Here is a 41,695-nt window from a genome sequence, read left to right on the forward strand (position 1 = left end):
GCGTCCGCGACGCCCCGGCCGCGGTGATCGCCGCCGGGTTCGACGAGGCCGCCCGCCGCGACCCCGAACACCGCCGCCCCTGGATCGTCCTGATCGACGGCCACTACCAGCAGTTGCGTCTGGTCCGTGCCGAGGCCGCCCGCCGCCAGGTGAAAGTCACCATCATCTGCGACTTCATCCATGTCCTGGAATACCTGTGGAGGGCCGGATGGTGCTTCTTCACCGAAGGCGACACGGCCATCGAAGACTGGATCGCCACCCAAGCCCGCCGGGTGCTGGAAGGCAAAGCCGGGATCGCCGCCGCCGCGATCCGCCGCAAAGCCACCGCACGCCACCTGGAGCCGGCACAACGCCGCGGCGCCGATATCACCGCCAACTACCTGCTGAAACTACGACCCCAGCTACGCTACGACACCGCGTTGGCCGCCGGCTGGCCGATCGCCACCGGCGTCATCGAAGGCGCAGTCCGCCACCTGGTCAAAGACCGCATGGACATCACCGGAGCCCGCTGGGGACTGACCGGAGCCGAAGCCATCCTCAAACTCCGCACCCTCACCACCAACGGCGACTTCGCAGACTACTGGCATTACCACCTACAGCAAGAACAACACCGCACCCACCACAACCGCTACCGCCTCGCCCTCGCCGCCTAAACATCACTCCACAAGAGCCGCACCCGAAGGCTTTACAAGGAGCATTCCGAGCGAACAGGAGTGCCCTGGACCCGTCGCGAGTACCAACCGGGAGACGCGTTCGCCAAAGGCGACGACGTCAATCGGGTCCTATCGGCAGCCAACGCCGCGCTCTATGGGATCTGTCACGCCGTGACCGCTGGGATTGGAGTAAGCCCGGCCCTGGGCTTCGTCCACACCGGATCGGCTGTCTCTTTCGTGCTCGACATTGCTGATCTCTACAAGGCCGAATACACAATCCCTCTAGCCTTCGACCTTGCTGCCGCCGGTCAAACTACAGAACGAGATGCGCGCCTCGGGTTCCGCCAGCGAGTCGCCGACGGAAAATTGCTCGGGCGGATTGTAAGGGACGTGAAGCTCTTGCTTACCCCAGCCGGGGAGAACATGATCGAAGTCGAAGAGAACACCCTGTGGGGCGATGCCGACAACACCGTGGCTGGTGGTACCAACTGGGCTGGGTGGGATGAATCCGTCCTCGATGAAGGACACTATCTTTCGGTGGTCGGGCCCCTCTTCGAGCCAGACAGTGGGGACGGTACTCGATCGTGACTGTCATCATCCTGGTCGGCGCACCTGAGGGCTTGCGAGGGCACCTGACCCGTTGGATGGTGGAAGCTTCGGCAGGTGTGTTTGTCGGGTCGCCAAACCGCCGGCTGCGTGACTTCCTGTGGGGAACCCTGGAAGATCGAATCGCGGACGGCCAAGCGCTGATGATCGAGCCAGCCAGAAATGAACAAGGCTGGGCAATGCGAAGCGCCGGCCGGGACCGGTGGTATCCGGTCGACTTCGACGGACTGATTCTTTCGGCCCGGGAGCGACGGAAGGGGCGCGAGTAGCGGCGGAAAGGCTAACCACACTGCGCTCGCTAGACCGCTACCAGTGGTTTTCCGAAGACCCGTAGATCCATTGACGCACAGGTGGCGGCGTCTCGACGTCGTATCCCGCGCACATCGGACCTACTGGCTTCGTACCGCATGTGTGACCGGACTACTCCTCTCATACCGGTTTGACTTGGACTGTCGGTATACCGTGATGGAGGCGGGGGAACTCCCGCTCATAAACGCGGTCGTCGCCGCGAACGGAACTCCGCTGTGGTCGACCCGGAGCTACCCCGCTCGCGAGGGCCGACCTGACGCCGAGCTACCGCTGCTCGTGCGAGGCCGACACTATATGACCCGCTCCAAAGTCGGGCGGGCTGGAGCTGACCCCGTTCGCACGGGTCCGACATACAGCGGAAGTGAGGGAGTCAGGGCGCTGAAGAGCTATCCTCGCCTGCGCGGGGCCGACCGCTTCAACTACGCCTTGGCCGACGTTCTAAGAGAACTACCCCGCTCGTGCGGGGCCGACAAGCACCTGGACTTCCGCCGCTTCTATGAACGAGAGCTACCCCCGCTCGCGCGAGGCCGACCCGTACCATGTTCGCGCTGAGAACCATAGGGAGGAGCTACCCCCGCTCGTGCGGGGCCGACGCCACTGGCGTCTCGCTGAACACCTCCTGGGGAGAGCTACCCCCGCTCGCGCGGGGCCGACGCCACCGAGGACCGCGACGGTGACCGCGTCGCGGAGCTACCCCGCTCGCGCGGGGCCGACACCGACCGACCACGACCCGCGCGCCCCACTGAAGAGCTACCCCCGCTCGCGCGGGGCCGACGACGCCCGCAACGCAGATCAGCGGATACGGGACGAGCTACCCCCGCTCGCGCGGGGCCGACCATCAGAGCGCCGCCTTGTTCACCAGCGGCGGGGAGCTACCCCCGCTCGCACGGGGCCGACGCGATCAGCAATGCCGCAGCGCCGATCACCAGAGAGCTACCCCCGCTCGCGCGGGGCCGACCGCGATCCCGACCGCCAGCGGCTCGGACAGATGGAGCTACCCCCGCTTGCGCCGGGCCGACTGCTTCTTCCACGGGTCCAGACCGCTTGTGTCGGAGCTACCCCCGCTCGCGCGGGGCCGACGACCGCCGGCCCGGACTCTGGGTCCTTGCCCGCGAGCTACCCCCGCTCGCGCCGGGCCGACTCGGCCTCGGACACCATGATCACGAAAGCGTGGGAGCTACCCCCGCTCGCGCGGGGCCGACAAGCGGCAGCGCGCGCTGGGAAACCTGATCGAGGAGCTACCCCCGCTCGCGCGGGGCCGACCTCTTTGCCACGCTCGCTATGCCGCTGTACAGCGAGCTACCCCCGCTCGCGCGGGGCCGACCGGCCGGGTGGGATGAGTACACCGGCGGGCGGGGAGCTACCCCCGCTCGCGCGGGGCCGACGGCATGATGATCGAGACCCTGAAGTCTCGGAAGGAGCTACCCCCGCTCGCGCGGGGCCGACCCGTCCCTGCGACTAGCGTCCGGCCGAAAGAGTGAGCTACCCCCGCTCGCGCGGGGCCGACCCGCGAATCGCCTCGGCCAGCTTGTTCGCCCGGGAGCGACCCCCCGCTCGCGCGGGGCCGACTGACTGTGTTCCGGCCACACCGTATAAACCGCCGGTGGAGCTACCCCCGCTCGCGCGGGGCCGACCGCTTCCAAGCGCTTAGACCACCGGCTCATGGTGAGCTACCCCCGCTCGCGCGGGGCCGACCGCCAAGAGCCCAGACGGATCAACCCTCATGAGGAGCTACCCCCGCTCGCGCGGGGCCGACAGTCCAGCTGCTCGCGGTCGGCTCGAACTGCCGGAGCTACCCCCGCTCGCGCGGGGCCGACTTCTCCAGGCAGGCGGCGGCGAGACCGTGGAAGGAGCTACCCCCGCTCGCGCGGGGCCGACCGGTTCCGGATCCTCGACGCCCGCGGCGCCTCCGAGCTACCCCCGCTCGCGCGGGGCCGACCGCCTCGTTCCAGGCGTCCAGGCCTTGGTCAAGGAGCTACCCCCGCTCGCGCGGGGCCGACAACTCGACTGCGTCGGTCCACTCCTCGGGATGGGAGCTACCCCCGCTCGCGCGGGGCCGACATGACGAAGGCTGCCTCGGACAAGGCGGCCAGGGAGCTACCCCCGCTCGCGCGGGGCCGACCGGTGGCGCGGATCGGCCGGGACCGGCGGGAGGGAGCTACCCCTGCTCGCGCGGGGCCGACCGAGCGTGACGACGCCGAAATCGGGCGCCCGAAGAGCTACCCCCGCTCGCGCGGGGCCGACTTCCACTTAAACCCGATCTCGGTGAACACGACGGAGCTACCCCCGCTCGCGCGGGGCCGACTCCTCGTCCGACGCCGGGGAGGCGACGGTTGAAGAGCTACCCCCGCTCGCGCGGGGCCGACGTCGACGGTATCCCCATAGCGCGGCTGTACTCGGAGCTACCCCCGCTCGCGCGGGGCCGACTTGAACTCGGTCTGCGATGAGTACGTGTGCGCGGAGCTACCCCCGCTCGCGCGGGGCCGACAGCACTCCGGCGGCGTTGACGAAGCTCTCGCCGGAGCTACCCCCGCTCGCGCGGGGCCGACGGAGCCAAGGGGAACGCCATGAGCACCGACATCGAGCTACCCCCGCTCGCGCGGGGCCGACCGCAGGGCGTCCTTGGCGAGGAGGATCTGCGCGGAGCTACCCCCGCTCGCGCGGGGCCGACCAGCCGTAGAACTGCATACAAACTGTGTGATAGGAGCTACCCCCGCTCGCGCGGGGCCGACACCACGGCAAAGCGGTCGAACATCAGCAGGGTAGAGCTACCCCCGCTCGCGCGGGGCCGACGAGCTCTGATTCACACCCCGCGTTCGGGCTCCGGAGCTACCCCCGCTCGCGCGGGGCCGACCCCGGCGACGACAGCAGCTACGGCTGCTTCCAGGAGCTACCCCCGCTCGCGCGGGGCCGACTCGGGGGAGGCAGTCATGGACGAACCGACCTGGGAGCTACCCCCGCTCGCGCGGGGCCGACGGCACCAGCACCTCGGACAGCATCCTGCGGCGGGAGCTACCCCCGCTCGCGCGGGGCCGACGCTTGGTCGCGGCGACGTCGAGCGCGCAGAACAGAGCTACCCCCGCTCGCGCGGGCCTGGGGCGGCTACGGCCGGAACGCGAGCTACCCCCGCTCGCGCGGGGCCGACTACGTCTCTGACTACACCGAGGCAGACCCGGCGGAGCTACCCCCGCTCGCGCGGGGCCGACGGCTGGATCCTCGGCGACCTTTTACAAGCACTGGAGCTACCCCCGCTCGCGCGGGGCCGACAACGGCGGCCACCTGCTCGAAGCGCAGACCAAGGAGCTACCCCCGCTCGCGCGGGGCCGACCGGCGGCCAGCGCCGCGGTGTCGACGTGCGCGGGAGCTACCCCCGCTCGCGCGGGGCCGACCATGTAGTCCTCACGAATACCCCGCGACGGAGAGAGCTACCCCCGCTCGCGCGGGGCCGACGCGTACGTGATCGGGCTCGTGACCTGGCTGGTGGAGCTACCCCCGCTCGCGCGGGGCCGACCCTTCCTGAGCAGCGACTCTACTGTGAGAAGAGTCGTTTTGGAGTCGGTCTCTCCTCAGCCACAGGTCGCCTTGCTCGTACCATTCCGGTCCTGCGGCTTGGGCCATGGTAGTGATCAGTAGGATGCTGAGTTCGCGCGGCTCGAAGTGTTTGAAGTTGGGCTTGATTGTCAGCGTTGCGATGCTGTCGGCGGCGAACAACTCGTGGACGGTGTTCATGGTGTCTGGGCCGCCGAAGGCAGCGGTCTCGGGTTCGTAGATTCCGGTTCGCCAGTTGGTCAGGTGGTGGTGCTGGGTTGCTTCATTCAGCACGCCGACCAGTTCTTGGGGCAGGCTGGTGCCAGGTGGAGTGAGAAGTCGAAGTCGCCAGCAGGGGTGATTGCGCAAGAACCACCAGGACCGGATTCGCTCCATGGCCTGAAGCCGCAGCAGCGTGGGCAGGACGTGTTCGATGAACACCTCCTCGGCCCGGGTCCAATCGGTGAACTGGATATAGAGGTGTTGCCAGGCGTCGTTGGCGGCCTGTTCCAGCGCAGCGCGCCCGGCTCGACGGTATATCGTGACGGCCTCGGTTAGTTTGATCGCGTCGAACTCAGCAGCTCGCCCGACCTTGGTCGTGGGTTCGTTGCCCAGGACAGTCCAAACGGCGGCTTCCACGCGAGCTATGTCGGCGCTTAGCTGATCAGCAGACACTTGTCCCACCCGCCTTTCGGGGCTTGGTTTGTTGCGGCGGTCTGTAGTGCCAGGGCGGTCCCGGCTCGTCCTTCCAGCAGTCCTTGCGTTCGGCCCCGGGGTGCGTGGATGTGCTGGTGCATCAGGGTTTTGAACAGCAGGTCTGGACCGTTGGGTGTGGGCAGGTTTCGGATATGGCCGGTCCTGGCCGCCCAGGACTCGGTGACTTCAGCTGGAGGCTGGTCGGTCAGATTGAACGCCTGGTCACGCAGTAGACGCGGCACTGGGCCGGGGCTGTGGGGAACGCTGGACACGATCAGGGCGTCTCCGGCAGTTCCGGTGCCAGCGATCGCAGTGGCGATGTGCAGTACGGACACTGCTGCCAGCGCCTCGGCGGTGGCCTGGCCGTCGGTATGCGCGGGGCTCTGAGCGGTAAAGGCCGGGCGGCCAGGATGATCATGCGGGCGGTGGATCTTGGATTGGGTGCGACCTCGCAGACTGATGTAGAGCTCAGCGCCGCCGAAGTCCTGGTGTGAGCCTCATTACACACTTCATAAGGGTACTGATTTAATCCGGCCCCTGAGCGGTACTGATCGCCGATGGATACTCACGGTTACGAGTTGACTGCGGAGGTGATCTCGAACAGGCTGGCGAGGTCTCCGCGGCCCAGGCGGAGCCGCTACGAAACAAGGGGGATGTTCCACCATGCGAAAATTCCTGGTCGCACTCATGCTGACCTTTGGGGTCACGTTTGGCCTGGGGATCGGCACGGCCAACGCGGCATCGGTCTCCAGCCATCAGACGCCCCATGCCATCGTTGCGACCGCTAATGCGGTCACGCCGTACAACTCGTCGGAGCCGCCGCCGTGCGGGCCGGGCAATGACGGGGCAATCTGGTATGACCCTTATACCGACTCTGAGTACCAGTGTGCGAACCTGAACGGCTCCTGGGGCTGGTACATCGTGGGCCGCACAAGCAACGGCGTGACTGACAACTCGGCGCCCGTCCGCGAGGCGGAGCTGCACACCCTGGCCTGAAGGAAGCGGCTGTGAACCCCGACGACGTACACCCGAACCGGGTCTACATCGACAAGCAACAGTTCACCGGACCGCTACGAGCAGCGATCATCAAGCGGCTCGGAGCCGGCGACAAGTTCGGATTCAACTACACCGAGGACATGACTCGGGTGTGGATCGAACTCGATGAGCGCCACGATGCGGGTGTGGTCGTTGCGGCCGCGCTAGCCGAAGTATTCGAACAGTAGGTATCTGGGCCAAGGAGTTGGTGATCCAGGGAGGACAACTCCTTGGCCTATGCCGTCGCTGGCGGCAGCTGCTGCTCTACCCCACCAGTTTGCACCACAATCCCGCGCACATCGCGGACCGCCAAGTGCTCGAAGGAGCTGGCCAGGAACCAGGTCTCGGCGTTGGCCGGGGCCAGGCCGCCGCTCCCGTCGGGGTTGCTGCCGCTCGCCGAGGATCACGAACCGGGACAGCTCTAGCGTCTGGACGTAGGGTTCTCAATCCGGCAGCGGGTTGGCCAGGACCTTCTTGTTCATTGGGATGCCGAACAGCGCCACACCGATCAGCGTCGAGGCGCTGCCTGCGGTGTGGAACAGGCCCAGTCGGAAGCGGTCAACGGCCCAGGACGTGGCGTAGTGGTGGGTCATGGCGAAGCTGCGGGCGGCAGCCACGTCGATCGGCTTCACCACGTAGTGCTGGTCAGGCCGCATATCCAGATCATTCTGACGGCAATTGACTGCCGGTGGGATCGTGAGTTCTCGTGTGGCTGCGCTTCGCCTACGTCCTGGCCGTCCGCATCGTAGCCGCGCTGGAGTTCGTCTGTTCGTTGCCCCGGATATGTCCTGCGCTGGTACCGCGGACCTGCTGCGGTGCCGCTGGGCGAAGAAGTCTCGCCCGAAGAACGAGCTCCCTACACGCCTCGGATGCGACACAAGGTGAGCAGCGCTGCAACGGTGTTCGCCAGTGTGATATCGCCGGCAGCGATGAGGTCTGGGATTTTCGCGAGCGACACCCACTCGATCGCATCGCTCTCGAAAGCATCGACCGGATCGCCGATGTGTTCTGCGCTGTCCGCCGAAAAGACGACATGGAGGTTGTCGGACAGCCCCGGGTTCGGCACCAAGCTGAGCAGAGGAGTGAGCGGTCCGGGTCTCCAGCCTGTCTCTTCCTCAGCCTCTCGTGCTGCGGCCTCGGCCAGCGACTCGCCTTCTTCCACGCCCCCGGAGGGCAGCTCCCAGCCGTACTGGTCGGTGATGAAGCGGTGCCGCCATAGCATCAGGACTCGGTCCTGGTCGTCGATCATGGCGCACAAAGCGACGGGAGGCTGCCGCAGTACGTAGTGGTCGAGGTGTGTGCCGTCGGGAAGCTCGACGTCGGCGAGGTTGAGCTTGAACCACTTGCAGTGGTGGACAGGCTTCTCGCCGAGGTTCTTCCAGCGCATGGACCAGGCTCTCGTGTTCGAAGGCGACGGGATCCCAGTATGGCAGTGCTCACTCCAGGGGGATGGCGAGTACGTCGTCGATCCTGGCCACGATATCGCCGAGGCCCGCGGCATTCCCGTAGGCCGACATGTTCTTGCGGAGCTGCCGGAAGCGTTCGAAAAGCCGACGTGATTCCATGCCGTTGGCCTGGTCCAGCATCGCGGAGGCGGAGTCGACTGCCTGATCGATCCGACCCGACTGAATGGCGATCTTCGTAACGGTCGCGAGGCGGTTCACCCGGCCACGGGGGTGGGTGCTGGCGGCCACCGCCTCATCGGCGAAGCGGCGTGCCGCCGTGAGATCGCCGAGGCTGGACAGCGCCTCGGCGAACTGAGTTTCCACCAGGCCCGGCTGGACGTAGCTGGTTTCGGGCGGTTCGTCTACGCGCCGAATTCGTTCGGCCGCGGCCTCGGTCTGGCGCATCGAGGCGTGGGCCTGGCGCAGGTCGTTTACGCGCGCGAAGGCTTTGGCCTGCATGGCGTAGATGTCGGTGGATAGAGCAGGACTCATGTGTGACCCCGCGGTGCGCAGGCCGGCCTCGGCGAAGCTGATCGCCTGCCGGTAGTCCCGGCGATGAAGTGCCTGGTTGACCAGAAGGGCGACAACGTACCCGCCGAATCCCCGGTCGCCGGACGCCTTTGCCAGACGCAGTGCCTGGTGGAAGTAGCGTTGGGCCAGGCCCTGATAGTCGCTGTCGTAGGTGCAGATCCCGGCGACGGCGACCAGCCCACCGACCGCGCGGTGGAGGTGCTGGCCGGTGGTGTGGTTGTACGAGCCTCGCAGGAGTGGCGTGACCTCCATCGTCAGGTAGCTGACGATACGTGGACGCACCGTGAGCCCGCCAACCCTGCGGTACATCTCCTCATAGTGACCGCGGGCAGTCCGCAGTTGAGTCACGTGGTCGAGGCCGACAACAGCTTGGCCATCGCGGGAGACGTCGATGTCGTCGAGAGGGCTTTCCCACTCCCAGACCGGTGCGATGGCATCCAGGCCCGTCGCGGGTGCGACCTCGCGGACGTCGTCGCGTTCGTTGTGGTCGGAACGCCACAGCGACGGAGCGCGTTCGACGAACACGGCCAAGGGGACGGTGGTTCCGCTGCCGCTGTGGGCAGGCGCCATGCCAATGTCGCCGAGGCCGATGGATCGGCCGAGCGCGGCCGAAAGCGTTTCACAGATCAGCTGCGGGGCCCGGCCACGAGGGCGTTCGCCGCGGGCCACCCACCGACCGACCGAACGGTGGTCATAGCTGGTGCTCCCGCCAGACAGGGCGTTCACGCGGGCGGCCAGGCTGGCGCGCTTGATCCCCGCCTCCTCGATCAAGGCGTCCAGCAGCGAGTTCGGGCCGTTCACCGCTACTCCCGTCTCGTCTGCCAACGCTGTGTATCCCCATCCTCAGCACAAGGTAACGGCACTCGTCTCACACCGGGTGTGAATCGACTCACCACCTCAGAGTTCGATCACACGCTGTCGGTCTAGGTCCGCATCGCTGAAGGTGGACCCGAAGACGAGAGCAGGTCATTCCACGGTCTGGCCTCGGTCTTCTCGGCTTATCCGATGCCATCCGTTTTCTGAGGGCAGGTGCGCTCGATGGAGCTTTCTGAGATGTGCCAGCGGTGTCCCGGCACCGATCTGCCTACTGGATCTGCCACCTTCCGGGGGCGGCCTATGTACACCGTGCCGGTTGGTCTTTCCGATGCCGGCACCCGTTCAAGAGGGAAGCACAGGTTGCCCGTGATCTGCTGTCCAAGGATTCGTAGTGGAGGAACCACGCGATGAGCGGATCAACTCTCGCCGCTGCGTTCACCCTCGACGTACGAGCCGGTCGCTGCGGCATAACAGTCATCGAGGCATCCGGCGAGCTTGACTTCTACACCGGGCCGATGCTGCGGAGATCTGTCGCAGAGTCCGTAGCAGCGGGCAATGCTTTGGTGGTGCTCGATCTTGACGGCTTGGATTTTCTCGACTCGACGGGACTGAGCGTGCTCGTCAAAGGGCTCAAGGTATGCCGGGCAGCCGGCGGCGCCATCGCCATCGCGCGTCTGCCCCGAAGGCCCGAGCACACGTTGCAAGCGGCGGGCGTATTGAAGCTCTTCGACCTCTACGACACGGTCGACGCTGCTGAAAACGCCATGGCGTCGCCAAGCGGAGCTGGGCCGTCGAGATGAAGACCGCCGTCGGGCCGGCCTGGGGCGCCCGGCCCGATGGTGCAACAACTCCTTCCGGGTTTGAGCGCCGGGAGGGGACGGCCTGCCGCGCGGGGTCGCACCAACCCCCAGGTATTCCCCCAGCGGTGTCCCGCGCGGCAGGTAATCAAGAGTGGAGGAAACGAGTGAAGATCTACGTTTGTGCTGTCGCCCCAGCTGAGCGGTGGACCGCGCGGTCTCGGCGTGTCCGACTGCTTGGATGCGAAGTCCCGGCGGGGTCGTGATGGACCACAACGAGTACGAACGCCCCGACTCCCGTCGACGCGCCGAGGACTGGATCGTCGTTGACGTGTACGGCTGTGAAGCCGGCCGGCACTGTGTCCAGGCCACGCCTGAACAGCGCATCGCGTTCGAGAAGATGATCGCCTACCGCGCCGCCATGCTGCCGGTGACCGCTGCGGAGCGGGAAGGACTGCCGCTTCATCGCTGAGGGTCGCTGGCTATGACGCTGCACGTCGACCACGCGGCTGCCGAGACCCTCGCTGGCTTCCCCATCAAGCTGCGGGTCGCACGCGAGGAAGCCGGGCTTTCCCAAGCTGAGATCGGACCTCTATCTCTCGTGCGGCGATTCCCGCAGCACGGGCGCACCACCGACAACCAGAAAAGGAGCACACCGCAATGACTGCATCTACCGAAACCATCGAGCGGCCCGCTGTCGCCGCCTCCGCCGCCGACTCGGAGAGCCCGTTCGCCAGCCTGGACATCACGTTCCTGGAGAACGGACCGTCGGCGGCCCTGCTGGTCGCCTCGACCGACGACAACTGCGGCAGCTCGTGCCCCAACGCCTGCACGACCTCGTCCAGCTGACAACCCTCTGCGGGCCGTACCAGCACGGTGCGGCCCGCGCCGCCGCCGCTATGGAAGGAGACACCGATGCCCTCACCGCGCCTGTACCGCAGCGCCAACCCTGTGATGCTGCGGGCCGCTGCGCGCGCTGTGGTGCCGCTCCCGTCGTGGCCGGTCGTGCCGGAAGCGCAGCCTGACGTCACCGTGGACCAGTGGCGCGCCTGGCTGGCCGAGGTATGGTCCGACCCGGCGACTGCTGAAGCCGTCCAGTACGCCAGCCCTGTGCTGGCCGAGCGGGTCCAGGCCGCGGTCAGCGGAGCCGCGCTCTCCGCCAAACGTGCGCGCCGGGCGGCGCTTTCACTGGCCGGGTATGCCGTGCGCGCTAGCTCTCGCGCAACTCCTTTCGGGACGTTCGCCGGCGTGAACACAGCAGCGTTCGGCCCTGTCACCGACGTGCGGGTAGGCCTGCGGCACCGTGTCGAGGGCCGGGTAGACCCGGTTTTCCTCCAAGCGGCAATCACGAAGCTGGAGTCGGATCACACCCTGATGTCTGAGGTGAGAGTCTGCGCCAACACGCTGTGCCGCGTTCGCGACGGCCGCCTTATTACCCCGGCGTCGGGTACCTCGGAGTTCTCCCTTCGGCTCACTGACTTCCTTGAACTCGTCCTGGAGGCTGCCGCTTCCCCACTCACCTGCGGTGAGTTGGCAGGCAAGCTGGCGGCACAGTTCCCAACAGCCACCGCTGAACACACCGGCAAGCTCCTGGAAGACCTTCTGCATCACCGGGTCTTGGTCTCCGAGCTGCACGCTCCAGCGACCGACTCAGATCCGCTGGGCCACCTGCTGGCCGTGCTCGCCGCAGCGGGGGCTGACTGTTCGGCGTCTACCTCGGCGCTGTTGGACAACCTGGAAGTGGTGCACCAAGCCATCGCAGGCATTACCGACGCCCAGAACGCCGACGAACGCGGCCGGCTTTGCCGAACTGCCCAACGTGCGATGACCCGCGCGATCCCGGAGACCGGAGGGCATCCGGGCGTCGATCTGAAAGTAGACGTCCATGTAGCCCTTCCCGCAGCGGTCGCCTCCGAGATCGAGGCCGCCGCGACCTTGCTGACACGCCTGGCCGTCTATCCTGCGGGAACACCGGCGTGGGCGAGGTACACGAATGCGTTCGCCGACCGCTACGGCGAGGGCGTCTTGGTTGGCGTACCAGAGCTGACCGATCCCGACACCGGCCTGGGCTTTCCGGTCGAGACGGCACCGGCTACCTCAGACCGCGATCGCGCTCTGTTGGCCCTGGCTGGCGCGGCAGCGCTGGAGGGCACGCGCAGGATCAAACTCACCGCAGACCTCGTCAACACCCTCGAAACCGCGGCGGGAGGACCAGCTGGCCGAATCGGCCCGCACCTGGAGATGTGCGTCCAGGTCCTCGCCGCCTCAGCGGAAGCGGTAGACCGCGGCCAGTTCCGCATCCGGGTTCTGACCGCCTCCCGTGCAGTCGGGGCGATGGCCGGCCGATTCCTGCCGCTGCTCGGGCACAACGACCGCCTGCGGTTCACGCTGCTGTACGGGAGCCTGCCAACAGTGCAGGACGGCTCGACTGTCGCACAGCTGTCGTTCCATCCAGCCCGCATCGCGGCCGACTCGATGACCCGCACCGTGCCGATCCTTCCGGCCGTCATCAGCATCGGCGAACACCGCCCCACCAGCGGCGTGCTGCGGCCCAAAGACCTAGCAGTCGGGCTGCGCGACGGCAGGCTGTTTCTGGCCTGCCGCGTGACGGGACAGGTCGTTGAGCCGTTGGCGGCGACTGCGCTTAACCTTCGCATGCCCATCCACACTGCACCGCTGGCCAGGTTCCTCGCCGAGATCGCGCGGTCTGGATGTGCACAAGTCACCGGATTCGACTGGGGTGCAGCGCTCGCGCTGCCATTTACTCCCGAGCTTCACGTCGGGCGTACGACCCTGATCCCGGCCCGCTGGCGGATCGAAGCAACCGAGCTTCCCGGAAGGCAGGCAAGCCTGACGCATTGGACGCGCGAGCTGCACGCTCTGCTCAACCGTCGCCGCGCACCGTTGAACCTGGTGCTCGCCGAGGCCGACCAGCACCTCCTGCTCGACCTGGAAACTGGTGTCCACTCAGCGCTGCTTCGCCAAGCGGTTCACCGTGCTAGCCGTGCCACGCTCCTCGATGCGCCGCCTCCGGACGGCAACGGGTGGATCGGTGGTCTGGCCCACGCTCTGCTGGCTCCCATGATCGCGACGGCGGGCCGATCGTGAGCGGCGGCGAGGCCCGGCAGTGGCCGGGACAGTCGCTGGCCGAAGGCGCGGCCGGAATCGCGCTGCTGCACCTGGAGCTCGGCGACTTCGACCGCGCCAGGGTCCTTATCGACCGTGCAGTGTCCGGTGGAGTCAGTACCGGCGCCAACGCCAGTCTGTTCTATGGCGCACCGGCCTTGGAGTTCGTCTTGTCAGCCGCCGCCGGCCGTGGCCTTGACGTACCGATCCTGAGAATGGTTCAAAACGCCACCGACCGCATCGTCGCCGCGCGCCTCGATGCAGCGGCAGACCGCCGGTCCCGCGGCGAGCTACCAAACCTCGCAGAGTTCGACCTCATCAGGGGCCTAACCGGGCTCGGCGCACTACTGCTGCGACGCGGACCGGACACCCCTCAACTCGCGAACGTTATTTCCTATCTGGTCGAACTGACGCTCCCGGTCCACGAAGCAGGCGAGGAACTGCCGGGCTGGTGGGCTCCCACAGGCCCGAACGGGAAGCTTTCAGACGATTTCCCGGGAGGGCACGGCAACAATGGCATGGCCCATGGGGTGGCTGGGCCGCTGGCGCTTCTCGCGCTGGCTATGCGTGCCGGGGCCGAGGTCAACGGGCACCGTGAGGCCATCGAACGCATCACTGCCTGGCTGGCTACCTGGCAGTGCCCGTACTGGGTCACTCGCGAGCAGATCCGCACTCGGGAGATCATTACCGCGCCGGCACGGCCGTCTTGGTGCTACGGAGCGCTGGGCATGGCTCGGGCCGAGCAGCTTGCGGCGTTGGCCCTCGGCGATCGTACTTCCGCTGCGGCGGCCGAGAACGCGGCCTACGCAGCCCTGACCGACCGGCGCGTTCGCGACCTGACTGGCGACGGCTCGCTGTGCCACGGATGGGCAGGACTGATTACCACCGCTGCGGCGATCGCTCAGGACTGTCCGGGACCTGCGCATCTGGCCGAGCTCATCGCCTTGCTCGCCGAAGAACCATCCGCCGCCGACGAGGCAAAGGACGGATTCCTGGAGGGCAGCGCTGGAACTGCGCTGGCCTTGCACCGCTTGAGCAACGCACCGGCCACCGCGTGGACGCGCGCACTGCTGATCGACTGACCCACCGCACAAGGGAGAACCAATGAATACAAACACCAGGAAATACGCGACCGTCACGCTCGGCGCGCACGTCCTGACTCCGGTCACGATAGTTTCCATATCCGACGAGCGGTATCAGCCCGAATCGTTCGAATCCGCAGTCGTGATGCGGGATGCCGAACGCGGTTCCAAAGAGCAGATGCCGTCAGCGGGTGTGGCATGAGGCGCCTCGAGGACGTCAGCGCGTTTCTGGCCCAGCACAGCGGCGCGCGGGCGATCGGCCAGGTGCCGGCAATGTTCGGCACCGTCGTGACCGCAGCCGAGGAGGAGTTCCAGCAGCGCCTGCTGGACGCTGGCCATTCGAGCAGCTACCAGGCGCTACTGGGGCTGGCGGTGACGGTGACCTTCGACACCGGTGGCGAGGCGCAGCGCGATCAGGGCGAGTGGCTCGGCTACCACCGGGGCCTTCAGACCTCGCTCGCCTGCCTGGTGATGCACGAGACCGGCTGCAACCCGCGCGAGGCCGGGCTGCTCGTGGTGCAGCACACCGAGAAGTTGATCCGATGCCGGTGGACCACCGAACGGCCCGCTGAAGATGGTGGGTGAGACATGGACATCTGGTCGAAGGAGTTCGCCGGCCGGCCCGAATGCCTGGTGGAGGCGCGGCGATTCACCGTTGCCGTGCTCGGTGAAGGCGACGGGGCGCATACCGTCGTGCTGGTCGCGGACGAGTTGGCCGGCAATGCGATCAAGCACACCGCCAGTGGCGAACCCGGAGGGGAGTTCGTCCTGCGGCTGGCGCGGTTCGGTGACCGTTGCCGGGTCCGGGTCGACGACCAGGGCGGGCCCACGTCGCCCGTCCTGTGCAGTGCCGGTGTTGAAGACGAGGCCGGTCGTGGTCTGACGCTTGTCAATAGCCTGTCTTTCGGGTGAGGTGTCGACGGTGATGAGAGGGCCCGCTCGGTGTGGGCCGACATCGCCTTCGACGAGACCTCCGCGATACCCGAGCCCGAGTCCGGCGGCGCGGTCGCCGGTCCCCCATCTCCAGCGAGTGCGCAACGAAAGGCTGGCGAAACGATGGACGACGGGAAGCGTTGATGGGGCTGCGTGCTGATTACGTGGCCGAACGGACTTTGACGCGGATGATCAATGGTCTGCGATCCGCGCGCCTGCAGGCGGGGATCTCCCAGAACACGCTGTCATCCGGCTTGCCGGTGCGGGGCAGGGCGATTTCGGAGTGGGAGACCCGGGCGATAGAACCGACCCTGGGGCACCTGATCCTGTGGTCGCGCATGCTCGGCCGGCGCCTGGTGGTCATCGGCCGGGAGGGGGATCTGCGGATTGGTCCGGCGCGGCCGTGGCCCGGGGAGTCGTGGGAGATCTTCGAGCGCCGGCGGCTGGCCGTCCCGCTGCGGAATCGCAGGCTGGCCTTGGGGATGGGGCAGGGGGAACTGGGCCGGCTGGTCGGGGTCAGCCGGGACTCGATCCAGCGCTGGGAGCTGGTCCGGGTGCCGCCACGGCCGATCGCGCACGTCGTGTGGGCCCAACGACTCGGCTACACGCTGGACCTATGGCCCGAAGTGGCCATCGCCGAGCAGGCCAGGCGACTCCGGCGACCCGGGCCGGTGCTGGTTTAGCGGCCCGTCCTGCAAAAAGCAGGAATATTGCAATGCGTCTGGCTCGGCGTTTTATGCGCGTTGAAGCTTAGTGGAATCGGACATCAATAAAAGGGTGACTGGTGATGCTACGACCTGACGGAGTAGCGTGGCGGCGGTTCGCGGAGATCAAGGGTGAACTAAAGGCGGTTCGCCGGGGCGCTCGAATTTCTCGAGCGGCGCTGGTGCCCCGTCTGCCGGTTAGCGAGTCTGCGATGGCTGGTTGGGAGAACGGAATCGCGGATCCCACTTTGCTGCATTTGACGCAGTGGTCTGATGCGCTCGGCTTCTGTCTCGTGATTGTCGGCCCCGACGGCGTGGTTTTGCTGCCTGAGCCTCCGGGCCCGATGACAAATGAAGCTATGGATTCATTCAGGATGCGGCGATTGGCCGGACCGCTGAAAAGCCGTCGCGGGGGCTTGAGTCTAAGTCAAAAAGATCTTGGCTGGCATGTTGGCGTCAGCGGGGCTGCAATCTCGAATTGGGAGCTAGTCCGTGAGCCTCCGACATCGATCGCACAGATCGTTTGGGCACAGAAGTTGGAGTGCAACGTCTCTCTAATACCCAATCAGTTGACGCTATGCGAGACCGATGTCGTCCCCGACTCGCATCTGATTCTTCCGCCACGGTGAGGTGCACTTGGCGTCTGTGGGCTCTCGGGAGCAGCTGTGACGGACTTCGTCGAAGCAGCTCTGGCCCTGCATCGCTTGAACAACGCCGTGGCCAACGTTTGGGCGCGCGCTGATCTACGGACCTACCACACAGGGAGAACCCATGGAACCAACAACCTGGAAACACGCGACGGTAACGCTTGGCGCGTACGGCCTGACCACAGCTACCGCCGAAGCGATGTCCGCAGCGCTGGAGTCAGCACTAGAGGACGGCCACCTCACCAACTTCCACTTCCTGCGCAAGGACGGCGGTATGCGGCTGCGCATGGCTGGCCCCAAGGCGGCTGACCGGCTGCCGTCAGTGCTGGACGCGCTGGCGGATCGGGGCCTGATCGCAGGGTGGACGCCGGGGGTCTACGAGCCCGAGGTGGAGGCGTTCGGAGGCCCGGCGGGCATGAACGCCGCTCACCACCTGTTTTGCGCAGACAGCCGGGCTGTCCTGATGAGCCTTGCAGCAGGGCAGGCCGAGGGGCCCGGAGCGCGAGAGGCTGCCGTGCTCCTGCTGTCCACCTTGCTGCGCGGTGCGCGCTTGGACTGGTTCGAGATTGGCGACGTATGGGCGCGGATCGCTGCTGAGCGACAGCTGGTCGATGCCGTGCCGGAAGGCGCGCGGTTGGCGCGGGAATGCGCCGCGATGCAGGCCCTGATGCAAGTCGATGCCACACAGGTAGAGGCCGGGCCCGGTTGGGAAGCGCGGGTCCAGGCGTTCGCCGAGGCCGGGGCTCGCGTGCGTGCTCTTGCCGACGACGGAACGCTGAGCCGAGGCCAAACGCAGGAGGTCGGGCTGCGTGCGGTCCTGGCTCACCATGCGATCTTCGCCCTCAACCGGGCTGGCCTGACCGGTATGCAGCAGGCGGAGCTGGCGCTCCTGGCCAAGACCGTTGTGTTCTCGCCACCGTCCGACGTGTCAGGCCCCGAAGCCGACGCTTCGGCCATTAGCCTCGTCCAGATGGAGTCCACCGTCATCCCCGCCGCTGCCCGCGGAGCCTCTGAACTGCGCGCCGTTCTGGTCCAGCATCTTACGGACTCGGACGTCCTGTCCGATCCTCGCATTATCGAGGCGTTCCTGGCCGTCGAGCGTGACAAGTTCCTGCCCGGCGTCGACCTCGCCACCGCCTACGCTGACGACGCTGTCACCGTCAAGACTGCCGACACCGGCATCGTCATCTCCGCCATCTCCCAGCCCACCATCGTGGCGACCATGCTCCAGCAGCTCGACGTGCAGCCCGGGGAGAAAATCCTGGAAGCGGGCGCGGCCACCGGCTACAACGCCGCACTGATCGGAAATCTGGTCGGGCCTGGCGGGCAAGTGTGGACGATCGATGTAGACCAGGACCTTATCGATGGCGCGAATGCACACCTAGCCGCCGCAGGGGTCGGCAATGTGACCGCGGTGCTAGGCGACGGAGGTGCGGGCCTTCCCGAACACGGCCCCTACGACAGGATCATCTTCACCGTCGGCGCGGGCGACGTGCCGGCTGCGGTCCTGGATCAGCTCGCCCCTGGGGGACGCCTCGTCATCCCCGTGCGGATCCGCGGGGGTGTGTCCCGAGCGATCGCATTGCAGCGCGACGGCGACCACTGGGTGTCGGTGTCCTCGGAGATGGCCACGTTCATGCCGCTGCGCCAGGGCATCGCCGACGACGAGCGGGTCATCACGGCCCTGAGCGAAGACGGGGGCGTGACCCTGCACACCTACGCTGAGCAGAACGTGGACACCGACGGGATCGCCAATGCGCTGTGCTTTCCGGGGCACGAGGTGTTCACAGGCGTGAAGTTCCGCAAGGGCACGACCTGGGAGTGGCTGAACCTGTGGCTGACGTGCGCCCTTCCTAGCGGCATCTCCCGCATGCCGTCGTCCGGCCCTCTGGTCGAGTCCGGGAAGATCCGCCCGCAGTTCCCGTGGGGCTCGATGGCCGCCGTCGAGGCCGACACCATCGCCTACCTGACCATGCACGAAGGTCAGGACGAGGCCGGGCGCTTTTGGGAGGCCGCAGTCATCGGCCACGGCCCGAACGGCGCCGTGCTGGCCGAGGCCACGGGCGAGCAGATCCGGGCTTGGAGCGACGGACACCGCGACACCGTTCCTACGTTCCACGTAGTCACCGGCCCCGCCCGCGACGCGCTTCGCGGCCGCTTCACCGTCGACAAGCCTTGCGGCCGGATCGCCCTGGACTGGGCCTGACATGCCGGTCGATGCGATAGCGCGGCGATTCCCGTTGGTGAGCCGGGTCAAGCCCCCGGGTCGGCCGCTGACCGCCCGCGTCGCGGCTCTTGGACGGACCCAGCTGGAATCGGCACGGGATGACCACTACCAGCAGGTCGCGCTCGCCTCAGAGGTTTTCAACATCGCCGCACTCATTGCCTCCGACTGCGGCATGTCCCAAGAGGCCCGCGACCTGTGCTGGCGTCAGCACGCGGTGTTCAACGCGGCCAGGCCGCTGAGTCCGCAGCTGGCCAAGCTGGCGCTTCAACCGGTGTTGAACATCCCCCGGCAGATGATCCGCGACGGCGACGGGGCCGGCGCGTACGGCGTTTTGCTAGAGCTGCTTCGCGCCGCGCAGGAGCGCCGACAAGCCGATGTCGTCGGGTACCGGATCGACATGGCTGACGTCACCCGCGACCAGGCGGACCACCGCGCGGTCTGTACGCAGCTGTGGGCCGCGCTCGGAGCGGACGGAAGCCGGGCCCTGGCACAGGCCGGGCGGTGGAGCGAGGCTGCGGCTGCGCTTTCCGCGCACAAGTTGGTCGGCAACAGGCTGCTGGACGGCCGCCAGATCGCCGTCATATCGCTGCTGGAACGAGGTCTTGCCGAGCAGGCCGCCGCGATGGTCGACGCCAGCGCTACCACCGAGTCCTGGGAGAAGACGGCCGCGGCAGTTTTGCGGGCCTACTGTGCCACGTGGACTTCCGAAGGCGATCGGCATCTCGAGGTCGCCGTGGGCGAGGCGCTGACGCTCGTAGAGATTGACGAGCCCACGACCGTGGTGTTCCGCGTACGCGTCGGCCTCACCGCGCTCGACATCGCCCAGGGCCGATCCCCGCTGGCACCGCGGCTCCAGGCCGCCGTCATCGCCGCCGCCTGCACCGACGCGTACGCAGCACGGGAGGTCCTCGCCCACGAGTCGAGCCGCAAGGCAATGACCGCCCAAGACAGCAGTGTATTGACTTCAATTGCAGATGCCGCCGGGTTCGGACGCGGTTTGATGCCTGACCAGATGAGGCAGGTGATGGCGCGCGTCGCTTCGGCCGAAACCGATCTACGTGCCCTTCTGGCTAAGCGCGAGTGACTATCGCGCTTGTGATCGAAGATGCGGTATTTCGTTACCTTTCACGCCGGTCGGCGAATTTTCTGCCGACCGACGCCGTGATCTGCGTGTCAATCCGCTGAATCAGCCCGCGCGTGGACTGAAATGGCACCTGGGCGGCGTCGCATTCGCGGCGACAGTAGTGAGAGGTCACGGGATGAATCGGGCAGCCAGGGCGGCAATGGCCGTCGCAGCGCTCGTCAGTGCCGCCGTAACGGGCTGCGGAACGTCGACGAAGCCCTCCTCGCTGCCTCAGACGCCGTCCACGGCAGCCCAGGCGACGAGCCAGGATCCTGCGGGCGCTGCTGTAGTCGCCGCCTATGACGGCATGTGGAGCGACTACGAGACAGACGCGCTGACCTCGAACTGGCAGAATCCTGTGTCCGCGAACCACGCGACAGGGCAGGCGCTCCTGACGATCAGCAACACGCTGGCAGTCAATGGCCATCACGGATGGATCGTGAAGGGGATGCCCGTCCTCCACCCTGCGGTGAAGAGCCTTGCTCCGACATCGAATCCGAGTACTGCAGATGTGGTCGACTGCGACGACTTATCTCACTTTCTGAAGTATGTAGCGGCGACTGGCGCACTTCAGGATTCGACTCCAGGCGGATGGCATCTCGTCCAAGCAGGCCTCGTCCTCAAGGACGGCGTGTGGAAGGTGTCCACGTTGGCCATGGGACAGGCGGGGTCGTGCTGAGGAGCGCGGTGGTAGGCGCCGTGGTGGCTATGTCGCTGCCGGCAGGTGCGACGTGCGCATGGGCTGCCGACGGTGGCTTCGACTCTCCAACGGCGCCGCAAGTCAAGGTGAAGACGGGCTGCGAGCACCAGGTGACGCCGACCTGCCTGGTCGACCTCCAAACGTCACGACCGGCTTCTAACGCTTCACGTGCTGAACATGCAGTGCCGCCTCACCCCGCAGCCCCGCCAACGTGCCACTACGAGCCGGAATTCACGTACAGCACGTCCGCAGCGGTTCAGTCCGCTGGTGGTCCGAGCCAGATGGCGGTGCGAGACGAGGTCTGCCAGTCAGGCGCGCAGGTGGTGGGACCGCCGCTGAGTTTCACGCCGGTCGCGCCGCCATCAACTGCCGTGAACGTTCGTGCCCTCATCGATCAGGCGTCGAAGGGGATGAACATCCCGGTGCCACAGCCGGGTCTGTCTCCGGCGGCTGATGCGACGCAGTTCGTGGGGCTGAGTTTGTGGACCTGGAGTCCGGCATCGGCGTGGGTCCCGAAGTCTGTGACGGTGTCGGCGGGCGGTGTGTCGTTGACGATGACGGCGACGCCGGTGTTCTCGGTGTGGTCGATGGGCGACGGCGGGTCGATGACGTGCCAAGGGCCGGGGACGCCATATCCGTCGGCGACGTCGGGGAAGCCGCCCCGGCGATCACCGGATTGTGGCTATACCTACGCCCGTGCCTCTGCTTCCGAGCCGGGTGGCGCGTTCCCGGTGTCGGTGACGACCCATTGGAAGGTGGTCTGGTCGACCACGACTGGGTTATCGGGTTCCGAGCCGGATCTGACCTCTTCCGCTTCGCTGGGGCTTCGTGTCTCGGAGATCCAGGCCTTGGTCACTGACGTGCGTCCCTGATCTGGTCCCTCCTGGTTCCCACTTCATCTGCCTACTGATTCCTGTTGCGAGGTTGTCTCGTGGTTCGCTTGTCGCTTTCCTCTCGGGCCTCGCGGCGGGTTCCTGCCGCCCGTGCCTCCTCTGCATCTTCCGTCAGCGCGGCGCCGGCCGTGGCCACGCGTCGTTTGCGTGCGCTGCCTTACGCGGCGGCTGGTTCGGTGCTGGTTGTCGGGGCGGTGGTGGTGTTGTCGGTGGCGTTCGTGAAGGTCGGCGGGCGGGTGCCGGTGCTGGTGGTGGCGCGTCCAGTACAGGTCGGGCAGGCGATCGGCACGGACGACCTGAAGGTTGTGGACATCGCTCCGGGGACGCTGGATGCGGTGGTGTCGGCTGATGACGAGGCGCATGTGGTGGGGCAGCCGGCGGCGTTGCCGTTGGTGGCGGGTCAAGTACTGACGCGGTCGTTGATTGGAGCGGGGACGTTTCCGCCCCCTGGCTTCGCGGTGGCGACGGCGGATTTGAAGGCCGGGTCGTTCCCGCCGCATCTGGTGGCGGGCGGTCACGTGGAGGTGGTGGCCCCGGCATCGACGGCTGGCGCGCCTGCACAGGTGGTGGCTGGGTCCGCGACGGTTACTGAGGTCTCCGCGCCGAGCGACCAGGGCGATGTGGTGGTGAGCGTCCTGGCGGATGCAGATTCGGCCAAGGCGGTCGGGTCTGCGCAGGCCGGCACGCTGTCGTTGGTGTTGCTGCCGGTGGGGGGTTGAGGCGCCCGTGCTGGTCGGTCTGTGTTCGTTGAAGTCGTCGCCGGGGGTGACTACGACCACCTTGACGCTGGCAGGGGCCTGGCCTTCCGGCGGTTCTCGGCCGGTGGTGGTCGAGTTGGACGCCTGCGGTGGGGATGTGGCCTGGCGCTTCGGTCTGGCGTCAGAACCGGGGCTGCGGTCTTTGGCCGTCGCATCTCGGTTGCGTCCGGACCCGGGGCTGCTGGCCGCGCATGCCCAGCCGGTCGGCGCAGCCGGGGTGCCGGTGGTAGTCGCCCCTGTGGGGCGAGATGCGGCGCGGCATGCCGTGGCGTCGTTGGCGCCGCTTCTCGATGTCCTGGGCGGGGCGCCGGAGCCTGTGCTGGTGGATTTCGGCGCGGTCGATCTGAAGGACGCTGACACGCGGAGCCTTTTGGCGGCCCTGGCGGCGTTGGTGGTGGTAGCGCGTGCTGTGCCGGAGCAGATCGCCAGGGTTCAGGCCGTGACGGAGGATCTGCTGCGTGTGCATCCCGGGGCGAAGGCGGTGCTGGTTGGTGATGTCGGATGCCGGGAGGCCGCCGGGATGCTCGGGATGCCGGTGGCGGGTGTGCTGCCCCTGATCGACCCGGATGCCGGTTTGCTGGCGCGGCTGCGCGGTCTGCGTTCGCGTAGGGCGTTCGAGTTGGCGGCGGCGCGGCTGGCCGCAGGGCTGTCGGCCGGCATCGCGTCGCTCGGTTCGGCGTGTGAGGCGGCAGGGGAATCTGCGGAGGTGTCACGGTGATGGTGGATTCGGTTTCGATCCCGGCGGTCCGGCCCGGCGAGATGGCGTACGAGGTCCCGCCTCCCGATCCGGCGGTGGTGGCTCGTCTGGTCGAGGCGGTGAGGGCGCGGTTGACCGTTGAGGTCCAAGCGGAGCAGTCGGGTACCGGCTCTCCGGTGGAAGCTGCGCGGCGCGATGAGATCACCGAGACCCTGCTGGCCGAGGAGTTGGAGGCGTTGGCGAGTGCGGAGCTGGCCGCTGGCCGGCCGATGCCGACTGCGCAGACGGAGGCTGCCTGGGCGAAGGCGGCACGGGACCACCTGTTCGGGCTGGGCGGTCTGCAGCGGTATCTGGACCTGCCGGACGTGGAAAACATCAACGTCCACGCTTTCGACAAGGTGTTTCTGCGGCTGACTGGGAACCGTCGCGAGCGCGGAGCCTGGCCTGTGGCCGCCTCGGATGCTGAGCTGACGGAGCTGATCCGGACGATCGCGGCCCGCTCGGAGGAGAACGAGAAGCGTTTCGATCGCAGCGAGCCGATCGTGGATGTGCAGCTGCCCGACGGCTCCCGGATGAACGCCATCGGTTGGGTCTCTGAGCGGCCGATGCTCAGTATCCGAGTCCACCGACACCCCACGGCGTCGATGGCGACGATGATCTCCCTGGGCGTGGTGGACGAGGATCTGGCGGCGTTTTTGTCGGCAGCGGTGAAGGCTCGCATGAACATCCTGATCGCCGGCGGGCCGGGCACCGGCAAAACCACGATGCTTCGGGCGCTGGCCTCGCAGATCGGTCCGGAGGAGGACCTGATCACGATCGAGGACAACCGGGAGCTGAACCTCGGTGCGGATGAGCGGGCCCATCCGGCGGTGCGCGCGTTGCAGTCGCGGCCGGGGAACATCGAGGGCGAGGGCGAGATCACTCTCGCGGCGCTGACTCGGGCGGCTTTGCGCGGGGCCCCGGACCGGGTGATCGTCGGGGAGGTCCGTGGCGCAGAAGTCGTGGAGATGTTCAAGGCGATGTCGCAAGGCTCGGATGGGTCGATGGGCACGATCCACGCCTCAGAGTCCGAGGATGTTTTCGCACGGCTGGCCCTCTATGCCGGTGAAGGGCCGGGCGGGCTGAGTCTGTCGGAGGCCAACCGGTTCGTCGCCACCGCGGTCGACCTGATCGTGCAGCTGGACTACCTGGAAGACGGCAGCACCCGCGTGGTGTCCTCAATTCGGGAGGTCACCGGCGCCGACGGCGAAGAGTTGGTCACCAACCAGGTGTTCGCCCCGGACGTCTCGGGGCCGGCGAAGGCGACGGGGGCGATTACCGACAAGCGGGCCCGGCGTCTGGAGCGTGCCGGCCTTGACCCGCGGGTGCTGGTCGCGGCGTCGACCAGTTCGTTGCTGTACTCCGCCTTGGAACCGGCCGGCTTCAGCGACACGCCGCCTGGGCGGTGGTGAAAGCCGATGAGCAACCTGATGCTGTTCGGGCTCACCGCATGCTCGCTGCTGGCGTTGTTCGCCGGGGCGGGGCTGCTGGTGTTGGCGTTCCGGCCGCGCACTGACCGCGGCGGTGCCTTGCCGTGGCTGGGGCGCCTGGACCCCCGGCCTGTGATCGCCCAGCGCCGGAAGCTCTCGGCGGCCCTCGCCGCTGCCGCGGTTGTGGGGCTTGCCTCCGGTTGGCCTGTGGCGGCGGTCGCCGCGGGGCTGGCGGTGTGGTTCGCGCCGGTGCTGGTCGGCTCGGATCCGGGTGAGGCTGGGCGGGTGGCACGAATCGAGGCGGTGGCGGTGTGGGCGGAGATGTTGCGCGACACCCTGTCCTCGGCGGCCGGGTTGGTGCAGGCGGTTTTAGCCTCTACGACCGTCGCCCCGGAGGCGATCGCTGCGCCGCTGGCGGTTTTGGGTGCTGATCTGCGAGCGCGACGTCCGTTCGGCGATTCGCTGGATTCCCTCGCCGAGCGGCTGGCCGATCCGACCGCGGATCAGGTGGTCGCATCGCTGAAGTACGCGTATCGCCATCAGGCGAAGAATCTGGCTGAGCTGCTTGGCGAGCTGGCTTCGGCGGCACGGTCGCAGGTGGAGCTGGCTTTGCGGGTGCACGCCGAGCGCGGCAAGCACCGCAGCGCGCAGCGCACCATCACCGTGATGTTCACGGGGATGGCGGTCGGGCTGGCCGTGGCTTATCCGAGGTTCCTCGAACCCTACGACACCTTGGCCGGACAGGCGGTGCTCGCGGTGGTCGTCGGGATGTTCGCCGGATCTCTGGCCTGGATGCGGGTGATCGTCCGGCCGAAGCCGCCGGTCCGTCTGCTGGCCCCAGCCTTGCCGAAGGAGTCCTAGATGCTGATGGTGATTCTTGCGGCAGTCGCGCTCGGGGCCGGGTGCTGGCTGTTGCTGGTCGGTCTGGTCCCCCCGAAGCTCACCCTGGCCCAGCAGATGGCCCGCACCCAGTCGTTGAACCGTCTCTCACAGGCCGTTATCGGTACTACCGCGCCGACGTTGTCGGCACGGCTTGGCACACGTGCTGCGGGCTTGCTTGCCCGGGCCGGGCTGCCGAGTACGAAAGTGCGCGTCCAGCTGGCGTTGCTGGATAGGGACGTTACTCCCTTGCTGGCGCAGAAGGTCGGCACCGCCTGCTTCGGGCTGATGCTGCCGATCGCCTCGCTCACCGTCTTGACGATCGCGGGCGTCTCAGTGCCGGTTGCCATCCCGGTCATCGCCGGCGCGGTGTTGGGCGGGACGCTGTTCTTTCTGCCGGATCTGGCCTTGGTCGGTGAGGTGCAGAAGTTCCGTGCCGAAGCCCGGATGTCGGTGCGGGTGTTCCTGGACCAGGCGGTCATCGCCCTGGCGGGCGGAGCGGGGATCGAGGCCGCCCTGGTCAGCGCCGCCGCCGATGGCCACGGCCGCACGCTCGCACTGATCCGGCAGGCGATGGTCGAGGCACAGCTTCGTCGCGAGGCGGCGTGGCCGCATCTGGACGCTCTCGGTCGCCGCCTTGGCGTGCGCGAGCTGTCCGAACTCGCCGCCGCCTGCGCGCTCGCGGGGGCCGAGGGCTCGAAGATCCGGGCCTCGATCGCGGCCAAGACCCGCTCGATGCGCAGACAGGAGGCCGCCACGCAGCTTGAAGCGGCCGAGGCCGCCACCACCCGTCTGGCCGTGCCGGGAGGGCTGCTCGGGATGTCGCTCGTCTGCTTCCTGATCTACGCCGCGCTCGCGGCGGCGGCCAGGCAGATGTAGTGGGCGGGGGGTTATCCACAGCATGTTGAAAACCGCACGAACCGCACCAACGAAAGAAGGTACTGCACATGGAAACTTTGCTGGAGAAGATGACCGCACGCCTGGCTGCGTCCTGGGCGCGGCGCAACGAGTTCGCCCGCCGACTCAAAGAGGACGATCGCGGGCTTGTCACGGTGGACATGGTGCTGTGGATTACGGGGTTGTCGGTCCTGGCCCTGACCGTGGGGTCGATCATCTACGCCCTGGTGGTTGCGAAGGCGAAATCTATCCACTTCTGATTCGGGCCGGCGCAGCGCTACGCGATGACACGGGTTCCGCGACGGTGCAACTCGTGATCTGCCTACCGTTGGTGGTGTTCGTCATCATGCTGGTCATCCAGGCCGGGGCGTTCTACCACGCGCAGCAGGTCGCCAAGATCGCCGCCGATCGGGCGGTGGCTGTGGCGCGTACCGAGTACGGCACCGCCGGCTTCGGACAAGCGCAGGCTGAGCATGTGCTGAAGGTTGTCGGCGATGGTTCGCTGACCGATCCGCGCATCAGCGTGACCCGGACTGAGGGGCAGGTCCGGGTCACGGTCACCGCCGGGGCGCCGCACTTCGTGCCGTTGTGGCCGGCTAAGGTCCGTGCCGCATCGGCAGGGCCAATCGAAGAGTTCGACGATGGTGCACGCCATGGCTGACCGCATGCGGATCCCCTGTCGTCGTCGCGGTGGCCCGGACGACGGCTCAGCGGTCGTGGAGACCGTCGTGCTCACCCCGATTCTTATCGTGGTGCTGATGGCGGCGGTCATGGCCGGTCGTTTCGAGTCGGCCCGGTTGCATGTGGACACTGCTGCCTCGAACGCCGCTCGCGCTGCGTCGCTGGCCCGCTCGCCGGCGGCAGCTCAGGCGGCCGGGGTGGCCGAGGCCCGCCGGTCGCTGGTAGGTGCCGGGGTTGCCTGCCCCAGCCCTCGTGTCACAGTCGACACCACGGGGTTCCGCCCAGGCGGCGTCGTGAAGGTGTCACTGACCTGCCGCGCCGACATCGGCGACCTGGCCGGGATGGGATTGGTGCCGATCAACACCGCGATCACGAACTCATCGGAGGCACCGGTAGATGTCTACCGGCAAGCGACATCCGGGAGCCTGCGGTGATGACAGTGCTGGTGACGATGCTCACCTCGTCCCTGATGCTGGTTATCGGCCTCGTTGTCGACGGCGGCACCGCGCGTGCGGCTCGCTCTGACGCGTTGGACGAGGCGAGCTCCGCTGCCCGAGCCGGCGCCCAGATGATCGATGAGGACACGCTGCGCCGCGATCGCGTCATCGTCCTAGACCCAGCTGCAGCCCGTAAGACCGCCGCTGACTTCATCGCCTCGACCGGTGACAAGGCCGACATCACCATCACCGGGCGGCCCGTCCCTGCATCTGGCACGGTGCAGGCCCGTATCGCGGAGGTCCCGCCGGAGGTCACGGTGACTATCACGCGCACAGTGGCCACGCAGTTTCTGTGGGCGGTCGGCATCGACACTTTCACCGAGTCGGCGACTGCGACCGTGTCCCCTGAGGCGGGGAGCCTCCCGTGAACTTTGCTGCACGTTTGGTCAAGGCCGTCGCCGCTCTTATGGTGACCAGCACGATCAGCGTTGGGGTGCCGTGGGCGCTGCTCACCTGGATCGGCAGTCCGATCCCCAAGCATGTTCCGACTCTGGCCACCGTTCATCAATGGATGTCGACGCGCCTGGACATCCACGTGTTCATCGCGATCGCCGTCTACCTGCTGTGGGCGTGCTGGGCCGTGTTCGTGGCGCAGATCCTGGTCCAGGTCCCCGGTATCGTCGCCGACCTCGTCCGGATCCTCCGCCACCGCGAACCGTTGCTCCGCGAACCGGCCGCCGGGCCTGGTGGTGCGCTCGCGCGCGGTTTGATCGCGGCGTTCACGATCGCGGTGCTTGCACCGCGTGGCATTTCGGTGCAGGCCGCTGCCAAAGCTTCCACCGGCTTTGTGGTCGGATCGTCTGTGCGACCCGTCGCCGTCGCTCCAGCCGTGCCTGGTGCTCGTGCTCAGCTTGCAGATGCGGCACCCGCCCCTACCTTCGCAATGACGGCGTCGCCAGCCGGGACTGCCTCGGCGGGTGTAGAAGAATCGGTCAGCCTCTCGTCCACATCGGCCTCGCACGCACCGGTCGTCACCACAGCGGGCGTCCACGTCGTCGTGGACGGTGACTCCCTGTGGGAGATCGCCGCGCAGAGTCTCGGCGATGGTGATCGCTGGCGCGACATCTTCCGGCTCAACGCCGGCAAGCAGCAGCCTGACGGCAAGACGCTTTCCGACCCAGATCTGGTCCTTCCCGGCTGGCGGCTCCGGTTGCCGACAATCAGCACATCGCCGATGACGGACGCATCGGTGCCGACCACGAAGCCGACCCCCTCCAGCTCCAACACCCATGGGGCCCACGACGCGGGCGCTACTCATGCCCCCCGGTCGGTTTCGTCACCTGCCACGATTGAGGTTCCCGAAGCCGACCCTGTTGCGCCACCGGTCCGACTGCCGATCCAGGTCCCGGCCGCGAGCACAACGACCCGCTCGGGCCTGCAAGCCCAGACTTCCACCCGCTATGCCGTGCCTGCCGCGCGGATCGCTCCGCGTGACCGCGCTGCCGTCCGCCTGCCAGGCGGCGGCCTGGTCCCGATCACCCTGGCCTCCGGTGTGACTGCCGCTCTGGCGCTGGCGCGGCTGCGAAGCCGTGCCAGGGCCCGCATCAGCCCTGTCAACGAATCCGGCGAGGCCGAGCCGCTGGTGTTACCGCCAGCGGAGGCCCCAGCCACCATGCAACGCGCGCACCATGCCACCCTGTGCGGTCCCGGCATCGGGTTGTTCCAAGACGACGAAGACTTCGGGGATGACCCCTACCTTGACGGGGCTGCCGAGGAGTCGGACCCGCATCCGGAATCCGATGGACAGGAAGCGGCGTGGGCTATCGCCGCCGAACCATGTGACAGCGGACGAAAACCGATGTTCGCGCCTAGCCTGCACGGCATCCTGGTCTCGCTCGAGGCTCCCGATGGCATCCACTTCGCGGTGCGAGACAACATCCCGATCGCGCTGTCCGCAATTGGCGAGCAGGGCCTCGGCCTGATCGGTGCCGGCGCCGCGGATGCCGCCCGGGCTGTGCTGCTTTGTGCCCTGGCCGCCGGGGGGCCTCGGGTCCTGGATCAGGCTGGCGAGATCCATACGACCGTGTCGGTCTGGAAGGCGCTGCTCGGCGACATCGCCGTTCCGGATACCGGGCGCCTGACTATTCATGAAAGTCTCGCCGCGCTGCTCGACGATGCCGTCACCGAGCAGACCGCCCGGGCTGCCGAGATCACCGAATACGGCCACACCAGCGCCGCCAACGTCCGACGCTTCGAGAACATCCACCCGTTTCACCCGTGCGTCCTACTACTCGAGCCTGAGGCCGACGAACGGCAGCGTCTGGAACAACTCGCGGGTGCAGCGGCCGTGGCCGACATGCACATGGTGCTGCTTGGCTCTTGGGCGGCCGGGATGACAGTGGATGTGGCCGCCGATCACAGCCTGACCGCCACCGGTGAGAACGCGGCCGTAGTATCCGGTGCGGCCGTGTACGGCGTCAGCGTGGAGGAGGCCGAGCAGGTTCTCGCCGTATTGAACCGTTCCTGGACGTCACCGAGTAGCCGCGAGCCCTTCACGGACAACGGCGAACTTGACGGCCATGCCCCGGCACCTTTTCCACAGGAAGACCCCGACGAGGACGCGCCGGAGCCGGTCGGCACGCCGAGGCTGGTCGCCTTGCCGACCGTGCACCACGTGACCGCCGGCCCCGGCGTTCTGGCGCTGAACGTGATGGGGCCGTTCACCGCCGAGATCGACGGCCGCGGCGTCACCGCACACTTCCAGCCCGCCCACCGCACCCTCCTGCTCTACTTGGCGCTGCAAAAGCGCCCGGCGCCGCGGGCCGAGGCCATGAACACCTTGTGGGTCGACGAAGACCTCGCCGATGAAAAGGCCAAACAGAAGCGAAAGACCCGCTTCGACTCCCGGCTGTATCAGACCAGGAAGGCGCTCACCGCCGCCGCGGGCCGTGAGACTGAGCTCATCCAGGTGGACCGCACCAGCGGCCTGGTCGGCCTCAACCGGGCCGAAGTCCTCACCGACCTGTCCTGCTTCGACCAGTTGAAGGACCGCGCCACCATGGCCGGCACCGACGAGGAGAAGATCGCGCACCTGGAGGCGGCCTGCGCACTGTATCGGGGCCCGCTGGATGAGACCATCCGCGGCGACTGGCTGTTGGAGCACCGCGAGGACAGGCTACGCCGCTACCGCGACGCCGCCGGCGACCTCGCCCGTCTCGTCAGCCGCACAGACCCTGACCAGGGCTTGGCGATCCTCAACACGCTGCTGGAGCACGACCTTTTCAACGAGGACCTCTACCGGCGGATTATGCGTGGTCAGGCAAGGCTCGGGCGACTGGACGCTGCACGTCGCACCTTCAACCTCCTTGAGACACGCTTCGAGGCCATCGACATGCAGATCGATCCGAGCACCCGCACGCTGATCCATTCGTTGACGCGCAGAAGTGCCGCGTAGCAGCGTGTGCCGGGCGGCAGCTCGTTGAACCTACAACCGTCCGTAGCCAATAGGCGCTGCGGGGTTACCATCCATCTGAACGGCTATGTAAACTCAGAGCTCTGTCGTGGCTGGGGAGCGGACCACAGGGGGCGGGCAACATAGAGGGTAAATCTCTGCTGAAGATCTGCCGGATCTGCGGTAGCTTCCACGTTGGCCAAGATCCGTTGTTGCAATGGCCGGTGTCTTGATGGGGGGATTCGGGGATGGCACGTCCGACGGGGTGGGACATTCTGGGTCTGGATGGGGATCCGACTCCGGGTGTGGTGGAGTCGGTGCAGGCTCTGGCGAAGGAGTTCGGGGACTTCGCCCACGATGTGGAGTCGGCGTATCGGAGTCTGAACTCGTTCGGTTCCGACACGACGGCGCTTCAGTGGGTTGGTCAGACTGCGGAGGCGTTCAAGTCGCACTATGGCCCACTGCCGGGTCGGCTGCAGAAGCTGTACACGTCTTACAGCGAGGCTTCCGATGCCCTGACCGCGTACGCGCCGCAGTTGCTGGCGGCGCAGAACAAGGCTGACACGGCTCTGCGTCAAGCGCAGGACGCGAACGTCGATCTTCAGCGTGCCACCACCAACGCCGGCACCGCTGCGTCCGATCTGAAGACTGCGCAGCAGGACCACGCTGCCAGCCCGAATCCGCAAGCCGTCATAGAGGCGCAGACTGCGCACGACACCGCGCAGACCAACCTGAACAACGCCAAGGCTGCCATGGCCGCCCTGACCAAGCAGGCCAACGACGCCGCCACCGATCGCCTCAACGCGGCCAAGGTCTGTGCCAGGGCAATAGGCCACGCTCAACACGACGGTATCCACAACAAGTCCTGGTGGGAGCACCTGGGTGAGGACCTGTCGGAGTGGGGCGGGGAGATCGGCAAGATCGCCGGCGAGCTGGCTCCGGTGCTGATGGTGATCGCCTTGGCGACGTCCTGGATTCCGGGTGTCGACGTCGTCACCGCGGCCCTCGCCGAGGCCGACAACCTGGTCGCCCTAGCCGGCACGGCGATGGCCACGATCGGCGATGCCCTGCAGGGGCACTGGGGCGACGCGCTGCTCGGGGTGGGCATGTTGGGGCTGGCCGCGATCGGTGCTGGCGGCGAAGGCGAAGCGCTCGAAGGCGAGGCCGGCGCACTCGAAGGTGACGCCGGTGCCCTGGAGGGTGCGGCGAGCGAGGGCGGGGAGGAGGCCGCCGGCGCAGAGGCGCGGACGGCCGAAGGTAACTCTGAGGGCACCTGCGAGACAGACCCGGTCGACGTGGTGTCAGGGTGGATGCTCTCTGAGGAAACCGACATGGAGCTTCCAGGCGTACTTCCCGTCATCCTGCGCCGTGCGTACTCGTCCGGCTGCCAGACCGGCCGCCTGTTCGGCCCGGGCTGGTCCGCGACGCTCGACCAACGTCTGTCGGTCAACGCGGCCGGAATTCACTTCGCCGGGGATGACGCGCAGCGTTTGGACTACCCCGTTCCGGCGGCGGGCGAAGCGGTGCTGCCTGATCGAGGTGCGCGCTGGCCGCTGGTCTGGGATCGAGAGACTGACGAGATCCGCATCACCGAGCCCCTTTCCGGCCGCACCCGCCACTTCACCACCGTTCATCACCGAGAAGATCTGGGACAGATCCGCGATCTGGTCGCCATCTCGGATCGCCATGGTAACCGCATCGACATTCTGCGTGATGAGAACGGCACCCCGACCGGGATCGAACATCCGGGATACCGGGTTGCTGTGGACACGGTGGCGACCCCTGCGGGCCCGCGCGTGGCCCGGCTTCGGTTGGATGACGGCACGAATGACGGTGCCGTGGTGAAGGAGTTCCGCTACGACGAGCGGGGATGGCTGACCGGTGTCGTCAACTTCTCCGGCGTGCCCTATCGCTATGAGCACGACGAGGCGGCACGCATCACGGCATGGACCGATCGTTTGGGATACCGGTACGAGTATGAGTACGACGTAGCCGGCCGTGTCGTGCGAACCATCGGTACGGACGGCTATATGTCCGGCTCCTTCGAGTATGACAGCGGTTCCCGCGTAACGGTCTTCAGGAACTCACTCGGACACACCATCACGTATCGCTACGACGAGAATGGTCACGTTTGTGCGATCAGCGACCCGCTGGGCGGCACCCGGAGCTTCGAGAACGACCGGTTTGGTCGGTTGCTGAGCCGGACCGATCCGCTGGGGAACACCACCCGCTACGTCCGAGACGAACGCGGCAATGTCGTGCGGACCGTCGGGCCTGATGGACTCGAAGCCGAGATCCAGTACAACGAGCACGACGAAGTAGTCGAGACCCGGCTGCCCGACGGTTCTGTCTGGCGGCAGGAGTACGACGTGAACGGCAACCTTGTCGCAGTGGTCAACCCGCTCGACGAGGAAACCCGAAGTGCTTTTTATCCGAATGGCGCGTTGGCTTCCCGCCAGGACGCGCTGGGCTTCGTCACCGAGTTTGAAGCTGATGCCGCGGGCCTGACGATCGCCGTGGTGAATCCGCTCGGTGCCCGCCTTGAGGCTGCTCGCGATGCTTGGGGCCGTGTCGTGTCCATGACCGACTCGCTCGGAGCCACGACGTCGATCGGATGGACCCCGGAGGGTTGGCTCACTTGGCGTGCCATTCCGGATGGTGCCCGGGAGGAATGGGCCTATGACGCCGAAGGCAACGTCACTTCCTACACCGATCACATGGGTGGCGTCACCCGATACGAGCTGGGCCCGTTCGGCGAGGCCGTCGCCCGCACTGATGCGAACGGAGAACGGTTCGCGTTCGGTTTCGACACCGAGCTGAATCTCGTGTCGGTGACCAACCCGGCAGGATCCGTCTGGAGCTATGAGTACGATCCCGCCGGTCGGATGGTGCGTGAGACCGACTTCATCCAGCGCTCTCTGACCTACGGCTACGACGCCGCGGGCCAGCTGGTCGAAAAGGTGACCGGTTCCGGTTTGCTCTCGGCTTTCGTCCGAGACCCGGCAGGCCGGCTCGTCGCACGTCAGACCACTGATGGGCACTACGCCTACGCCTACGACGCCGCTGGACGCCTGATCGGCGCCACCGGGCCCGATGGGTCCAGTGCGGAGATCACTCGCGACCTCGGTGGCCGGATCGTGGCCGAGGCGATCGACGGCCGTACGGTGTGGAGCGACTATGACCGTGCCGGCCGCCGCATACGTCGCCGCACTCCAAGTGGCGCCGTTTCCACCTGGGAGTTCGACGACGCGGGCCAGGTGCGTGGCTTGGACGTCGGTATCGGTGCTCTCGGGTTCGATTACGATCTCAGCGGTCGAGAGACTGTCCGGGACTTCGGCGGGACGGCTCGCATGGAGGCGCGGTACGACGTCGCCGGCCGGTTGACGAGGCAAACGCTTTGGACCGGCGACGATCGGGAGCCGGCTTCTGCCGAAGGCCACCCTTCCACACGGTTGGTCTTGGGACGGGAATACGAGTACTTGGCCGACGGCAACCCGCTCGAGGTCAGGGACACGTTGCGGGGATCCCGCCGCTACCGCTACGACCCGGTCGGCAGAGTGACGGCGGTTTCTGCCGGCACGTGGAGTGAGGCGTATGCCTACGACGCGTTCGGAAACGTCGCGTCTACCACCCTCCCAGGCGACTCTCCCACGTCCGGTGACCGTGAGACGGCCGGAACGCTTGTGCGCCGGGCCGGCCGGACCTCGTACGAGCACGACGCCAACGGTCGTGTCATTCGCAAGATCCGCCGGATGCTCTCGGGCCAGCGCAAGATCTGGACCTATTCCTGGAACGCCGACGACCGGCTTACAGAAGTCACGCTCCCCGATGGCATCCGCTGGCGCTACGCATACGACGCCTTTGGACGACGCACCAGCAAGGTCCAAGTGACCGGTGGCGGATCAACCGGGACCACGGTGATGTTCACCTGGGACGGGAATCGGCTGGTGGAACAGACCGAGACGTCACCCGGCGGCGGGACCCGAAGTCTCACCTGGGATTACGAGCCCGACACCTTCCGGCCTGCTGCTCAGACCACCCGGCTATGGGCGGCGGATGCCGACCAAGCGCTCATCGACGAGGTCTTCCACGCCATCGTCACCGACATCGCGGGAACGCCGAGCGAACTGGTCACCTCCGACGGCGCCGTCGCCTGGTACAGCTCCACGACGCTGTGGGGTGAGGACACCGAACACAGCGTCGACGGTCGAGTTCAGTGCCCGGTGCGTTTCGCGGGTCAGTACCACGACGAAGAGACCGGGCTGAACTACAACCTCCACCGCTACTACGATCCGGGAATCGCGGCCTATCTGTCACCGGACCCGCTCGGGCTCGATCCCGCCCCCAACGACCACGCATACGTACCGAACCCGCTCACCTGGATCGACCCACTCGGTCTGGCTTGCGGCGGGACCGGTAAGGCGCGCTTCGAAGTCGACAGCAACGGCACCGTCACGGACAACGAGCACCCCGTGCCGACGCAGAGGTACAACCGGCAAGCTCACTACGGTGGCGCCCAGACAAACTCGCCCGCGGGTCAGGCGGCGCGTGCGGCCGGTGAAGGAGAACCGTGCCCGGTCTGTGGGAAGCAGATGGTGAGCGGGACAGCTACCAGGCCCATCCCTGAGCATGATCCGCCCTTGATTATCCACTACTACTTTGAGGGTGGATCTCAGATGACCAGGGACGAGCGCGTCGCCGCGGCCCAGACCAACATCAACGGTTCGGTATGCCACAGTTGTCAGAGAGCGCAAGGTGGGGAGATGGCACAGATCTCCAGAACGATCAACAAGAACTTGGGGCTGTGATGGACAACGTGCAGGAACGGCTAGCAGCGCTGGACGCCCATGTCGCGAACTTTTGGCCTGCGCGCCACCGCGAGACTTTGACGTGGGGCAAAGGGCCGGTCGAAGAGCGGGTCCCCGGCTTCCACGCGCTCCGCGTCGATCCGGCACAGGCTCTCGACGCGTGGGTGTATGTCTCGGTCGGCGCTTCGACCTCGGGCGAGACCAGCGGGCTGGAGTACTTCATCATGGCTCCGGCGAAGGACGACCTGCTCGTCGAGATCCTGGCCATGGTCTCCCACTTCCAGTCCTTCGCCGCCCACCATCTGACCATCGGTTCGATCATTGACATCGGCAGGCCGTGGATCCCCGGCTCGCAGTGCGACCACCTCGTCGTGTCGCTTCCGTACCCCTTTGGTCCGAGTCTTGAACTTGCCGAGGACGCACGCTTCGTGTGGCTCGTTCCGATCACGTCGGGCGAAGCCGCGTCCATCCGGGAGAACGGGTTCGAGGCTTTCGAGGATCGGCTGGAATCCAGCGGTGTCGACGTCATCGATCCCAAACGCCCGGCGATCGCGTGACCGCTACGGAGGCCGCCGAGCGACCCGTTCAGCCATGGCCGCTCCGATAGTCTCTAGCGATGGCCGATGCTTCGTTGAAGTTCCTCATCGACGCCGATCACGGACAGTTCTACGTCCAGGATCTTGATCGCTACGACGGGTGGATGGAAGATCGCGGGTTCGACCCGGAACAGCCGGCCGCGGGCTGGACGGACGAGGCGGTAACGATCCGTCGTATCGGTCTGGAACCGTATTCCATCGCTGTCGGCACTGCGCGGGATGACCTGGTGGAGGCTCAGATCACGGCCCACGCTTCCGCCCCGGCGTTGGAATCAGCCGCCGTGCACATAGTGGAGGCGGACCTCGATGCTCCCACGGGCCGGCTGACCGTCTCCAGCCCTGGCGTCGATCCTGCCGACGGACCGTCCATCGCCGTTCCCGCCGGCCTTCTGCGAGCACGAGTTTCGTATGTCCCATCGGAGCCTCCGGTCGCCGATACCGATGGCGGTCCTGGAGATCACTTCCTATACCGGATTGATCTGTGGCAGGCGGAGGAGGCTTGCGCGCCCGTCGTCATCAAACAGGGGCCGAGTGCTTGGGCACAGTAGGTGTTTAGGGCGGTCCGCGCCAGACCCACGGAGGCGGCTCGAGCGAAGCCCACCCGATCGGGACAGCCCGCCCGCCCTAGTCCATGTCGGCTGTGCTGGACCCACCTCTGGGCTCGGATGAAGCCGCCTCGGTGGTCCTGGTGGGAGCCGCCCTAATCAGTAGGCAGTCCGGCGGGCGCGAGGTCGGTGAGCGTGCACCACCATGAGCGTTGATGGCGCTCTCTGGTGTGGCAGGGTTCGTGAGTGCTCGTGCTGGTGGTGGGCGGTCGCCTGTGGTCGTGATCGTCTGTTATCGGGCGAGTCCGAGGTTGGTCAGGAGGAGAAGGGCTCGCAGCAGGTCCGGGGCGCGGGCGGGGTCGGTGTGCAGTTTGGTGAGGACGTGCCAATTTATCAGGTGCGAGAAGTCGTGCGCGCCGGGCGCGCGAGCGTCTGAGATCACTATGTTGGCGGCCTTCTGGCCGGTGGTGAGCTTGCAGAGGGCGGCCGCCGCCCTGCATACCGCAGGCAGGCAGAGCCTTGGAGCGTCACTCGGCAACACTAAAATGTCAAGTAGTTGTCGTCCGACATGGTCGATCTTTCGACACCCAAGGCGTGAATCAGGTAGATCCGCTTCCCTCCTGGCCGGAGTCGAGCGTCGATAGGAGACGCCGCTGACGATCTGTCGGTGGCTTCGAACCATCGACGAAGGACTCAGATATGTCCGAAGCAGTAGCTGCCCACCTGTCCCCCTCCGCTCGGCTGGTCGCGGAAGCTCTGACCGGGGCCGCAGAGATCACGGTCGTAGCGCTCACCAACGCGGCGGGAGTAAGTAAGTCCACCGTAGCCAAGACCCTCGCTTTGCTGGAGCGCTCTAACTCCGCGATCCGCACTGTGCGGGAGGACGACGGGGTTCGGGAAGCAGACCTGTGGTCGCCCGGCCCTGCATTGGGCGCCCTGCTGTTCACGGACGCCGCCAGGGATCCTGGCTATGGCCACGTCGGGACCTTGGTGACATCTACTAAGGCAGCCGCGGGCCCGCACTCGTCCCATGCGCCTGCCGACGGTGACCTGACTGAGGAACCAGACGGGAGTACCACCACCGCTCCTTCGCCGGGCCAGGCTGCAACTGAATGCCCGATGCCGCCGTCCAGTCCTGCAACTGCGGTCGAGGCCGCGAGCGGCGTCGAGCAGAGGCGTGCACCCGCGAATTCGTCGGCCGATTCTGTCGTAGCAGCCGGGGAGGTGACGAATGCGCCCTCTGTGCCGGACGAATCCACGCCCGGCGGGCGTACCGGGCGCCTGGCCGCCGGCGAGCTGGCCGCAATGGTCGCCCCTGTACTGGAAGCACATCCGGATGTTGAGTACACCGCCACGATGCTCAGCCACCTGCTGGGTGGTCGCAGCGCGGGGGCTATCCACAACGTGCTGGAGAAGATGGTCGCGTCCGGGGCGGCGGTGCGCGTCTGTGACAGGCCCAAGCGCTACCGTCATGCCGCCTCTGCGGGATCGAACGGGTCTTGAGCGATGCCTGGTTGGCCACTGTCACCTTGGCTGCTGCATCTGTTCTCTATGGCCCGCCCGTCTGGCCGCTTGGAGGAGAGACCTCATCGTGCCGTGTTCACCTTCTGATCCGCCGCCGATTCCGGTGTCCCGGACGCCCCGGATACCGGTAGGCCCAGTCCCTGCGCCGACGCCGAAGGCCCCGGTTCCGGCGCAGCGTCCTGGACTGCCGCCGTTGCCGCGCCCTCGGCCTGCCGAGACCGGGCGGCTGATATCGGGGTGTGTGCAGAACTTCGCCGCGACACCGTCGGCCGCCGGCTGGGCGCGGCGGCACACCACGGACGTCCTGGCTCGGTGGGGAATCCCGGAGCTAATCGATGACTGCTGTCTGGTGGTCTCCGAGTTGGTCGGCAACGCTGTCCAGCACGCCGCGTTTGACGAGGGCCCGGCGGTATGCCGCCTCGTGCTTAAGCTCTTCGCTGACGCTGTGTCCTTGGAGGTGTGGGATCCGTCTTCTGGTGGCGATGTTCGTCCTTGCGTGCCGGATGTGCTGTCCGAGTCGGGGCGTGGGCTGGCGATCGTTGCGGCGCTGTGTGGTGCGCCGCCGCTGGTGTTCGCTGCACCCGGCGCAGGCAAGACCGTCGTCGCCGTCATTCCGCGCGCCGCATGACGCCCGAACCTGCCGTTTCCGGTGTTTCAGTATGTCAACCTCGTTGCCCTCGGGGTCCTGCGCCAATCCGACCCTGATCGCTTCGAGGCCATGTCCGACCTCTTCTACTGTTTCGCCGGCCTCGGCCTGGATTGAATCCGCGTGATCGACGCTCGGGGCGGTGGGGGCAGGCAAGTTCCTGGCGTCTATCGCTTCGGCCACTTAGCTCAATCTGGCACCTAAATCAGCAGCAGAACATTGATCAAGTTCTGAGTTAGATGGCAGCTAAGGGCGAAGCCGGTGGCGGCCATGATAGGGGTCGGGTCGAGGCCGTATGCCTCCCGACCAGGACTTGGCCTCATTTCGCGAGTCCTCTGCTGGCTCGCAAGGTCCGGCTTCTGAGTGCGATTGACGGTTGAGAGACCTTTCGGTCGTTTCCACACTGTTAGTGCCCTTCGACGCCTTCGGCCAGCTCACCAGCGACGGTGCCACCACCTACAGCTACGACGCGCTCGGGCGGTTGCAGAACAACGGCAACGGAAGCAACGGACTGAACCAGTACGCACAAGCCGGACTGGAACCAGCAAGCGACGGCAGCTGGAACTACGCCCGAGCCCCCGGCGACAGCAGCGGACCCCTGGCCGCCACCCCCACCGCCGGCGGCAACCCCCTGAGCCTGCAAACCAACGCCCACGGCGACATCATCGCCGGCACCAACCCCAAAACTGGCGCACTCGCGGCCAGCCGCAGCTACAACGCCTTCGGCAACGTCACCGCCAGCAGTGGCAACCTGCCAAACCTCGGATACCAGGGCAGCTACACCAGCCCCGCCACCGGCCGCACGTACGCACAATCCCGCTGGTACGACCCCACCGCAGGCATCTTCCTGTCCGAAGACAGCGCAGCACCGGCCGCACACAACGCCGTCGGAACCAACCTCTACGCCTACGCAGCCGCCAACCCCACCAGCGCCTTCGACCCGAGCGGACATGACTGCGGTTTGTTGTCGGCGGTCTGTGACATCTGGGACAACATCACGCAGGGGCTCGGCGACGTCGCGGACGCAGGCGCGAAAATCATCCAGGAGGAGGCGGCCTACGTCGACGCCGGGGTAGGGGACCTCGCATCCTTCGTCGCCGGCGAGGCTGTACCAGTGGTGGAGGCGACCGGTGTCGCCCTCGGCGAAGCCGCCGTCGAGGGTGCCGCCTGCGTGATCGGGTGCGCGGAGCTGGCCGTCGGTGCATTGGTCGTTGTGGCCATAGGCGGCGCCACATATGCCTTCATCGTCGGCGCCCAGGCACTGATCTACGACGGTACCTACAACCCGGCTACCGGCACCGTTAGTTCACCAGCCACCACCACGTCGCCAACGGCACATCCATCCGTCCACTATCAGCCACCGTCCAGCACCTCGGCCGCGCCGGCAGCAGCCAACCAGCCACCCGCAGCGCCCCCGCCGCCCCCGCCGCCGCACGTCACCGGCACTAAGACGGTGACCGGCACCGAGAGCTGGGATAACACCTCCAAGTGGTTCGACAGCGAATACCTCTACACCCGCGTCGACCACTACAGCCAGACCACCACTACTGTCGACACCTACTGGTCCGACGGCCGTTGGTACTGGAAAACCGTCGTCTCGCCAGTCGCGGACACTTGGACGGTCACCCAGCAACTCCTGATCGACTGGTCGAACCCCGTACAGTTGCCAACGCCTGTCGTCACTGCAGCCGACAATAGGGCACCGCAAAGCGGGCAAGGCACGGCCCCGGTCGGAACCTGCGGCGAAGGCGGCAACGTACTCTCCTGCACCGCGACCGTGTTCCCGACACTCCCACCAGAGGCCCAGACCGAACCGGCCGGGCAAGGGAACGGGCGAGGGAACCCACCGTGGAAGCCCACTGGCTGTAACGAGTTGCCCAGAGCATGGACGATAAAGCGGACCCCCGAAATGGACCCCACCAAGCAAGGAGATCTCAACCCAGGTGAGGACATTCAACCGCTCCAACAGGGAGAAAAGCTACGGCCAGGCGAGTACACCTTCATCGTCAGGCTCGATGGAACACTTCGAGCAGTCAACGACGGTGACTTCGCATGGAGCAGAGAGATCGGTCACACAAGCCTGTCCGAAGAAGCGGCCGTAGCAATGGCGGGTAACTTCGTGGTCGATGAAAATGGCAACATTACCGGCTTCGACAACCTGTCTGGGCACTATCGACCTTCGGACCAGTACGGTACCTGCTCGCTGGAACAGATCTCGCGGGACGCCTTCGACAGCCATAACTTCCCCTCGCCTCCCGAGGGGGCGTGGAATCCCGCCTCATGGCCACCGTCCCGTAGTGCTCGAGACCTAAGAGGGCGGAAAGCGACTGTCTGTCCGGTTCGTCGTTGGCTTTGGGTTGGGCTCCTGTGCAGGAGGTTTCGGTAGTTTCGTAGGGTTCTGTCATCGCGCTTTTCGGTGACAGCCAGCGGATTCGGCACTGCGGCCGCCCGTCGCG

At 66.8% G+C, this 41,695-nt stretch carries 37 protein-coding genes, 2 pseudogenes and 2 CRISPR repeat arrays; of the genes and pseudogenes, 35 read left to right on the forward strand and 4 right to left on the reverse strand.

Features of this window, described 5'->3' with window-relative positions; genetic code table 11:
- From IZR01_RS21375 to cas2e, 3 genes and pseudogenes are all read left to right on the forward strand, one after another.
- Positions 1–653 (forward strand): annotated as a pseudogene (locus IZR01_RS21375) (ISKra4 family transposase); the annotation flags it as partial.
- A gap of 60 nt (positions 654–713) precedes the next feature.
- Positions 714–1,241, forward strand: a complete 528-nt coding sequence (locus tag IZR01_RS21380; protein WP_194924871.1) for a CRISPR-associated endonuclease Cas1 — start codon at positions 714–716, stop codon at positions 1,239–1,241.
- Complete coding sequence (gene cas2e / locus IZR01_RS21385) at positions 1,238–1,528, forward strand: type I-E CRISPR-associated endoribonuclease Cas2e (protein ID WP_194924872.1); 291 nt, start codon at positions 1,238–1,240, stop codon at positions 1,526–1,528. Before IZR01_RS21380 ends, cas2e begins: the two co-directional genes overlap by 4 nt.
- A 787-nt stretch (positions 1,529–2,315) precedes the next feature.
- Positions 2,316–3,076: direct repeats of the CRISPR family, unit length 28 nt; unit sequence GAGCTACCCCCGCTCGCGCGGGGCCGAC.
- A 98-nt stretch (positions 3,077–3,174) separates the two neighbouring features.
- Positions 3,175–5,079: a CRISPR direct-repeat array (repeat unit 28 nt; unit sequence GAGCTACCCCCGCTCGCGCGGGGCCGAC).
- 89 nt (positions 5,080–5,168) lie between these two features.
- Here the strand turns inward: cas2e and IZR01_RS54320 are convergent.
- Positions 5,169–5,780, reverse strand: a pseudogene (locus IZR01_RS54320) (thiopeptide-type bacteriocin biosynthesis protein); the annotation flags it as partial.
- Between the two features lie 675 nt (positions 5,781–6,455).
- On the opposite strand from IZR01_RS54320, the gene IZR01_RS21400 reads away from it, so the two are divergent.
- Together IZR01_RS21400 and IZR01_RS21405 are read left to right on the forward strand one after the other, a co-directional pair.
- On the forward strand, positions 6,456–6,788 hold the full coding sequence (locus IZR01_RS21400) for a hypothetical protein (RefSeq protein WP_194924874.1): 333 nt from the start codon (positions 6,456–6,458) through the stop codon (positions 6,786–6,788).
- A gap of 11 nt (positions 6,789–6,799) precedes the next feature.
- Entirely contained in the window at positions 6,800–7,015 is a 216-nt protein-coding gene (locus IZR01_RS21405) for a hypothetical protein (protein WP_194924875.1), read from the forward strand.
- A 255-nt stretch (positions 7,016–7,270) separates the two neighbouring features.
- Here the strand turns inward: IZR01_RS21405 and IZR01_RS21410 are convergent, their stop codons facing one another.
- The 3 genes from IZR01_RS21410 to IZR01_RS21420 form a co-directional block, all read right to left on the reverse strand.
- The gene (locus IZR01_RS21410; protein WP_194924876.1) at positions 7,271–7,483 is read right to left on the reverse strand and encodes a Mom family adenine methylcarbamoylation protein; all 213 of its coding nucleotides are present in this window, start codon (positions 7,481–7,483) and stop codon (positions 7,271–7,273) included.
- 200 nt (positions 7,484–7,683) lie between these two features.
- A complete protein-coding gene (locus tag IZR01_RS21415) occupies positions 7,684–8,214 on the reverse strand; it encodes an NUDIX domain-containing protein (protein WP_194924877.1) in 531 nt (176 codons plus the stop codon).
- Positions 8,215–8,263: 49 nt separating this feature from the next.
- On the reverse strand, positions 8,264–9,604 hold the full coding sequence (locus tag IZR01_RS21420) for an NsdA family TPR-like regulatory protein (RefSeq protein WP_194924878.1): 1,341 nt from the start codon (positions 9,602–9,604) through the stop codon (positions 8,264–8,266).
- 422 nt (positions 9,605–10,026) lie between these two features.
- On the opposite strand from IZR01_RS21420, the gene IZR01_RS21425 reads away from it, so the two are divergent.
- The 30 genes from IZR01_RS21425 to IZR01_RS21570 all read left to right on the forward strand — a co-directional run bounded on the left by IZR01_RS21425 (position 10,027) and on the right by IZR01_RS21570 (position 41,625).
- Positions 10,027–10,419 carry an anti-sigma factor antagonist gene (locus IZR01_RS21425; protein WP_194924879.1) on the forward strand — a complete coding sequence of 131 codons (393 nt, stop codon included), beginning with the start codon at positions 10,027–10,029 and terminating at the stop codon, positions 10,417–10,419.
- A gap of 262 nt (positions 10,420–10,681) precedes the next feature.
- The gene (locus IZR01_RS21430) at positions 10,682–10,888 is read left to right on the forward strand and encodes a hypothetical protein (RefSeq protein ID WP_194924880.1); all 207 of its coding nucleotides are present in this window, start codon (positions 10,682–10,684) and stop codon (positions 10,886–10,888) included.
- 12 nt (positions 10,889–10,900) lie between these two features.
- Positions 10,901–11,080 carry a hypothetical protein gene (locus IZR01_RS21435; protein ID WP_194924881.1) on the forward strand — a complete coding sequence of 60 codons (180 nt, stop codon included), beginning with the start codon at positions 10,901–10,903 and terminating at the stop codon, positions 11,078–11,080.
- Entirely contained in the window at positions 11,077–11,265 is a 189-nt protein-coding gene (locus IZR01_RS21440) for an FxLD family lanthipeptide (protein WP_194924882.1), read from the forward strand. Before IZR01_RS21435 ends, IZR01_RS21440 begins: the two co-directional genes overlap by 4 nt.
- 66 nt (positions 11,266–11,331) lie before the next feature.
- Complete coding sequence (locus IZR01_RS21445; protein WP_194924883.1) at positions 11,332–13,524, forward strand: lantibiotic dehydratase family protein; 2,193 nt, start codon at positions 11,332–11,334, stop codon at positions 13,522–13,524.
- On the forward strand, positions 13,521–14,624 hold the full coding sequence (locus IZR01_RS21450) for a lanthionine synthetase C family protein (RefSeq protein ID WP_194924884.1): 1,104 nt from the start codon (positions 13,521–13,523) through the stop codon (positions 14,622–14,624). The genes IZR01_RS21445 and IZR01_RS21450 overlap by 4 nt, the downstream gene beginning before the upstream one ends.
- 22 nt (positions 14,625–14,646) lie before the next feature.
- Entirely contained in the window at positions 14,647–14,826 is a 180-nt protein-coding gene (locus IZR01_RS21455) for a hypothetical protein (RefSeq protein WP_194924885.1), read from the forward strand.
- Entirely contained in the window at positions 14,823–15,209 is a 387-nt protein-coding gene (locus tag IZR01_RS21460) for a hypothetical protein (protein WP_194924886.1), read from the forward strand. The genes IZR01_RS21455 and IZR01_RS21460 overlap by 4 nt, the downstream gene beginning before the upstream one ends.
- A gap of 3 nt (positions 15,210–15,212) precedes the next feature.
- Positions 15,213–15,536 carry an ATP-binding protein gene (locus IZR01_RS21465; RefSeq protein ID WP_228559951.1) on the forward strand — a complete coding sequence of 108 codons (324 nt, stop codon included), beginning with the start codon at positions 15,213–15,215 and terminating at the stop codon, positions 15,534–15,536.
- Between the two features lie 164 nt (positions 15,537–15,700).
- Positions 15,701–16,240, forward strand: a complete 540-nt coding sequence (locus tag IZR01_RS21470) for a helix-turn-helix transcriptional regulator (protein WP_194924887.1) — start codon at positions 15,701–15,703, stop codon at positions 16,238–16,240.
- A 792-nt stretch (positions 16,241–17,032) separates the two neighbouring features.
- Positions 17,033–19,114, forward strand: a complete 2,082-nt coding sequence (fxlM, locus tag IZR01_RS21475; RefSeq protein ID WP_194924888.1) for a methyltransferase, FxLD system — start codon at positions 17,033–17,035, stop codon at positions 19,112–19,114.
- Position 19,115: 1 nt separating this feature from the next.
- Positions 19,116–20,219, forward strand: coding sequence for a hypothetical protein (locus IZR01_RS21480; protein WP_194924889.1), 1,104 nt, complete (start codon positions 19,116–19,118; stop codon positions 20,217–20,219).
- A gap of 199 nt (positions 20,220–20,418) precedes the next feature.
- A complete protein-coding gene (locus tag IZR01_RS21485; protein WP_194924890.1) occupies positions 20,419–20,937 on the forward strand; it encodes a hypothetical protein in 519 nt (172 codons plus the stop codon).
- 302 nt (positions 20,938–21,239) lie between these two features.
- Positions 21,240–21,830, forward strand: a complete 591-nt coding sequence (locus IZR01_RS21490; protein WP_194924891.1) for a hypothetical protein — start codon at positions 21,240–21,242, stop codon at positions 21,828–21,830.
- 149 nt (positions 21,831–21,979) lie between these two features.
- Entirely contained in the window at positions 21,980–22,570 is a 591-nt protein-coding gene (locus tag IZR01_RS21495) for an SAF domain-containing protein (RefSeq protein WP_194924892.1), read from the forward strand.
- A 103-nt stretch (positions 22,571–22,673) separates the two neighbouring features.
- Positions 22,674–23,327: a hypothetical protein gene (locus IZR01_RS21500; RefSeq protein ID WP_194924893.1), complete on the forward strand. Its 654-nt coding sequence runs from the start codon at positions 22,674–22,676 to the stop codon at positions 23,325–23,327.
- A complete protein-coding gene (locus IZR01_RS21505) occupies positions 23,327–24,757 on the forward strand; it encodes a TadA family conjugal transfer-associated ATPase (protein WP_228559953.1) in 1,431 nt (476 codons plus the stop codon). The genes IZR01_RS21500 and IZR01_RS21505 overlap by 1 nt, the downstream gene beginning before the upstream one ends.
- 6 nt (positions 24,758–24,763) lie before the next feature.
- Complete coding sequence (locus IZR01_RS21510; RefSeq protein WP_194924894.1) at positions 24,764–25,636, forward strand: type II secretion system F family protein; 873 nt, start codon at positions 24,764–24,766, stop codon at positions 25,634–25,636.
- Between the two features lie 96 nt (positions 25,637–25,732).
- On the forward strand, positions 25,733–26,533 hold the full coding sequence (locus IZR01_RS21515) for a type II secretion system F family protein (RefSeq protein WP_194924895.1): 801 nt from the start codon (positions 25,733–25,735) through the stop codon (positions 26,531–26,533).
- 68 nt (positions 26,534–26,601) lie between these two features.
- Positions 26,602–26,811, forward strand: a complete 210-nt coding sequence (locus tag IZR01_RS21520) for a hypothetical protein (RefSeq protein WP_228559955.1) — start codon at positions 26,602–26,604, stop codon at positions 26,809–26,811.
- A gap of 44 nt (positions 26,812–26,855) precedes the next feature.
- Positions 26,856–27,212: a TadE/TadG family type IV pilus assembly protein gene (locus IZR01_RS21525; protein ID WP_194924896.1), complete on the forward strand. Its 357-nt coding sequence runs from the start codon at positions 26,856–26,858 to the stop codon at positions 27,210–27,212.
- A complete protein-coding gene (locus IZR01_RS21530) occupies positions 27,205–27,666 on the forward strand; it encodes a TadE family protein (protein WP_194924897.1) in 462 nt (153 codons plus the stop codon). Before IZR01_RS21525 ends, IZR01_RS21530 begins: the two co-directional genes overlap by 8 nt.
- Entirely contained in the window at positions 27,666–28,097 is a 432-nt protein-coding gene (locus IZR01_RS21535; protein WP_194924898.1) for a hypothetical protein, read from the forward strand. Before IZR01_RS21530 ends, IZR01_RS21535 begins: the two co-directional genes overlap by 1 nt.
- Positions 28,094–31,123: a BTAD domain-containing putative transcriptional regulator gene (locus IZR01_RS21540; protein WP_194924899.1), complete on the forward strand. Its 3,030-nt coding sequence runs from the start codon at positions 28,094–28,096 to the stop codon at positions 31,121–31,123. Before IZR01_RS21535 ends, IZR01_RS21540 begins: the two co-directional genes overlap by 4 nt.
- A gap of 245 nt (positions 31,124–31,368) precedes the next feature.
- The gene (locus tag IZR01_RS21545; protein WP_194924900.1) at positions 31,369–35,928 is read left to right on the forward strand and encodes an RHS repeat-associated core domain-containing protein; all 4,560 of its coding nucleotides are present in this window, start codon (positions 31,369–31,371) and stop codon (positions 35,926–35,928) included.
- A complete protein-coding gene (locus IZR01_RS21550) occupies positions 35,928–36,485 on the forward strand; it encodes a suppressor of fused domain protein (RefSeq protein WP_194924901.1) in 558 nt (185 codons plus the stop codon). The genes IZR01_RS21545 and IZR01_RS21550 overlap by 1 nt, the downstream gene beginning before the upstream one ends.
- A gap of 59 nt (positions 36,486–36,544) precedes the next feature.
- Positions 36,545–37,072, forward strand: a complete 528-nt coding sequence (locus tag IZR01_RS21555) for a hypothetical protein (protein WP_194924902.1) — start codon at positions 36,545–36,547, stop codon at positions 37,070–37,072.
- Between the two features lie 1,239 nt (positions 37,073–38,311).
- A complete protein-coding gene (locus tag IZR01_RS21560) occupies positions 38,312–38,572 on the forward strand; it encodes a hypothetical protein (RefSeq protein ID WP_194924903.1) in 261 nt (86 codons plus the stop codon).
- A 262-nt stretch (positions 38,573–38,834) separates the two neighbouring features.
- A complete protein-coding gene (locus IZR01_RS53390; protein ID WP_194924904.1) occupies positions 38,835–39,221 on the forward strand; it encodes an ATP-binding protein in 387 nt (128 codons plus the stop codon).
- A 394-nt stretch (positions 39,222–39,615) separates the two neighbouring features.
- Positions 39,616–41,625 (forward strand): RHS repeat-associated core domain-containing protein, encoded by a 2,010-nt coding sequence (locus tag IZR01_RS21570; protein WP_194924905.1) that lies wholly within the window; start codon positions 39,616–39,618, stop codon positions 41,623–41,625.
- Positions 41,626–41,695 lie beyond the last annotated feature (70 nt).

It is taken from the genome of Catenulispora pinisilvae, from assembly GCF_015356865.1.
Lineage (GTDB): Bacteria > Actinomycetota > Actinomycetes > Streptomycetales > Catenulisporaceae > Catenulispora > Catenulispora pinisilvae.

Bases quoted from the DNA above. Each gene is read 5' to 3' on its own strand.
- IZR01_RS21535 (WP_194924898.1), top strand. From the start codon at position 27,666: ATGACAGTGCTGGTGACGATGCTCACCTCGTCCCTGATGCTGGTTATC.
- IZR01_RS21480 (WP_194924889.1), top strand. From the start codon at position 19,116: ATGCCGGTCGATGCGATAGCGCGGCGATTCCCGTTGGTGAGCCGGGTC.
- IZR01_RS21465 (WP_228559951.1), top strand. From the start codon at position 15,213: ATGGACATCTGGTCGAAGGAGTTCGCCGGCCGGCCCGAATGCCTGGTG.
- IZR01_RS21425 (WP_194924879.1), top strand. From the start codon at position 10,027: ATGAGCGGATCAACTCTCGCCGCTGCGTTCACCCTCGACGTACGAGCC.
- IZR01_RS21470 (WP_194924887.1), top strand. From the start codon at position 15,701: ATGGGGCTGCGTGCTGATTACGTGGCCGAACGGACTTTGACGCGGATG.
- IZR01_RS21455 (WP_194924885.1), top strand. From the start codon at position 14,647: ATGAATACAAACACCAGGAAATACGCGACCGTCACGCTCGGCGCGCAC.
- IZR01_RS21505 (WP_228559953.1), top strand. From the start codon at position 23,327: ATGGTGGATTCGGTTTCGATCCCGGCGGTCCGGCCCGGCGAGATGGCG.
- IZR01_RS21460 (WP_194924886.1), top strand. From the start codon at position 14,823: ATGAGGCGCCTCGAGGACGTCAGCGCGTTTCTGGCCCAGCACAGCGGC.
- IZR01_RS21410 (WP_194924876.1), bottom strand. From the start codon at position 7,483: ATGCGGCCTGACCAGCACTACGTGGTGAAGCCGATCGACGTGGCTGCC.
- IZR01_RS21545 (WP_194924900.1), top strand. From the start codon at position 31,369: ATGGCACGTCCGACGGGGTGGGACATTCTGGGTCTGGATGGGGATCCG.
- IZR01_RS21485 (WP_194924890.1), top strand. From the start codon at position 20,419: ATGGCCGTCGCAGCGCTCGTCAGTGCCGCCGTAACGGGCTGCGGAACG.
- IZR01_RS21490 (WP_194924891.1), top strand. From the start codon at position 21,240: ATGGCGGTGCGAGACGAGGTCTGCCAGTCAGGCGCGCAGGTGGTGGGA.
- IZR01_RS21515 (WP_194924895.1), top strand. From the start codon at position 25,733: ATGGCCCGCACCCAGTCGTTGAACCGTCTCTCACAGGCCGTTATCGGT.
- IZR01_RS21510 (WP_194924894.1), top strand. From the start codon at position 24,764: ATGAGCAACCTGATGCTGTTCGGGCTCACCGCATGCTCGCTGCTGGCG.
- IZR01_RS21435 (WP_194924881.1), top strand. From the start codon at position 10,901: ATGACGCTGCACGTCGACCACGCGGCTGCCGAGACCCTCGCTGGCTTC.
- IZR01_RS21445 (WP_194924883.1), top strand. From the start codon at position 11,332: ATGCCCTCACCGCGCCTGTACCGCAGCGCCAACCCTGTGATGCTGCGG.
- IZR01_RS21550 (WP_194924901.1), top strand. From the start codon at position 35,928: ATGGACAACGTGCAGGAACGGCTAGCAGCGCTGGACGCCCATGTCGCG.
- fxlM (WP_194924888.1), top strand. From the start codon at position 17,033: ATGGAACCAACAACCTGGAAACACGCGACGGTAACGCTTGGCGCGTAC.
- IZR01_RS21530 (WP_194924897.1), top strand. From the start codon at position 27,205: ATGGCTGACCGCATGCGGATCCCCTGTCGTCGTCGCGGTGGCCCGGAC.
- IZR01_RS21430 (WP_194924880.1), top strand. From the start codon at position 10,682: ATGGACCACAACGAGTACGAACGCCCCGACTCCCGTCGACGCGCCGAG.
- IZR01_RS21440 (WP_194924882.1), top strand. From the start codon at position 11,077: ATGACTGCATCTACCGAAACCATCGAGCGGCCCGCTGTCGCCGCCTCC.
- IZR01_RS21400 (WP_194924874.1), top strand. From the start codon at position 6,456: ATGCGAAAATTCCTGGTCGCACTCATGCTGACCTTTGGGGTCACGTTT.
- IZR01_RS21520 (WP_228559955.1), top strand. From the start codon at position 26,602: ATGGAAACTTTGCTGGAGAAGATGACCGCACGCCTGGCTGCGTCCTGG.
- IZR01_RS21415 (WP_194924877.1), bottom strand. From the start codon at position 8,214: ATGCGCTGGAAGAACCTCGGCGAGAAGCCTGTCCACCACTGCAAGTGG.
- IZR01_RS21555 (WP_194924902.1), top strand. From the start codon at position 36,545: ATGGCCGATGCTTCGTTGAAGTTCCTCATCGACGCCGATCACGGACAG.